The organism is Pseudoalteromonas sp. BSi20652, assembly GCF_000239855.1.
Lineage (GTDB): Bacteria > Pseudomonadota > Gammaproteobacteria > Enterobacterales > Alteromonadaceae > Pseudoalteromonas.
Window position 1 is genome coordinate 1 of record NZ_BADT01000131.1, and the last position, 45,454, is coordinate 45,454.

At 38.5% G+C, this 45,454-nt stretch carries 35 protein-coding genes and 1 pseudogene; 18 read left to right on the top strand and 18 right to left on the bottom strand.

Features of this window, described 5'->3' with window-relative positions; genetic code table 11:
* The first annotated feature begins 258 nt into the window (after window positions 1–258).
* The 3 genes from fdxA to P20652_RS07360 all read left to right on the top strand — a co-directional run bounded on the left by fdxA (window position 259) and on the right by P20652_RS07360 (window position 5,336).
* Window positions 259–582 carry a ferredoxin FdxA gene (gene fdxA, locus P20652_RS07370; RefSeq protein WP_008169628.1) on the top strand — a complete coding sequence of 108 codons (324 nt, stop codon included), beginning with the start codon at window positions 259–261 and terminating at the stop codon, window positions 580–582.
* A gap of 136 nt (window positions 583–718) precedes the next feature.
* Entirely contained in the window at window positions 719–2,962 is a 2,244-nt protein-coding gene (locus P20652_RS07365; protein WP_008169630.1) for a carbohydrate binding family 9 domain-containing protein, read from the top strand.
* Window positions 2,963–3,425: 463 nt separating this feature from the next.
* Window positions 3,426–5,336: a bifunctional diguanylate cyclase/phosphodiesterase gene (locus tag P20652_RS07360; protein ID WP_033017561.1), complete on the top strand. Its 1,911-nt coding sequence runs from the start codon at window positions 3,426–3,428 to the stop codon at window positions 5,334–5,336.
* Between the two features lie 75 nt (window positions 5,337–5,411).
* On the opposite strand, the gene P20652_RS07355 is transcribed toward P20652_RS07360, so the two are convergent.
* From P20652_RS07355 to P20652_RS07325, 7 genes are all read right to left on the bottom strand, one after another.
* Window positions 5,412–6,113, bottom strand: a complete 702-nt coding sequence (locus P20652_RS07355; protein ID WP_008169633.1) for a TorF family putative porin — start codon at window positions 6,111–6,113, stop codon at window positions 5,412–5,414.
* A 9-nt stretch (window positions 6,114–6,122) separates the two neighbouring features.
* Complete coding sequence (locus P20652_RS07350; protein ID WP_008169634.1) at window positions 6,123–7,340, bottom strand: BCCT family transporter; 1,218 nt, start codon at window positions 7,338–7,340, stop codon at window positions 6,123–6,125.
* 158 nt (window positions 7,341–7,498) lie between these two features.
* The gene (gene betA / locus P20652_RS07345) at window positions 7,499–9,166 is read right to left on the bottom strand and encodes a choline dehydrogenase (RefSeq protein WP_008169635.1); all 1,668 of its coding nucleotides are present in this window, start codon (window positions 9,164–9,166) and stop codon (window positions 7,499–7,501) included.
* Between the two features lie 11 nt (window positions 9,167–9,177).
* Window positions 9,178–10,641, bottom strand: coding sequence for a betaine-aldehyde dehydrogenase (betB, locus tag P20652_RS07340; RefSeq protein WP_008169636.1), 1,464 nt, complete (start codon window positions 10,639–10,641; stop codon window positions 9,178–9,180).
* Between the two features lies 1 nt (window position 10,642).
* A complete protein-coding gene (betI, locus tag P20652_RS07335; RefSeq protein WP_008169637.1) occupies window positions 10,643–11,218 on the bottom strand; it encodes a transcriptional regulator BetI in 576 nt (191 codons plus the stop codon).
* 409 nt (window positions 11,219–11,627) lie between these two features.
* Window positions 11,628–11,933, bottom strand: a complete 306-nt coding sequence (locus P20652_RS07330) for a hypothetical protein (RefSeq protein ID WP_008169638.1) — start codon at window positions 11,931–11,933, stop codon at window positions 11,628–11,630.
* Window positions 11,933–12,190, bottom strand: coding sequence for a DUF3081 domain-containing protein (locus P20652_RS07325; RefSeq protein WP_008169639.1), 258 nt, complete (start codon window positions 12,188–12,190; stop codon window positions 11,933–11,935). The genes P20652_RS07330 and P20652_RS07325 overlap by 1 nt, the downstream gene beginning before the upstream one ends.
* Window positions 12,191–12,335: 145 nt before the next feature.
* Here P20652_RS07325 and P20652_RS07320 point away from each other — a divergent pair, with 145 nt between their 5' ends.
* A complete protein-coding gene (locus P20652_RS07320; protein WP_008169642.1) occupies window positions 12,336–13,616 on the top strand; it encodes a flavohemoglobin expression-modulating QEGLA motif protein in 1,281 nt (426 codons plus the stop codon).
* Window positions 13,617–13,688: 72 nt separating this feature from the next.
* On the opposite strand, the gene P20652_RS07315 is transcribed toward P20652_RS07320, so the two are convergent.
* From P20652_RS07315 to P20652_RS07300, 4 genes are read right to left on the bottom strand one after another with little or no spacing between them, the layout of a single operon-like run.
* Window positions 13,689–14,492, bottom strand: coding sequence for a DUF1338 domain-containing protein (locus tag P20652_RS07315; protein ID WP_008169643.1), 804 nt, complete (start codon window positions 14,490–14,492; stop codon window positions 13,689–13,691).
* A 35-nt stretch (window positions 14,493–14,527) separates the two neighbouring features.
* Window positions 14,528–15,994, bottom strand: a complete 1,467-nt coding sequence (gene astD / locus P20652_RS07310) for a succinylglutamate-semialdehyde dehydrogenase (protein WP_008169644.1) — start codon at window positions 15,992–15,994, stop codon at window positions 14,528–14,530.
* A gap of 7 nt (window positions 15,995–16,001) precedes the next feature.
* Window positions 16,002–17,036, bottom strand: a complete 1,035-nt coding sequence (astA, locus tag P20652_RS07305) for an arginine N-succinyltransferase (protein WP_008169645.1) — start codon at window positions 17,034–17,036, stop codon at window positions 16,002–16,004.
* A 50-nt stretch (window positions 17,037–17,086) separates the two neighbouring features.
* Window positions 17,087–18,292 carry an aspartate aminotransferase family protein gene (locus P20652_RS07300; RefSeq protein WP_008169647.1) on the bottom strand — a complete coding sequence of 402 codons (1,206 nt, stop codon included), beginning with the start codon at window positions 18,290–18,292 and terminating at the stop codon, window positions 17,087–17,089.
* A 193-nt stretch (window positions 18,293–18,485) separates the two neighbouring features.
* Here P20652_RS07300 and P20652_RS18395 point away from each other — a divergent pair, with 193 nt between their 5' ends.
* A complete protein-coding gene (locus tag P20652_RS18395; protein WP_033017562.1) occupies window positions 18,486–18,914 on the top strand; it encodes an Lrp/AsnC family transcriptional regulator in 429 nt (142 codons plus the stop codon).
* Window positions 18,915–19,053: 139 nt separating this feature from the next.
* Here P20652_RS18395 and P20652_RS07295 read toward each other — a convergent pair whose 3' ends face one another.
* Complete coding sequence (locus P20652_RS07295; protein ID WP_050548210.1) at window positions 19,054–20,013, bottom strand: hypothetical protein; 960 nt, start codon at window positions 20,011–20,013, stop codon at window positions 19,054–19,056.
* Window positions 20,014–20,375: 362 nt separating this feature from the next.
* On the opposite strand from P20652_RS07295, the gene P20652_RS07290 reads away from it, so the two are divergent.
* From P20652_RS07290 to rluF, 10 genes and pseudogenes are all read left to right on the top strand, one after another.
* Complete coding sequence (locus P20652_RS07290) at window positions 20,376–20,678, top strand: isoamylase early set domain-containing protein (protein ID WP_007580752.1); 303 nt, start codon at window positions 20,376–20,378, stop codon at window positions 20,676–20,678.
* A gap of 9 nt (window positions 20,679–20,687) precedes the next feature.
* Window positions 20,688–22,682: a 4-alpha-glucanotransferase gene (gene malQ, locus P20652_RS07285; RefSeq protein WP_008169655.1), complete on the top strand. Its 1,995-nt coding sequence runs from the start codon at window positions 20,688–20,690 to the stop codon at window positions 22,680–22,682.
* Window positions 22,683–24,953, top strand: coding sequence for a 1,4-alpha-glucan branching protein GlgB (glgB, locus tag P20652_RS07280; protein ID WP_008169656.1), 2,271 nt, complete (start codon window positions 22,683–22,685; stop codon window positions 24,951–24,953).
* Window positions 24,946–27,008: pseudogene (gene glgX, locus P20652_RS18400) on the top strand (glycogen debranching protein GlgX). The gene glgB and the pseudogene glgX overlap by 8 nt, the downstream one beginning before the upstream one ends.
* Window positions 27,001–29,538 (top strand): glycogen/starch/alpha-glucan phosphorylase, encoded by a 2,538-nt coding sequence (locus P20652_RS07275; protein ID WP_008169662.1) that lies wholly within the window; start codon window positions 27,001–27,003, stop codon window positions 29,536–29,538. Before glgX ends, P20652_RS07275 begins: the two are co-directional and overlap by 8 nt.
* 14 nt (window positions 29,539–29,552) lie before the next feature.
* Window positions 29,553–30,854 (top strand): glucose-1-phosphate adenylyltransferase, encoded by a 1,302-nt coding sequence (gene glgC, locus P20652_RS07270; RefSeq protein ID WP_008169664.1) that lies wholly within the window; start codon window positions 29,553–29,555, stop codon window positions 30,852–30,854.
* 80 nt (window positions 30,855–30,934) lie between these two features.
* Complete coding sequence (locus P20652_RS07265) at window positions 30,935–32,470, top strand: glycogen synthase (protein WP_008169665.1); 1,536 nt, start codon at window positions 30,935–30,937, stop codon at window positions 32,468–32,470.
* An 89-nt stretch (window positions 32,471–32,559) separates the two neighbouring features.
* Window positions 32,560–33,774: an EAL and HDOD domain-containing protein gene (locus tag P20652_RS07260; RefSeq protein WP_008169667.1), complete on the top strand. Its 1,215-nt coding sequence runs from the start codon at window positions 32,560–32,562 to the stop codon at window positions 33,772–33,774.
* A 30-nt stretch (window positions 33,775–33,804) separates the two neighbouring features.
* Complete coding sequence (locus P20652_RS07255) at window positions 33,805–34,875, top strand: DUF418 domain-containing protein (protein ID WP_008169668.1); 1,071 nt, start codon at window positions 33,805–33,807, stop codon at window positions 34,873–34,875.
* An 86-nt stretch (window positions 34,876–34,961) separates the two neighbouring features.
* Entirely contained in the window at window positions 34,962–35,999 is a 1,038-nt protein-coding gene (gene rluF, locus P20652_RS07250; protein WP_033017568.1) for a 23S rRNA pseudouridine(2604) synthase RluF, read from the top strand.
* A 22-nt stretch (window positions 36,000–36,021) separates the two neighbouring features.
* Here the strand turns inward: rluF and P20652_RS07245 are convergent, their stop codons facing one another.
* Together P20652_RS07245 and P20652_RS07240 are read right to left on the bottom strand one after the other, a co-directional pair.
* Window positions 36,022–36,606, bottom strand: a complete 585-nt coding sequence (locus tag P20652_RS07245; RefSeq protein ID WP_008169670.1) for a hypothetical protein — start codon at window positions 36,604–36,606, stop codon at window positions 36,022–36,024.
* A 49-nt stretch (window positions 36,607–36,655) separates the two neighbouring features.
* Window positions 36,656–36,910 carry a hypothetical protein gene (locus tag P20652_RS07240; RefSeq protein ID WP_008169671.1) on the bottom strand — a complete coding sequence of 85 codons (255 nt, stop codon included), beginning with the start codon at window positions 36,908–36,910 and terminating at the stop codon, window positions 36,656–36,658.
* A 242-nt stretch (window positions 36,911–37,152) separates the two neighbouring features.
* Between P20652_RS07240 and P20652_RS07235 the strand changes: the two genes are divergently transcribed.
* Window positions 37,153–37,485 carry a PBPRA1643 family SWIM/SEC-C metal-binding motif protein gene (locus P20652_RS07235; protein WP_008169672.1) on the top strand — a complete coding sequence of 111 codons (333 nt, stop codon included), beginning with the start codon at window positions 37,153–37,155 and terminating at the stop codon, window positions 37,483–37,485.
* A gap of 108 nt (window positions 37,486–37,593) precedes the next feature.
* Here the strand turns inward: P20652_RS07235 and P20652_RS07230 are convergent, their stop codons facing one another.
* Complete coding sequence (locus P20652_RS07230) at window positions 37,594–40,662, bottom strand: efflux RND transporter permease subunit (protein WP_008169674.1); 3,069 nt, start codon at window positions 40,660–40,662, stop codon at window positions 37,594–37,596.
* A 2-nt stretch (window positions 40,663–40,664) separates the two neighbouring features.
* Complete coding sequence (locus tag P20652_RS07225; protein ID WP_008169675.1) at window positions 40,665–41,747, bottom strand: efflux RND transporter periplasmic adaptor subunit; 1,083 nt, start codon at window positions 41,745–41,747, stop codon at window positions 40,665–40,667.
* 122 nt (window positions 41,748–41,869) lie between these two features.
* Here P20652_RS07225 and P20652_RS07220 point away from each other — a divergent pair, with 122 nt between their 5' ends.
* Both P20652_RS07220 and P20652_RS07215 read left to right on the top strand, forming a co-directional pair.
* Window positions 41,870–42,772 carry a LysR family transcriptional regulator gene (locus P20652_RS07220; protein ID WP_008169676.1) on the top strand — a complete coding sequence of 301 codons (903 nt, stop codon included), beginning with the start codon at window positions 41,870–41,872 and terminating at the stop codon, window positions 42,770–42,772.
* Window positions 42,762–43,067: an MGMT family protein gene (locus P20652_RS07215; protein WP_008169677.1), complete on the top strand. Its 306-nt coding sequence runs from the start codon at window positions 42,762–42,764 to the stop codon at window positions 43,065–43,067. The genes P20652_RS07220 and P20652_RS07215 overlap by 11 nt, the downstream gene beginning before the upstream one ends.
* A gap of 56 nt (window positions 43,068–43,123) precedes the next feature.
* On the opposite strand, the gene P20652_RS07210 is transcribed toward P20652_RS07215, so the two are convergent.
* Window positions 43,124–43,702, bottom strand: a complete 579-nt coding sequence (locus tag P20652_RS07210) for a DJ-1/PfpI family protein (RefSeq protein ID WP_008169678.1) — start codon at window positions 43,700–43,702, stop codon at window positions 43,124–43,126.
* Between the two features lie 283 nt (window positions 43,703–43,985).
* On the bottom strand, window positions 43,986–44,807 hold the full coding sequence (locus P20652_RS07205) for an alpha/beta fold hydrolase (protein WP_033017564.1): 822 nt from the start codon (window positions 44,805–44,807) through the stop codon (window positions 43,986–43,988).
* Window positions 44,808–45,454 lie beyond the last annotated feature (647 nt).

Below are 45,454 nucleotides of genomic sequence, written 5' to 3' on the forward strand. Positions count from 1 at the left end.
TTGCTTGACCAATTGCATTTTCGTCATGATCAAGTGGCAGCTTTATTTCGGTTAAACGTATCATTTATATCTCTTTTAGGTGTCATAGCGGGGCATTATTACCGCTCACAATAAGGGAATGCAGGGCACAACGGGTGTGCAAACATAAGGCGCGCATTTTACGTTAAAATAGGGTGATATGGCACTTATTTATTGTATTTTTTGGGAGGATGGGTATGATCAGAAACTGTTGTTTAAAATCTTAGGTATTGAAGTATTATGGCGTTTGTAGTTACCGAAAATTGTATAAAATGCAAGTACACCGATTGCGTATCAGTGTGCCCAGCAGATGCATTTTTTGAAGGTCCTAATTTTTTAGCCATTAGTCCAATTGATTGTATCGATTGTGGTTTATGTGTCCCTGAGTGTTCAGCTGATGCTATATACCAAGAAGATGAATTACCAGAGTCTCAAAAAGAGTTTACTGAGTTAAATGCTGAACTTGCACTGGTTTGGCCGCGTATTACAGAGGCTAAACCTGCACCAGAGGATGCTGATGTATGGAATGGTATAAAGAATAAACTCAAACTACTCGAAACGTGAAATGTAAAAATTAGTTACTCCTTTATCATTAAATAGTTAATTTTTTATTTCAAAGTATTAACAAATGTACCTCGATAAATTACAATCATCCAATTAAGTTATTCCTTGTGAGTAATTACAATCTAAATGGATGTTTATGCAGTACTTTATAACTATAATAAAAAAGTTTACCTTCCTATTTTTAAGTTTTTCTTTGTTACTATCAAGCCTTGGCGTATCCGCTGAAAAACAGCAAATATCTTTATCCCGTATTGATTCTACTATCACCGTTGATGGTGTTATGGACGAAGCGCACTGGCAAAATGCGACACGTATTCCTTTACTCTACCAAGATGAGCCTAACGAAAAAGGGACACCTCCTGTAAAAACTGATGCCTTTATTTACGAGGATGGAACTAACTTATATGTTGGTTTTATTGCTGAGGATCCTAACCCTGAGCAAATTCGTGCATCACTTCGTGACCGCGATACGCTATGGGAAGACGACCTAGTTATTCTTGTTATTGATACATTTAATGATGAACGCAGTGGTTATGAATTCCATGTGAACCCGCTGGGCGCGCAAGGCGATATACGAATGACCGACACCGATGGGTGGAGCTCTGATACCTCATGGAATGCTATTTGGGATAGCGCAGGACAAATTAACGACAAAGGTTATGTTGTTGAAATGCGTATTCCTTTTAAAGCGCTGCGTTTTCCTGAGAATAAAAATGAGCTAACGTGGGGTTTTTCTGTAATGAGAAACTACCAACGAGATGTGCTATATCAGCTATCAAATATGGGGTTTGATAGAAATGTGAAATGCAGCCTTTGCCAGTTTGATAAGTTAGTCGGCTTTAGTGACATTGAATCAAGTAAAAATATCCAATTAACACCTACATTGACTACACTTCGTAACGATAATAAACCTGAGTTGCCAGGTGATTGGGATAATGGCGATATAGATACTGAAGTGGGCTTAGATTTACGCTGGGGTTTAACAAAAGATGCTGTTTTAAACGCGACAATTAATCCTGATTTTTCGCAAGTAGAAACGGACTCTTTAGAGCTTGATGTAAATACAACCTTTTCAATTTATTACGCTGAAAAACGTCCTTTCTTTTTAGATGGTGCTTCTTACTTTAAAAGCAGCTTATTTGAGCTTTTATACACGCGTACAATTGCAGAGCCTACATTAGGTGCAAAGCTGACGGGTAAAACGGGTGATCATAGTTATGCGTTAATGCTGGCTGATGACGACAATAGTAATATTTTACTGCCAACAAATCAGGGCTCTGGCTTTGCAAGTCTTGATAAAAAAACGAATGCAGCCGCAGGGCGTTATCAATATGACTTAGGTCAGCAGGGTACTATTGGTATTTCAAGCACCCACAGAGAAAGTGATGACTATCACAACACTGTATTATCAGTGGATGGTAGCTACTGGTTTAACCAATCGGATACTCTCTTGTATCAAGTATCATCTGCTGATACACGCAACTCTGAATTTTTAATTCAAAATTATAACTTATCTGAAACACAGTCAGATGAAGCATATGCCCTGGAGCTTACCCGCGATAAACGTGATTACAAATTATTTGCATCTTATGAAAATATTGGGCATGACTACCGAACTGATTTAGGTTATCAAGCTAAAGTAGATTATGAAAAAGTAGGCTTTGGTGGCGGACAAACATGGTACAGAGATGAATCTGATTTACTTACCTCATGGTCATACGAAGCTGATTGGGATAAAACGTGGGCGCAAAACGGCGACTTACTTGAAGAAGAATACGAAGGCTTTTTGAGTTTTAAAGGGCAAAAACAATCTATTTTTGAAATTGGTTTAGTGCACCGTTATGAAAACTATAACGACAATTTTTATAATCAAAACATTGGCTATATTTATACAGGCTTTAAACCCAATAAAGATTTAAAGTTATCACTATATATTGAATACGCTAGCCGCATTGATTATGCAAATGAGCAATTAGGCGACGTGTTTGACACTCAAACCCAAATGGTGTGGGACATTAACGACCATTGGCAGCTCGATGTAAAACATAACTACAGTCAATTAGATAACCCACAAGGGGAGCGTGTATTTACAGCTAACTTAGTTGATTTTAGGCTTCATTATAAATTTAGTATGCGTTCAATTCTTAAGCTTATTTTACAATTTGAAGATATTGATAGAGACGAAAATGCCTACTTTTATCAAGTTAGCCAAATTAACAAAGACTACGGTAGCCAGCTGATTTATTCATACAAAATTAACGCTCAAACATTATTTTATTTAGGATATTCAGATAGAGGTTACCAAGATGATTCGCTTAAAAGTATTGAGCGAGATCAGCGTACATTTTTTACGAAAGTAAGCTATGCGTGGCAGCTTTAAATATTAAAAATAACAGTTACAGTGATGGTTATAGTATTTACGGGTTACCCTGCAAGGTAGGTCATTGCAGAGTTTTAAGCATAATAGCTTAAAATAATATGTATTGCTGAGTTTAAAAAAGCGTAACACTTGCTAAGAGAAGCTTTGTAATGCATGAGGTTGAAACTTGAATAATTTCTGTTAATTATGCATTAAAGAAACTGAAATAATAAAAAACCACCTCGGTATTTTACTTTGCCGGCGTGTCATTAAGTTGTGAAGCGATTATAAGTTTTGTTTATTTTACTGAACTCCCTTCTATACTATATATAACAAATAGTTAGCTAATCCTTTATTGTTAATTTTTTTATTATTCTAATGGCTAAGGACTATATCAGTGCTTGATTAGTACTAAATACAGACGATATAATCGTTTTCTGGTAATTGGTTAATATAAGAGAGGAAGCAAAGATGGATTTTTTTTATGAACAAACTTAAATCGTTTGGCGTTATTTCCTTAATTTTAATTCTATTTTGTTTTTGCATAAACATAGAGCTGACGAGCAAGATTAATCGTATAAATTTGTTCCAAACCAACATTGATTTACAAAGTTTCGAGATAACTAATACTTCTCTTGAAATGGCTTCTTGGTATAATCCAATTTTAAACGGTCATTATATTATTAAGCAGCCAACCGCTGACTTTTTACTTATTAAAACGACTGATACTCACTTTATAGCTGCAGATTCAAGTAAATTGATTCTGATGACGATTGCATCACCAATCAATTTTTTGCTTTTATGTATATTAATATTTGGTTGTGGTTTGTATTTACGCAGGGAACGCAGAAAGCGCCATTATAAAAATCAAATAGCTGACCTTAACGTGCAGGCGAATAGCTTATTAACTGCATTTAATCTAGAAGTGAAGCCTGCAGAGAACCCTTTAGGTGTAAGCAGTTTAAGTCAATCAATAAATAGCTTAAATACGCATGTGGTTAATTATGTAAAACAAACTCAAACCAGTATATGCCAAGATAAATTGACATTATTGATTGACCGCCATGCTTACATCGAACATATCGACAGACAAATTCATCATGCTGACCAAGAAAATCTCAAGTGTGCACTGTTGTTTATCGACCTTGATGGTTTTAAACAAGTAAATGACTCATTTGGCCACAGCTTTGGTGATGAAATATTAGTTCAAGTTGCTAGCCGACTTGCGAATGTTTTACGCCACCATAAATTAAGTAATATAAATAGTGCTAACCAATTAGAGCAAAATTTATCACGGTTAGGAGGAGATGAATTCTCCATTTTTATAGAATTACTTGACGATAGCGACAGAGTTGTTGAAATTGCTAAACATGTACTTAGTGAGCTTGAAAAAGACTTCGTACTTGGTAATAAAATAGTAAAAATTAGTGCCAGTATTGGCATCGCGGCTTATCCAGACAGTGCTTCAACACCACAAGCACTTTTACAGTTAGCTGATGTGGCTATGTACAGAGCCAAAAGTGATGGTAAAGGAATATTTAAAGTTTACTCGCCAGAAATGGGTAACAAAATGCGCCGTTACCATTATTTACTCGAAGAACTTCGCATAGCTATATCTTGTAAAGATTTCTATCTATCTTTTCAGCCAATTGTGCATGTGGAAGATTGTATGATTGATTATTTTGAGGCACTTATCCGGTGGGACCATCCGGTTGAGGGTATGATCCCTCCTTCAGAGTTTATACCCATAGCTGAAGAATCTAATTTAATATTAGAACTTGGTGATTGGATTATGCTTGAGTCATGTCGGCAAATGGCTGCATGGCACAATGCAGGTATGCGTAAAGTGAAAATATCAGTCAATGTTTCGGGTATTCAGTTAAAGCATCGTGATATTTACGATTGGATAATGAAGAAGCTTAAAAAAACGGGTTTACCCGCGACATCGCTAATGCTTGAAATTACCGAATCAACATTTATTAAAGCCAGTCCTAAAATAATTAAAGAGCTGAGCAGGCTAAGAGAAGAGGGCATCACTATCGCTATCGATGACTTTGGTACTGGTTTTAGCTCGCTAAGTACATTAGCTGATTTACCAATAGATGTTATTAAAATTGATCGATCGTTTATCAGCCAAGCTAATAAGAGCCAAAAATATAACGATATATTAAATACAATTAGTGAACTTGGACAAAAGCTAGGCCTTAAAATTGTAGCCGAAGGCGTTGAAGAAATAGCGCAGTTTGAGCTCGTTAAAAAAATGGGTGTGAGTTCTGTTCAGGGTTATTTAGTAAGTCGACCTGAGTCATCAGCTAATGTAGGTAATAAAGTTTTACGAAATAACACCAGTAACCTTTCTACATCAGGTACAAGTGCTTGGGATATTGTTCGTTAGGTTAGTTAGTTGTTTTACAAATAAAAATGCCACTCTAAATAGAGTGGCATTTTTGTTTAATAAGTAATTATTGTATTAAAGATCAAATGTGCGTGAAACAGCAAGTACTATACGTTCATCAGCGTAATCGTAGTCAAGGCTCGTATTTTCAGCGGCCACTTCAATACCAAACCCTTCATAACTAGTTTGATATGCTAAGCGGTAGTGTTTGTATGATTTTTTCTGGTTTGTATCCCAAGCCCACTTTTCACCGTCTAATGAGTTTGAAATATCAAAGCTTGCACGTATTGCGTGATTTGGAGCTAGTTCGTACGTGTGTGCAACCATTGATATTACATGACCCGCACCTGTTCCAAAGTAATCCCAGCTATACCAAAAGTTAAGCTCAGTTTGGCCGTATTCACTTGCATAACCAAATTTTGTGTACGCCTCAGCGTAGTCTCCATCGCTGTTGTTGCCTTGATAAGTGTAATAAGCAATACCGTAGTCAACGCTCAATTGCTCATTAAGCTGCACATACTTACCTACATAAGCATCAAGTTCAAAATCAGTGTCATCACCAAAATCAACATTTGAAGCCCATACGCCTGCGTATACACCGCTATCAAAAGCATAGTCTAAACTGCCTTGAATAGCAGGGTCGCTATCAGTTTGGCTCACACCGTTAAATGTATAATCAGAGGCTGCTGTGATTGTTGTTGACCAATCAGCTGCCGCAGTTGTTGATAAAAGTGCAAATGGTAGTGCTACTACAAGTTGTTTTAGTTTGTTATTCATTGTTTATCCCTAGTGTACAGTGTCTATTTTTGTGTAATCAATTTTATTTTCTTTTGGTGAACTATCAATATTCGTTACTGTTTTAAATTTGTTATAGCCAATAAATGCGGCACAAACAAAGAACAAACCAATGACTAACGCGCCTACCCATTGAATTTGTAAAAATTCTAATTTAAACAATAACGTAAGTAGTGATAGAGCAACAACATTTCCGATCATGTATTTCATTTTGCCAAAACGCTTTACGGTAAAGTTTAGGTTATCTGTGTATAAACGCACTAACGAATCGAGTGAGTTAATTACAAACACAATACCTACAAATACCATTGCAAAGTTTTTAATCCCTTGAGTCGAAATGCCTGCTTCGTGGTATTCGTATAATACACTGAACCAGATTGCAATTGGGATTGAAGGAAATATTAACATTGCACCCAATACTTGGTATGTTTTAAGACCACCCACAAAACGTGATGTAAATTGACCAATCATTATGCTCCACGCAAACCACCAAAATAAATAAAACTCATGGTAATCGTTAAGCGGTAAAACAAATTCATTCATGTTCGAAAAATATGTTCCGATTGAACCTAAATTATCCGTGAATGCCGACATGCCACTGTCGCCCATTGCAAATGCACCCACCCACATAAAGCCAATTAATGCTAAAAATAACCACGTGGTAGAAATACTCAAAATGCGAACATATTTAATGTCAGTACTTGAATATACGGCAAAGCAAATAGCTGCAAATACGATTAAATAAAACTCAGTAACTACACTGGAGCCGTCTCCCAGCTTTGGCAAATACCAAGGTAGATTGGTCAACAATAAGTAAGCAGTGAAGGCACAAGTACCAATAATTACTACGTTATTGATAAATTTAACCCAAGGAATATCGAAAAATTTAACTTTAGGTTCTATTACACAGAAATAAAAGCACGTAAGAAAGTAAAATCCCCAGATCAAAAATCCCCAGTAGCCAAACTCAATAGCCAGTGGATTTGCAAACGCGTATTCTGGGCTTGCTTTTATGTCTGCATAACCTGCAAACTCAGTTAGAGGAAACATTATAAGACCCACATCAAGACCTGATGTGAATAGTATCGCTATAAAAGTAAATGTTTTTACCGGTGTTACACCTACTACACGAACATTACCCCATTTAAGTAAGATAATACCAATCGCTAGTAAAGTAAAAATGATCCCAGCATTAAGCCAAATAGTCATTGTTACCCTCCAGTAATGAATGTAAATAATTCATAAGCACTCCGTATTTTATTGTTTTATTCTCGCATTAACACAACGTAACCTATTTACATCGTGTGCCACTGCAAGGCACGCATTGGTTTAGCCCGACGAGACTAAACCTGAGCATGTGGCTAAAGTTAGATCTCCGAACTACGTTGCGTTTCTTGCCAATTTGTTGTTATGGCAACATTCACATCCGATTTCTGTAATGGTTCTTTACCTAAAATTATGTCAGCTGCTTTTTCGGCAACCATAATAGTTGGCGCATTCAAGTTTCCGTTAGGAACTGTTGGGAATATAGATGAGTCAACAACACGTAGTCCTTCAATACCATGTACTTGCGTATTTGAATTAACAACGGCCATACCATCTTCACCCATTTTGCATGAGCAAGAAGGGTGGTAGGCACTTTCTACGGCTTGTCGTACAAAGGCATCTATTTCTTCATCTGTTTGAATGTGTTTACCTGGTTGAATTTCTTCATCGCGGTATTCATCAAAGGCACTTTGCTCGATTATGTCGCGTGTTAAGCGAACGCACGCTCTAAAGCCTTCAATATCATCTTGGTGTTCAAGGTAATTAAATAAAATTGTTGGTGGTTGCTCCGGGTTTGCAGAAGCAATAGTGACACTACCACGGCTTTTTGGTTTGTTATGACCAACATGTACCTGAAAACCATGGCCTGCAAATGCACTTCTACCGTCGTAACGCATAGCCGCTGGTAAAAAGTGATACTGAATATCTGGCCATTCAACACCTGGTTTTGAGCGAATAAACGCACACGATTCAAAATGATTCGTTGCACCTAAACCCGAACGCGTTAATAACCAGCGCGCGCCAATCAAACCTTTTGAAACAATACCTAGCTTGCCGTTAAGCGTGATAGGTTGCTTACACTTGTATTGAAAGTAAAACTCAAGATGATCTTGTAAGTTTTGACCAACACCAGGTAAATGATGCTGTACTTCAACGCCTGCTTTTTCAAGCGCATGAGTATCACCAATACCAGAGAGTTGTAAAATATGTGGAGAGCCGATTGGACCTGCACTTAATATAACGTCTTTTGCAGCATGTGCAGTTTTAACGTCGCCGTTTACTTTGTATTCAATGCCGGTGGCTTTTTTGCCATCTAAAATCACGCGTTGTGCTAATGCACCTGTAATAATCGTTAAATTACTGCGCGATTTAACAGGGTCTAAATACTCACGAGAAGCAGAGCTGCGCACGCCGTCTTTCACGGTCATGTGCATTGGGCCAAAACCCTCTTGCTGAGATGCATTATAATCATCTGTAGAAGCGTAACCTGCTTGTACACCTGCTTTGATAAAGGTGCGGTAAAGCGGGTTTTTCATTTCGTTGCCGTTATTAACGCCAAGCGGGCCTTTGCCACCACGGTAAGTATTTTCACCAAGGTAAAAGCTTTCTGCTTTTTGAAAATACGGTAAACATGATTGGTAATCCCAACCGTTTGCTCCGTGTTGCTGCCATTCGTCAAAATCTTTTGCGTGGCCACGTACATACACCATGCCATTAATAGATGACGACCCGCCTAATACTTTACCTCGAGGACAATGCATTTCACGGTTATCTAAATGAGGCTCAGGCTGCGTATGAAACTGCCATGCGTATTTGTCACTGTTCATAGGAATAGATAACGCGGTTGGCATTTTTATAAAAATACTTTTATCGCTACCGCCCGTTTCAAGTAGTAACACACGGTTACTTGAATCTTCAGATAATCGGTTTGCTAAAACACAACCCGCCGAACCCGCGCCAACAATAATATAGTCGTAATGATTACTCATAGTCGAGCGCCTTAAAATGGGCTTTCTATGTCGGCCATACCAACATAAATAGACTTAGTTTGCGTGTATTGATCAAGAGTTTGAATGCCATTTTCACGGCCAATACCTGATTGCTTATACCCGCCAACTGGCATTTCAGCAGGTGAGTTACCGTATGCATTAATCCAACAAATACCGGCTTGTAACTTATGAATAACGCGGTGTGCACGTTTAATATCGCTAGTAAATACGCCTGCGGCTAAACCTAGATGAGTCCCGTTAGCACGTGCAATAACATCGTCTTCATCGTCAAAAACAAGCACGCTCATTACTGGGCCAAATATTTCTTCTTTAACGATAGTCATATCGTCATTACAATCAATAAACACAGTGGGTGCTACAAAGTAGCCATTAGGTGCAGATTTAGGTGAAAGCGTTGTGCCACCCGTTAATAGCGTTGCACCTTCTTCAATACCTTTATTGATGTAGCTCATTACAAGTTCTTGGTGCTTTTTAGAAATAAGTGCGCCAAAGTTTGTATTTAAATCTTGTGGGTCGCCAGCAATAATATTTTTCTCAGTGCGTGCTTTAAGCTCATCAATAAACTGCTGATATACATTTTTATGAACGTAAATACGTGTACAGTTAGTACAAATTTCGCCTTGCGTATAAAAGTTACCTAACATAGCAGCGCTAACCGCTTGCTCAATGTTGGCATCATCAAATACTAATAGTGGAGATTTACCACCAAGTTCCATCGTGACATCTTTTAAAGTACCGGCAGCACTTGCCACTACTTTTTTACCTGTGCCTACTTCACCCGTGAACGATACTTTATCAATTTCGCTGTGCTGCGTTAGCCACTGACCTACATCGCCCGCACCTTGAACAACATTAAACACACCCGCTGGTACGCCTGCTTCAACAAATATTTCTGCAAGTTTAAGTGCGCCTAGAGGTGTTTCTTCTGATGGTTTGAATATAAATGCATTACCAGCTGCAAGGGCAGGGCCCGACTTCCAACATGCAATTTGTAGTGGGTAGTTCCATGCACCAATACCTGCACAGATACCTAATGGCTCTTTACGTGTGTAGTAAAAGTCATCACCAACCATTTGTTGTTGGCCTACTTGTGCTGGCGCAAGACCTGCAAAGTATTCAATTACATCAGCGCCTGTTTCAATATCAACACAATTAGCTTCTTGCATTGGTTTACCGGTGTCGAGTACTTCTACAAGTGCTAGCTCATCGTTGCGCTCGCGTAAAATAGCCACTGCTTTTAATAAAATACGGCTACGTTCAACGGGTGTCATTGCTGACCATTGAGCAAAACCTTGCTTTGCACTGGCAATGGCTGCGTTTTGAATAAATTCGTCGGCAATTTCTACTGCGTAAATAACCTCGCCCGTTGCTGGGTTTGTTACATCAAATGTTTTGCCGCTCTGGTTTGCAAGAAAATGGCCGTTAATAAAATTTTGATAGACAGGTGTAGTCACGCTAGGCTCCATATTGCTTGATAAGTGAAAGTACATAGCTTTTTGCTAACTTTTCACTGTGTTTAAACTGATTATTGTCTGACTTACTCAATACTGCTCTTAACCATAAGCCATCGATCATTGCAGCGCTAAGTTCTGCAGCTTGCTTTGCTTGCTCAATAGGCATTAATTGCTTAAAAGAAAATGCTAAATTACTTTGCAAGCGTTTACTGTTTACGTTTTGTAGTCTGTGTAACTCTTCATCATGCATCGATTGCGCCCAAAAACTTAACCATGTTCGGGTTGTATCATTACGCTGTTGTACAAGCGCAAAGTTAGCTTCGATAATAAACATTAAACGTTCAGTGGCATTTGTATGATGATTTACTTTACTTATTAAGCCTTGTTTTAAACTTGTTAGTAAGTATCTAACCGTGGCTTCAATTAGCCCCTGCTTACCACCAAAATAATGACTAATAATGCCTGACGATAAACCTGCATTTTTACTAATGCTGTTTATAGTTGTGCCTTGTAGTCCATTAGTTGCAACTGACTCTATAGTTGCGTCAATTAGCTGCTGACGTCTGACAGGTTCCATTCCAACTTTAGGCATAATTTTTATTAATTGAACGTTCAATAAACATAAGTTTAAGGTAATAACTCTAACAATTCAAGGCTGAAGTAAATATCTAGATGCCAGAATGTAGATTAATCATTAATAAAAACGCAACGAATGCGATAAAGAAGATAAGGGTTTGCTTTGTTTTATTTTATTTAAAACAATGGGTTGTAGATTTAATTTTGAAAAATAACAATAGTAATGATTTGTTTACAGCAATAAATGAATAAAATGATTAAAAACCATTAGCCCAGCAATGATTAGAGTACTAATAGTATTATTTTGATGCAAAAGCGCACTAAACCAATAATTGCTTAGTGCTCTAATGAATTTATGTAGGGAGTAAGTGTTGCTGTTTTATTGTTTTAAAGCGCTTAGCTTTGAAAGGTCAGGCATTATTAATAACACCTTTAAAAAGTAGGGGGTAACGTCTTAGTCTATTGCCAATGTAGTCATCAGCTAAAATTTGCTGGCAAATGAAATCAATGTCTTTGCTTGCTTCAAAAACCCAATCAAAGCGCTCTATAGCGAGTAAAAAACCACGCTTTAAATGAGTTTGAGCACGGTACTGCTCTAGATTGTCTTTAATAATAGATACTTTGCTTGGATCAGCTTTAAGCTCTTCTACTACTTGGTTTATAAAAGAAGTATTGAGCTTACTGGTAGGGCGGTGTCTGCGTTTTCGTGGGTGCATTAGCTCTCGTTTGCAATGTTATATAATTTTTTCAAAAAATCGTCTTTATGCTTTTCATGTTCGTAGTCAAGGTGGTAAGTATTATGAAAACCAAAGCGCAGTTCTACGCCGCTACCTTGTAAGTATACTGTATAGCCATCTACGTCTGAATAAGCAGTAACGCCTTGATAATGCTTGCCTTCATCAGTCATTTCACCTTTTTGAATTATACGTTCATATACGGCTAAAATCTGTTTATTGTCGAGTTCGTTTTTCATAATTTGCCCTTTTATTTGATAACTCATACGATACAGATATGAGGGTCGATCATCTTAAAAACAATAGCTAAAAAAGTGTGATATTACTTTGTAATTTAGCTTTTTTAAATTATGCTCAAAACTCATTTATTGTTGAGCTTACACCATGATAGACAAGGCGTTACTACTAAAAACTCGTGAGTTATCGGATCAATTAATTGCATTGCAAACGCCTATTAGGATACTCGATGCTATTAATTGGGATAAACAAACTAAAGAGGAGTTTTTTAGACAAAAATGTCAAAAAAATCCACTTATCGATCGTGCTTACTATCAACAGCGCGACCTTGGTTTTGTACCTAGTGAGTTACGCCAAGCGTTTTCTACTCTACACCGTAACATTATTAACCAATTGGGGCAGTTAAATCCGATTGCTCAATATATGGGAAAAATGTGCACCGAGTATAAAACGGTATTAAGCATGCTTGAGTATCGTGGCACACCAGAGTTTCATGACTTATCGGTGGAGTTATTTGGTCATCCTAAAGATTTATTTCATGCCGGTGAGCCCTCACTTTCTGAGCTAGCTAACATGCTAGATAAACCGCTGCAAAATTTACTTATAGCCGACATACTGCCTGACGACCCTAAAAATATTGATGCTGTTGATGCAGTGCGTATTTTGTCCGAGCAAGTAAACGCTAGTATGGCAGGAATAAACGTAGAGGTTATGCTTAGCGATGGTATTGTCAGTGATGCCGCCGCCGGTGCTAATAATATAAAGCTTAATCAAGATGTTAAGTTTTCTCAACGTGAACTTGATATTTTAGAAGTGCACGAAGGGTGGATACATGTGGGTACCACTCAAAATGGTTTAGCACAGCCGTATTTAACATGTTTAAGTAAAGGTACGCCTAGCTCTACTATTACCCAAGAAGGTTTAGCGGTCCTTACCGAAATTATTACATTAAAATCGACCCCAAGGCGTTTATCTAAATTAGTGAATCGTATTCAAGCCGTTACAAAGGTAATTGATGGTGCTGAGTTTGTAGATATTTACCGTGATTACGTAGCGCAAGGTTTATCAAAAGATGACAGTTACACACTAGCGCAGCGTGTATTTAGAGGCAGTACGCCAACAGGCCTGCCTTTTACAAAAGATATTGCTTACATTAAAGGCTTTGTACTGGTTTATAACTTAATACGTGTAGCAATACAGCTTGGTCGAATCGATAGACTCCCTTTATTACTGGTAGGTAAAATATCGATAGATGATTTTAGATTAATATCGCAGCTTCATGATTTAGGTGTAATAGAGAGTCCACAATTTGTACCACCACACTTTAAAGATTTACGCGGTTTGGCCACTTGGTTGAGCTTTGGTCGTTTTATTGGTGACTTATCGTTTGAAAAATTAGAAAACGATTATAAACCGCTATTTTTATAATTCATCAATATAGCTTACCGCCATAAAAAAAGCCCATAACGGGCTTTTTAAAATAAAGTACTTTAGGTTTTGCTATCGAGCGTTCGTGCTTTCAAATATTTTGTCAGCTGAGGCTGCAACAAAACCAGTATAAAGTTCGCCATCTGCTTTAGGGTAACGAATAGCAAACTCATAAAAACAGCTAGGGATGCTCATATCACCGTCACTAAAGGTCACTGAATATTCATCAGCCAGTGTTGACGATTGCTCTAGTAACACCTCTGGTGAGCCTTTAACTTCGCCGCCTGACGTATTAAGCGAAAAGCCGGCGTCTTTTAGGGCTTGGTTAACATCATGAATGTCATCAAACTTAGCAAGCGTATTAATATTTACGGTAAAGTGATTGGCGCGGTAACCCCACGCCGACACCCACGCTGCATACTCGCTTTCAGCTAGCAGCTGCTTATAAGTATCGGTGCTTACTTGCCAATGCGTGCCTGAATACAAAAAGTTATCAGCAGTAACTGCACTTTCGTCAATTTGGCTTACCATATCGGTTACGATGGCTTGTAACTCTGGCGAGCATTTTTCAACTAATAGCTCAGAAATAAACACTTTTGGCTGATTAGGATCGCTATGCTCATAGTGTTTTGCGTAAAGTTTTTTAGCTTCAAAGTGGTATTCACCACATTCTTTGTAACCAATGGCTAAAAAATGAGCGGCGAGCTTTTCAAGACCTACTTTTTCGATATTAAATGTACGCAGTGCAATATGATCGTTAATAATGTCATTTTTTTGCGTTGACCCTAAAAGGTCATGAATTTTGTCTGCCGATGGTGTTACGTTTAAGTAGTTTTTCCAAAGGCTCTCAAATAATGTGTTTACATCAGTATGCATGTTAAGTCCTTAAATCTAAAATTTGGTTTTATTGCTTATTCAATTACTAAGCCCGGCGCTAAGGTTTGCGGTAAGCTCACTTTATCTGACTCAACAGATGCTACAGGGTATGCGCAATAATCGGTGGCATAATAGGCACTGGCTCTGTGATTACCACTGGCGCCAATACCGCCAAATGGAGCTGCACTTGAGGCACCGGTAATAGGGCGGTTCCAGTTAACAATACCTGCACGGATGCGCTTTAAAAAGTGAGTGTAATCATCTTCACTGTCGCTAAGTAAACCTGCAGATAAGCCAAAGCTTGTGTTATTGGCTTCAATAATTGCACTGTCAAAGTCGGTGTAACGATACACTTTAATTAGCGGTCCAAAATGCTCTTCATCTAGCATGTCGGTAATGCTTGTTACATCAATAATGCCAGGGCTAACAAAACCTGTGCCTGGTTTTAATTGCTTAAGTTCAACAAGTATTTGTGCGCCTTTTGACACTAATTCGCTTTGCGCAGCGACCATGCCTAATGCTGCTTTTTCGCTTATCATTGCACCCATAAAAGGCTGCTCTGTAGCAAAGCTGTCGTCTACAACTATGTTTTTAGTTGCGCTTATTAGCTTTTCTAAAATAGCATCGCCATTGAGCGACTTTTCAATAAATAAGCGGCGTGCACACGTACAGCGCTGACCTGAGGTAATAAAGCCTGATTGAATAATATCGTGCACAGCAGCGCTTATATCGCTCACATCTTTTACAATAAGAGGATTATTACCGCCCATTTCAAGTGCTAAAATTTTGCCAGGGTGTCCTGCAAATTGCTTATGTAGTAAGTGACCTGTGTTTGAGCTACCGGTAAAAAACAAGCCATCTATGTCTTTGTGAGAGGCAAGTGCTTTACCAGTTTCAATTTCACCTTGCACAAGGTTAATAACACCCGCTGGCAAACCTGCTTTTAACCAAAGTGAGAGCGTAAATTCTGCAACGTGCGGCGTCAGTTCTGATGGCTTAAATACCAAGGTGTTGCCTGCTAAAATTGCAGGAACAATATGCCCGTTTGGTAAATGCCCCGGAAAGTTATACGGGCCAAAAATAGCCACAACGCCATGCGGTTTGTGTCTAATAAACGCTTTAGCACCGGGCATTGGGTTTTCGGTTGTACCGGTACGCTCATGGTATGCTTTTACAGATATAGCTACTTTGCCTGTCATTGCGCCCACTTCAGTGCGGGTTTCCCATAATGGTTTACCTGTTTCGCGTGCAATTATGGTCGCAAATTCTTCGCTGTGTTCTTTTAATTGTGCTGCGAAGTTTTCTAAAATGGCTATACGCTCTTCAAGCGGCTTATCTGCCCATTGTAACTGCGCGGCTCTAGCTGCTTTTATAGCTGAATTTACTTGATCAGCGTTTGCACCATTACCTTGCCAAACTATTTCGCCAGTACTTGGATTTATTGACTCAAATGCTGGACCAAGGCCCACATGCCACTGGTTATTAATTAGGTGTGTATTCATAAATAATTTACAGGCGGAAAAATCGCGCTGCATCTCCTTGGCTTAAATTAAGTGCTTTGGCTACATCTTGGCTAATGACGAGAGTATGTTTTGCATGATTATAATGTGCGTCTTTGGTAAATGTTGCTCTAAAGCCACTTACGCCTTGATTACATACAGCCAGCGTATCAGAGCTATTTTGTGATATGTGATCAAGCTCACCAATAGTAATAGGGCAAACTTGAGAGTCGCGAATGCTGCGAATATTACCAAGCTTTGCTTCAACTGTTGGGCCTGCGTCAAATAAGTCAACGTAGCCTCTGTGCTCAAAACCTTCTTTTTCTAATAATTTTAGCGCAGGTTTTGTTTTTTCATGCACATGCCCAATAACTGCTTGGGCTTTTTTGCTAAGTAAGTTCACATAAATAGGGTATTTAGGCATTAACTCGCTAATAAATACCTTATCGCCTAAGCCAACTAAGTGATCCGCTTCTGGAAATTCGATACTAAAAAAATGCTCTTGCAGCCATTGCCAAAAAGGAGAATGGCCGTCTTCGTCGCTAACACCGCGCATTTCTGCGATAACCGTATCTGCAAAACGCTCGCTATGCTGAGCCATAAATAAAAAGCGTGAACGCGATAAAAACCGACCCGTTAAACCTTTACGGCTATTTTCGCGCAAAAATAATGTGCATATTTCAGAGCAGCCTGTGTAGTCGTTACACATGCTTAAAATATCAACGGTGTTATATACATTTAAAGTAGGCGAGTGATGTACTGTTTTACCTAAATGATAATGATATAAAGGCACCGATAAACCTACCGCAGCTTCTATTGCGGTTGTGCCAATAACGTCACCTGTTTCACTGTCTTCTAAAACAAATAAATAGCTTTCATTAAGTGGCTGGTTAATGTTTTTGGCAAAGCTTTTTTCAGCACGTTCAATTTTTTCTTTAAGCTGTGCATCGTCCACAGGTAAAGAGGTAAACCCATGACCGGATTCAATCGCTATTTGTTTAAGCGCGTCAAAATCATTGGCAGTAATAGGACGTAATACTTGCATTTATTGCTTGCTCCAATAGCACGCCTGTAAGCGTGCTAATTTAAACTATATTAACCGTTTACTACATCGCTAACGGCTTTTTCAAAGCGCGCTAAGCCTTCTTTAATATCTTCAAACGGGATAACTAAAGACGGTGTAAAACGAATTACATTCATGCCCGCTACAAGGTTCATTAAACCATTATTAGCACTAGCTACTAAAAAGTCGCGTGCACGTCCTTCAAATTTGTCATTAAGTACTGCGCCAATTAATAAGCCTTTACCACGTACTTCGCTAAATACGTTGTATTTTTCGTTAATTGCGTTTAATCCGTCACGGAATAATTGCTCGCGCTCTTTAACACCGTTTAGCACGTTTGGTGTATTAACTGTATCAAATGCCGCTTCGGCTACAGCACAAGCAAGTGCGTTTCCGCCATAAGTAGAACCGTGAGTACCAATTTTTAAATGCTCAGCAATAGATGTACGAGTGATCATTGCGCCAATTGGAAAACCACCACCCAATGCTTTTGCCGTTGTTAAAATGTCAGGAACAACACCTAAACCTTCATAAGCGTATAAATCGCCTGTGCGACCAACACCCGTTTGTACTTCATCAAAAATAAGTAACGCGTTATGTTTAGTACAAAGTTCACGTACTTTTTTAGCAAATTCATCTGTTGGTGAAATAATACCGCCTTCACCTTGTAATGGTTCCATCATTACAGCACATGTTTTATCGCTGATCAGTGCTTCAAATGCTGCTATATCGTTAAAATCACAATGTACTATGTCAGCAGGTTTAGGACCAAAGCCGTCAGAATATGCAGCTTGCCCGCCCACAGTTACTGTAAAGAATGTGCGACCATGAAAACCTTTATTAAATGCAATAATTTGCGTTTTTTCAGCGCCATATACGTCCAGTGCATAACGACGCGCTAGCTTAAGCGCTGCTTCATTTGCTTCTGCGCCTGAGTTTGCAAAGTAAACTTTATCAGCGAATGTTGCTTCAACCATTTTTTGAGCTAAACGAAGTGCTGGCTCATTGGTCATAACATTTGATAAATGCCAAATTTTTTCGCCTTGCTCTTTTAATGCTTTTACTAATGCAGGATGACAATGACCCAAACAGTTAACGGCAATACCACCAGCAAAATCGATAAACTCATTATTATTTTGATCCCATACGCGGGAACCTTCACCACGAACTGGAATAATTGCTGATGGATTATAGTTTGGTACCATTACGTCGTTAAATAAGTCTCTTGTTACTTGCATTTTACACCTAAATTTAATGGGCTTAGATAAAAGATTTTTTGCTAAAAAAAGAAGAATATAGCCTGTATTCTTCAGCAAACACGATGTTTTTAAATATAGAGTGTTATTATCGAACGTTATTGATGAAATTTGCAGTGCTATTTTGTGAAAAATGATTAGAATAAAAGTCAAAATAACGAAGTAAATAACCATTATGATAACTCCACAAGATGAAAAGCTATTATCTATACTAAAAACGAATGCCCGAGCGAGTATATCGGACCTTGCTAGGCTTCTAAATTTATCGCGTTCGACCGTGCAGAGCCGAATGCTAAAGCTTGAAGAAAGCGGTGTTATTAAAGGCTATAGCGTAGATTACGGTGATGAGTATTTAAATAAAATGGTATCAGCGCATGTGTCCATCAAGGTAATACAAAAATTAACGACTAAAACGAACATAGAGCTTAAGCAAATTGATGCAATTTCGCAGCTCTATGCCATAAGTGGTGAGTTTGATTTAATTGCTGTGGTACAGGCTCAAAATTTAGAGCAATTAAGTCATTTACTTGACGATATAGGAAATCTTGATGGAGTAGAGCGCACAACATCTTCTGTTATTTTAGAGACTAAGTTCAAGCGATAAAACGCCAGGTGATCTTTAACTTATAAGCGTTATGATTTGGTTTTGAATAATTGAACGTTACATTATTTAGGGTGATATAAATACCACATCAAATAATACTCTGTTTAATGGGTTAAATAATTTAAGCTGTTTTATAATATTATTTAGCCTGCGTTAGTTTATTTTCTAACGAGCCTAGGTGGGACGTTCTTTTAATGACTACTTTTTTAGCTTTATTAAGCTTGATAAAATAGGCATTACCGCCGATGCCATTAAATTCTTCATCAGTAAATACAATCGTATTATCATCATAAAAAGTAATGGCCTCTTTTTGTGTAACAATACCTAAGTCAATTTTTGATACATCCCCTGAAAAAAACTTATCACCTTCAAAGTTTTCAAACAGCCAAATACTGGTGGAATCAAGTAATACTAATTTTGTACGGTCAGGACTTAATGCAGCCGATGTTATCCAGCATAACTTTTCCATGGTGGTACAGGTTTTAAATGAGTCGATAAGCTCGGCATTAAAATTAGCCGCATGATCGCCCACTTTATAAACTTTCGTAATACCATCAAAAGGTCTTGTGCGGTTTTTGGTAAATAAATATAAATGACGACCCAATGCTACGAAGGCTTCTAAATCAAAATTTCTATTATTAGGCATTATTGGTGTGCCATCCATTTCAGGATAGGTAAATTTTATTATTTCAGCTTCGGTGGTGTCGCCTTTAATATCAATAGGGTTTTCGATTTTATAAATAGTGAGCCATTTACGCTCGTTTTTGTTATTACCAAAATCGCCTAAAAAGAAATGACCAAATTTATTTTGGGTCATGTCTTCCCAATCAATGTTTTTAGCATTAGTAACCAAAATTTCTTTAGCAATTGAGCCATCTTTATTTAGTCTATAAAGCTTCGGCTCGTCGCCACTGTCGTTTATAGCCCACAAGCGTTTATGCTTATCAAATTCAATACCTGATATCTCTTTCAATTTAGGGTCTACCGATATTTCTTTTTTGCTATAAAGGGTATAGATTGAAGAGCCAATAAAGCTAGCAACAATTATAAAAATGAGCCCCGTAGTAATAAAAATGCTTTTTTCAACATGAAATTTTATATATATCAGAGTATTAATATATATGTATTATCCTTGATTAGTGAGTATAACAAAAGCGTTTAATAAAATTAGTATTATAGTTAAGGTGAGTTTTGCTTTAGATAAATTAGTACCTGTTTTATGTTTAGTTGGTTTAAAAATTGCTCTGTATAAATGTGCTTTTAAAAAACCACTATTGACTATTTAATTGCACTTTATAAGTGCAATTAAAAAATATATTGCACTGTAATAATGCGTAAATAAAGATTTGTTTAACTTGTACATGTTTAATGATTTTGAATGAAATCCACATCGCCTTTTTGTTTAGTTGTATGGCCTGTGGCAAAGATTAATTACCCTTAATGGTTTAGTTGGAGCCTGCTATGTTGAATAAACGTTTTTTTAAAACAAAAGATGAAGCCGAAGTAACTTTTGAATTTTCTCACCCAGAGGCAGAAGAAGTTTGCTTATTAGGTGAATTTAATGATTGGCAACCTGTGCCAATGAAGCTTAATAAAAAACAAGGTGTGTTTAAATTTAAGCAACGCTTACCTATCGATCAACAATTTCACTTTCGTTATTTAATAAATGGAGACATTTGGGATAACGACCACCAAGCTGACGGTTATATCGGCAATACATTTGGCACAGAAAATAGCATAGTAAATACTCAACGCATTAATTAAGGCGATTCAATGGACGCTCTTTCGCAGTTGTTTTACCTGCATGGTATCGGCTTTGAGTTCACGAAATATACAGGTGAACAGGTGTTTTTTAGCGAAAACACGCGTAAACGTGCTTTGCAATGCTGTGGTGTTGATACAAATAACGAAGCCGAAATAACTCAACTAACTTATGATTTAGATGCATCGCTTTGGCTGGATTTAGTACCCAGTGTGAGTTTGGTTGACCAAAAAATATGTGTGTTAAAGCTTCGTATAGATGAACGTCAACAATATTTAGCCGCTAACATTACTGTTCCTTCTCTTGGGGTGAATATAGCGCTTGAGAACCTTTTAAATTTGGTGGTTACAGGTGAGTATTACTTACATGGCGTTCGCTATATTGAACTGGCACTGCCTATAGAAGCTATGCCAATTGGTTATCATGACGCTAATGTTCAAGTCGGTGAACAGCATGCAATTACGCAACTTTGGTGCGTGCCTGAGCAAGTTTATCAAGTTAAAGATACAAAACGCACTGGGTTATCTATTCAGCTTTACACATTAAAGAATAAAGCGCATTTAGGTATAGGCGACTTTGACGATTTACTAACGCTTACAAAATTATGTAGCTCGCAAAATATGGATTACATATTACTTAATCCATTGCACTTGTTATTTGCTGATATGCCAGAGCGTGCCAGCCCTTATAGCCCTAATAGTCGGGCTTTATTAAATCCTCTTTATATTTCTATAGTATTAAGCGAAGACGCACTAAATAATGCAGTACTGAATGAACTCATGCAGCGAGACGACGTAATTGCGCTTATAAAAAGTAATGATCAATTTATAGATTATGAAAATGTAAGCCGTATAAAGTATGCTTTATTTAAAGCGCTTTATAATCAGTTTGAATTAACGGCAAATGATGAACGTCGCCAAGCGTTTACTGATTTTTGTAATACTCATTCAACTACGTTAAACACGCTCGAATCAGATAACTTAACATTTGATTATTACCTGCAGTGGCAAGCGCATATGCAATTGGCACTGTGCCAAAAAAGTTGTATGGAGCGGGGGATGGCTATTGGCTTAATCAATGATTTAGCTGTTGGTTGTGCTGGCGATGGAGCGGAATTTAAAAATCAAAAACCACTCTTTAGCCAAGGCGCAAGTGTAGGTGCTCCTCCTGATCCATGGGCTGAAGCTGGTCAAAATTGGGGGCTTCCAGCACTAAATCCTCAAAGCATTAGTAATAATCACTACCAATTTTATCGCTCACTCATTCGCGCAAACATGCAAAACGTAGGTGGACTCAGAATTGATCACGTAATGGCTATTAGGCGTTTATGGTGGTGCTTTGAAAATAATGGCGAACAAGACGGCTGTTATGTTTACTACCCGTTTGAACATTTACTCTCCATTTTAAAAATTGAATCGCATATTAATCAGAGTATTGTTATTGGAGAAGATTTAGGCGTTGTGCCGCCAGAGGTAAGGCGAGCTTTAGCATCCAGCGGTATTTTTTCTAACAGCTTATTTTATTTTGAAAAACAACACAGTGGTGAGTTTTTATCGACAGATGAGCTAGCAACACAGTGTTTGTTAATGATAGCCAATCATGATGTACCGCCATTTACAGGTTGGTGGCAGCATGCTGATTTAAATATTAAGCAAGAATATAAGCTTATTACTGATGATGAATACGAGCAATTAAAGCAACAACGAATAGAAGAGCAACATAGGATACTACGATTTATTAATCGCCATACCAATACAACCGAGCTTTTATTACATAGCAATTCAGTCGAAGTATATAACGCACTAGCATTGAGTTTGGCGGGTTCTCAATCGCGTTTACTTGCAATACAAATAGATGATTTAGATGAGCAGAAGTATCCGGTTAATATCCCCGGGACAGATAAAGAATATCCTAATTGGCGACGTGTATTAACGCATACCAGTGAAGAAATATTTACTAAAAATGGCTCTCTCTTAGCTGCTATCGATTCAATAAGGAAAGGTTAAATGAGCAGTACAATTAATAAAAAATCATCAGCACAGGACAGCTCAGAGCTGGCTAATTCAGTACAGGATAACTCAGTACAGGCAAATAGTTACGATGCACAGGTACATGCACTAAATACAGGACGATTTAAAGACCCATTTAGCTTTTTAGGGGCACATAATACGGATGCCGAAGTTGAAATTCGTCTTTACTTACCTAGTGCAATCAGCGTGAGTGTTACATTAAATAATAAAAGCATTGAGGCGCAGCGCTACCAACAAAGTGATTTATTTATAGTCAAAGTTGATGCGCAGCCTACTGGGCCTTATCAATGCATTGCTCAGTACACAAATAGCAGCGTTACTTTTTATGATGAATACAGCTTTAAAAGCACACTTGATGCAGAGGCAATGTATTTATTTAACGAAGGCAGCCTTGAGCATGCTTACTCACATTTTGGTGCACATTTTAACACTCAACAAAATGTAGAAGGGGTACGCTTTTGTGTGTGGGCGCCTAACGCTGCAAGTGTATCTATTATTGGTGAGTTTAATTTTTGGCAAGCTAATCGCCACTTTATGCGTTTTCATCCTGCAAGTGGTGTATGGGAGTTATTTGTACCGGGTCTTAAAGCAGACATGTGCTACAAATTTGCAATTACCGCCCAAAGTGGTGAAGTGCTCGAAAAAGCCGATCCATTTGCATTTAAAATGCAACAAGCACCGGGTACTGCAAGTGTATTGCAATATAAACCAGAACCTATCACGCTCGGTGTTCAGGCACTTCAAAACCGACAAAAACGTAATCATATTGATGCGCCAATTAGTATTTATGAAGTTCATTTAGGATCATGGCAGCGCGCTGAGAACAATCGTTATTTAAGCTATACAGAGCTTGCAGATAAGCTTGTTAGTTATGCACTGGAAATGAATTTTACGCATTTACAACTTATGCCGATAAGTGAGTACCCTTTTGATGGGTCATGGGGATATCAACCTGTTGGGCTGTTTGCCCCAACCAGCCGTTTTGGTGACTACAACAGCTTTAAATACTTTGTAGAGCAGTGCCACAAAGCTAATTTAGGTCTTTTACTTGATTGGGTGCCTGGCCATTTCCCCAGTGATCCGCATGGCTTACATCGATTTGATGGCACTCATTTATATGAGCATGCAGATAAGCGTCAAGGTTTTCATCCTGATTGGAATACCTATATCTATAACTATGATCGTCCTGAGGTTAAAAGCTTTTTAATCTCTAATGCTATGTATTGGCTACACCAATTTGGACTTGATGGTTTACGAGTAGATGCTGTTGCGTCGATGTTGTATCTAGATTACAGCCGTAAAGAAGGTGAGTGGGTGGCTAATTGTTACGGCGGGCGCGAAAACCTGGGGGCTATTGAATGTTTAAAGCAGGTTAATTTACGTAGTTATAAAAATAATCCCGGAATAATGATGGTCGCTGAAGAGTCAACGGCATGGCCAGGCGTTACACAAAGTGTTGAGCACAACGGTTTAGGATTTGGTTATAAGTGGAATATGGGGTGGATGAACGACAGTCTGCGTTACATGCAGCACGACCCGCTTTATCGTCAGCATCATCATCACGAAATGACATTTTCTATGGTGTACGCGTTTAGTGAAAACTATATTTTACCGCTTAGTCATGATGAGGTTGTGCACGGTAAAGGGTCATTAATTGAAAAAATGCCAGGGGATGATTGGCAAAAGTTTGCAAACTTGCGGGCTTATTATGCCTTTATGTGGGCTCACCCAGGTAAAAAATTATTATTTATGGGCTGCGAAATCGCGCAACGAAAAGAATGGGGGCACGATCATTCCATTGATTGGCATTTGTTAGAACATCAAAGCCACAATGGCATTCAACAAACGATTAAACAACTTAATCAAGTTTATAAAAATCAGCCTGCACTTTACGAGTTAGATACTAGCGCTGCAGGATTTAATTGGATTGACAACAACAATAACGAACAAAGCATTTTAAGTTTTATTCGCTTTGCTAAAAATGCCCATGACTTTATTGTTGTTATAGCTAACTTTACGCCTATGTCGTATCAAAATTACGTAATAGGTGTGCCAGCAAAAGGTCGCTATAAAGTGATTTTAAATACCGACCAAACCATCTTATTTGGCTCGGGGATAGAGGTTACCAAAAACGCCTCTCAACTTATTGAAACGTCCAGTATTTCAAGCCATGGTTTTGAGCAAAGCATTAATATTGACATGGGTGGATTAACGACTATTTATTTACATAAGGTTGATGATGAGTAATCAATTTGAAGCAACTCATGGTCACATGGATCCATTAGGTGCAAGCATTAAAAGTAACGGTGTTAATTTTGCGCTTTATGCACCAAAGGCGACGCAAGCTTATCTGTGTTTATTTGATAAAAGTGGCCATTCAGAAATTTTAAAAATGGCGATGAACATTAATGAAGGCGGTATTTGGAGTATTCATATAGCGCCTTTAAATCCTGGTGCGCTATATGGATTTAGAGTTGAAGGTGAGTACAACCCTCAAAAAGGTTTGTTATTTAACGAAAACAAACTACTCATAGACCCATATGCTAAAGACTTGTTTGGTGAATTTACGTGGAGTGAACGCCATTATGGGCAAATGCCAATAGGAACTAAAAGTACCGTAAATAACGCCATTGATATACCTAAATCAAAAGTCGCCGCGACTGCATTATACACTCATAAAAAACCAAACCACAGATGGTCGAATACGGTTATTTATGAGTGCCACGTTAAAGGTACAACATGTCGACATCCTAAAATCCCTAAGTCTTTGCAAGGAAAATTTTTAGGATTAAGTCATCCTAGTTTTATTGAACACTTGCATAGCTTTGGTATTACGGCTGTTGAGCTATTACCAGTGCATGCATTTATTAGTGAGCAATTTTTAACAGGTAAGGGGCTGCAAAATTATTGGGGATACAACACGCTTAACTTTTTTACTCCGCACAAAGGTTACTTAGTAAACGACGATATAAACGAATTTAAACAAATGGTGAAAGAGCTTCATGATGCGGATATAGAAGTCATTTTAGATGTGGTTTATAACCATACAGCAGAAGCAGGCACTGATGGCCCTATTTTATCGCTCAGGGGCTTTGATAATTTAGCGTATTACCGCACAGTAACAGATCAGCCAGAAATATATATAAACGATACCGGTTGTGGCAATACAATTAATATTGACCACCCTAAAACATTGCAGCTTGTGCTTGATAGTTTACGCTATTGGGTCGAGGTTATGGGCGTTGATGGTTTTAGGTTTGACTTGGCTACTATTTTAGCTCGTTCACAGTCTGGATTTAGTGCCTCGCACACTTTTTTGCAAGCGGTTGCACAAGATCCAATTTTAAATAAAGTTAAACTGATTAGTGAACCATGGGATATAGGTCCTGGTGGTTATCAATTAGGCGCTTTTCCTTCACCTTGGCGAGAATGGAACGATCAATACCGTGATGTAATAAAACGCTTTTGGAAAAGTGAAAAAGGGATTGTTGCTAATTTAGCTAAGCGCTTACATGGCTCGTTTGATATTTTTGAACACAGTGAACGCGGTCCTCTCAATAGTATTAATTTTATAACCAGTCACGATGGCTTCACGCTTGCCGATTTAGTCAGTTACGAAAAAAAACATAATGAAGCAAATGGCGAGCAAAACAGAGATGGCCACAGTGGTAATCATTCTTTTAATTGCGGTGTAGAAGGCTTTACGGACGATCCTAAAATAATAGCACTTCGCTTACAGCAACAAAAAAACTTTTACTTACGCTTATTTTATCCAAGGGAGTGCCAATGATCTCTGCTGGCAGTGAAATGGGGCATTCTCAAGGTGGTAATAATAATGCGTATTGTCAAAATAATCGTACCAGTTGGCTTGCATGGAAAGATTCACAATTAAACCATGCATTAACCCGCTTCATAGATGATGCATTAAAGATCAGACGAGCCCATAGCGCCTTTAAGCACAGTGTGTTTTTAGACGATATAGACGAGCGTTTTACCGTTAAGTGGTTTACCGAAGAGGGTACCACTATGACCGATGCGAATTGGCATGAAGATACTAGACAGTTTTTAATGTATAGCTTACTCGATAAGCAAAATAAACATGCGTTATTAATTATATTTAACGCAAATAACCAAACAGTTTCATGTCAATTGCCACCGTCACCTATTAGTGCCCCGTGGCAAATGGTTTTATCAAGTGTAAATAATGCATCTGTAAGTAGTAACAACGATGCGATGGTTGAAATTTCTGCACAAAGTAGCTGGGTATTCAGTGCAAACTTAGAGGAAGTAGGTCATGGCTAAGCAAGATGAACAAGTGTGTATAGTAAAGGGTTGGCAAGAAGGTCCTGTTATTGATGAGAACACGCTAAAGGATGATTTAACACGGCATTTTTACTATACCCTTGGTCGGGATAAAGTTGGAGAGTCAAGATTATATTTATATCATGCTTTAGCACTGACTATTCGTGACAGACTCGTTGCCCGCTGCAGAGAAACGAATCAACAAATTAAACAAGAGAAACGCCGCAAAACGGCTTACCTTTCTCTTGAATTTTTGATGGGACGCGCGCTGGGTAATGCAATATTAAATCTTGATTTAGATGACCAAGTTACTGCTGCATTGCAAGAATATTGCACTACATTAGAAACGCTTGAAGATGCCGAGCACGACGCTGGTTTAGGCAACGGCGGCCTAGGGCGTCTAGCTGCTTGTTTTTTAGATAGCTGTGCAAGTCTAGCTTTACCTGTTATTGGTTACGGCCTTCGTTACGAATACGGCATGTTTAACCAATCCATTAAAGATGGCAACCAAATTGAGCAACCAGATAACTGGCTGCGTGAAGGTCATCCATGGGAGCTCAGCGCACCAGAGCATGCTAAGCGTGTAAAATTTGGTGGCTATGTGCAAAGTTACACAGATAAATTTGACCGTGAGCACCGTCAATGGATAAGTTCACATGATGTGCTAGCTGTACCATACGATGTACCTGTCCCTGGTTATAAAAACAATATTGTAAATACGCTACGCTTATGGAAATCAGAAGCGACAGATGAATTTAATTTAACAGAGTTCAATGCAGGGAGTTACTCAGAAGCCGTAGCACAAAAAAACCTAGCTGAACAAATTACCATGGTGCTGTATCCAAACGACAGTAGCGAAAATGGCAAAGAGCTTAGATTGCGCCAACAATACTTTTTATCATCTGCGAGTATTCAAGACGTAGTAGATCAATGGGCTTCCCAACATGGCGAGAGCTTTAGCGACTTTGCTGATTTTCATGTTTTTCAGTTAAACGACACGCACCCAAGTATTGCTGTTGCAGAGCTTATGCGTATCTTAATTGATGATTACGAACTTGATTGGGATGATGCATGGCAAATAACGACTAAAACCATGGCCTATACAAATCATACGTTACTTCCAGAAGCGCTTGAAAAATGGGCTGTATCGTTATTTTCAAAACTTTTACCGCGTATTTTAGAAATCGTTTTTGAGATAAACGCACGCTTTTTAGCACAAGTTGCACAACAATGGCCGGGTGACGTTAATAAACAGCGTGCATTGTCGTTAATTGAAGAGGGTGATGAGCCGCAAATTCGTATGGCTTACTTAGCAATTGTAGGCAGTTACTCTGTAAATGGCGTAGCAGCACTGCATACCGAGCTGTTAAAAGCGGGCTTATTTAAAGAATTTTACGCGCTTTGGCCTGATAAGTTCAACAACAAAACAAATGGTGTTACACCAAGACGTTGGCTTGCACATTGTAATCCTGTTTTAAGTAAATTAATCAGCGAAAAAATTGGTTATGACTGGGTTAAAAACTTTTCAACAATTAGCGACCTACGTCGTTTTTATGACGACAAAGCATTCCATGGGCAATGGCAAAATGCTAAACGCGAAAACAAACAGCGTTTAGTCGATTTAGTCAAGGCGCGCTGCGATGTTGATTTTGATGTGTCGATGATGTTTGACGTACAAGTAAAACGTATTCACGAATACAAACGTCAGCTATTAAACATACTTCATGTGATTCATTTATATGATCGTATTCGCCGTGGTGATACCCAAGGGCTAGTTCCTCGCTGTGTTTTACTAGGAGGTAAAGCAGCACCGGGTTATTACATGGCTAAAAAAATTATTAAGCTTATTAATAACGTGGCAGAGGTTATAAATAAAGACCCGTTAGCAGCTCCGTATTTACGTGTTGCATTTTTACCTAATTACAACGTAACCGCTATGGAAGTTATTTGTCCTGCAACCGATTTGTCAGAGCAAGTATCTACCGCAGGCAAAGAAGCGTCGGGTACTGGCAACATGAAGTTTATGATGAATGGTGCATTGACGATAGGCACGCTGGATGGTGCAAACATTGAAATTAGAGACGCTGTTGGCGCAGATAACTTCTTTTTGTTTGGGGCACAAGCTCATCAAATTGATGATATTAAATCGCGTTACAATCCTGAGCACTTAATCGCAAAAAATAGCGATTTAAATAATGTAATGCAATTACTCGAAAGCGGCCATTTTAACTTATTTGAACCATGCTTATTTGACGATATAACAAATGCAATTAAGAGCCCGCACGATCCATGGCTTGTTGCGCACGATTTTGAAAGTTATGTAGCAGCTCAAAAAGAAGTTGATAAAGCTTACGCAGATCAGACCTACTGGACACAAATGAGTATTTTAAATACAGCAGCCAGTGGAATGTTTTCAAGTGATAGAACCATAGGCCAATACAGTGAAGATATTTGGCATTTAGAACCCCTCAATATTAGTGAAACAGACTTAACGACAACTAAAAGTCATGCCACTAAAAGCCTAGATTAAATGGAGAGAGTATTATGCCTAATTATGAAAATCGCTACATAAGTAGCTTAACTAGACAAACGTATGCGTTAATACTGGCTGGTGGTCGTGGCTCACGATTACATGAATTAACAGATTGGCGTGCAAAACCAGCGGTCTATTTTGGTGGTAAACATCGAATTATAGATTTCCCGTTATCTAACTGTATTAACTCTGGTGTAAGGCGCGTGGGGATTGCTACACAATATAAATCTCACTCACTTATACGCCATGTAAATAGAGCGTGGGGGCATTTTAAAAAAGAGTTAGGTGAGTCTGTAGAAATATTACCAGCGTCACAACGCCAAGGTGATGATTGGTACTGTGGAACAGCCGATGCGGTTTTTCAAAACATAGATATTATCCGTCATGAATTACCTAAGTATGTAATGATTTTATCGGGGGATCACGTTTATAGGATGGATTATGGTGCTTTGTTAGCAAAGCATGTTGAAAATGGCGCTGATATGACTGTTTGTTGTCTTGAAGTACCCGTAGAAGAAGCTGCTGATACCTTTGGTGTTATGACTGTAGATGAAGAAAGTCGCGTTCGCCGGTTTGACGAAAAACCTGCAATGCCAAGCTCAGTTCCAGGAAAACCAGGCACCTGCTTAGCCTCTATGGGCAATTATGTATTTAATACTGAATTTTTATTTGAACAACTTAAAAAAGATTCAGAAACGGAAGGCTCTGGTCGTGATTTTGGGCACGATATTATTCCAGCAATTATTGAAGAACATAATGTGTTTGCGTTTCCATTTAGAGATCCAGAGCAAACAGGTCAACCCTATTGGCGCGATGTTGGTACGTTAGATTCGTTTTGGGAAGCGAATATGGAATTAGTAATGCCAGAGCCACAACTAGACTTGTATGACCCAAGGTGGCCAATATGGACTTACCAAGAGCAATTACCACCGGCAAAGTTTATTTTTGATGATGACGATAGACGTGGCATGGCCGTTGATTCTACAGTGTCTGGTGGTTGTATTGTATCGGGTTCATTGGTTAGGAAGTCATTGTTGTTTTCTAACGTTCATGTGCGTTCGTATTGTACTATTGAGCAGTCTGTTATTTTACCCGGTGCAGTTATAAATAGAGGGTGTAAAATTAAACGCGCGATAATAGACCGAAGCTGTGAAATACCGGCAGGGCTTGAAATAGGATACGACCGCGAAACAGATAAAGAAAATGGCTTTAGGGTGTCTAAAAAAGGCATTGTACTTGTTACTCGTGATATGCTCACTGAACTTGCTAAAAAGCTAGAGCGTCAAGCGCGTGAAAATAAAAAGTTAGCATAAAAATAGACTAAATAAGCACGGCAATAAGGTTTGCTCTTAGCTGAGCAAGCCGACACAGAAATAAAGGAAGTGGTAAATTAATGCACGTATTAATGGTTGCAGCAGAAAATGATGCGTTACCCAACGCAAAAGTAGGCGGAGTTGCTGATGTAGTTCGCGATGCTCCCAAAGCACTTGCAGAACAAGGAATAACAGTCGATGTTGTTATTCCTGATTACGGTTTTGAACACCTTAATCGCGTTTATATTGGTGAAGTCACCGTGGCATTTCACGCGCAACCACATACCTTAAAACTTTACAAAATAGTACAAACTCAACGTAATGTAACTCAAATTGTGATTAGTCATTCGCTATTTAGTGATTCTGGCCTCGTGTATTGCAATGATGCGCCGGGTAGGCCTTTTGCAACTGATGCGACTAAGTTTGCATTATTTAATATCGCTGTTTGTGAAGCTTTACTGCAGGGAGTACTTAGACGCCCTGATGCAATACATTTGCATGATTGGCACAGTGCCTGTGTCTCTGTTTTACTAAAGTTTGAGCAGCGCTATAGCTCACTTTTTAATTTGCATATTGCTTACACTGTTCACAATATTGCATTGCAAGGCATTAGACCTTTTAAGCATGATGATTCTAGCTTAGAAGCTTGGTTTCCTTCGCTTAGCTATAATGGTCAGCATTTATGTGATCCCCGTTATCCTAATTGTTTTAATCCTATGCGCAGTGCCATTAACCTGTGCGATAAAGTACATGTTGTATCCCCTACTTACAGCGAAGAAGTACTTAAAACAAGCAATTACGAGCATGGTTTTTTTGGTGGCGAAGGGCTTGAGCTCGACCTGCAAAATGCTGCAATAAAAGGTAAGCTTGTCGGTATTTTAAATGGCTGCGAATATCCAAGTAATGCACTTGAAGGAGCAACCATCGCCGATTTTTATAGCCAAGCCGAGAGCACTTTGTTTACTTGGATGGCAAATAGCGAGCAGTTACAAAGCGGTTACTATATTGCCCACCAACGACTACAGCAATTTAAAGCAACGGTTAATAATGGGCCATTAGTCACAAGTGTTGGCCGACTTACAGATCAAAAAGTTTTGTTATTGTGCCAGCAGATTAATGGAGCTTTAGCTATTGATAAAGTGTGCCAAGTTATTAATGAATATAACGGCAGACTCATTGTTTTAGGTTCGGGCGACAAAGAACTCGAAAGCATATTTACAAAAGCAATGGCGCGTAATTCTAATCTTTTATTTTTGAAAGGCTATGGTCAAGGTGTTGGCGATTTAATGTATCAAATAGGTGACTTATTTTTAATGCCAAGCTCGTTTGAACCTTGTGGTATTAGCCAAATGTTGGCAATGCGTGCCGGGCAACCATGTTTAGTACACAGTGTTGGCGGATTAAAAGACACGGTAAAACATCATGAAAATGGTTTTAGTTTTAATGGCGACACGTTAGCAACGCAAACGAGTAATTTAATTAGCTGTTTAGACGAAACTCTCTTAATTAAAAAGCAGAATCCTAAAAAGTGGCATAAAATAAAGCACAGCGCAGAGCAAATGCGTTTTTCGTGGCCGCAAGTGGCAGCCGATTATATAACAACCTTATACCGGTAAATCGTTACTGTACTTTAAAGTTTAGTGACAATTGTACCTGCTTAGGGTTTAATTACTTAGTATTATATAAAAACTAAGAAGTAGGTAATGTGTCTGTATTTGTTGCAAGGCAAGCAATATTCAATCGCAGTAAAAAAGTAGTAGCCTATGAGCTACTTTTTCGTGATAGTCCAAAAAATTATTTTCCAGATATTGCCGAAGGCCAAGCAACAGCAAGGCTTATTATGGAAAATCAATTAAATTTAGGTACACGTCATATTACATCAGGTAAAAAGGCACTTATTAATATAGGGCCTGAATCATTAAAGCTCGATTTATGTGCTTTTTTACCATGTCAAGATGTTGTTATTGAGTTACTCGAAAGCATTGAACCTACCGACGACAACTATGAACTGTGCCGAGGTTTATTTCATAGTAACTACAAACTCGCACTCGATGACTTTGTATATAAACCACAATGGGATCGTTTTTTAAAGCTTGTTAAGCTCATTAAATTTGACATTGCAATTACACCTCTTTGCGAAATACAGCCCATAATTAAAAAGTTACAGTCGCATAAACAAATAAAAATACTAGCCGAAAAAATAGAAACCCAAGAAGATTATAAGCTCGCCTTTGATATGGGGTTTGATTATTTTCAAGGTTATTTTTTTGCAAAACCCACCATGATCAAACAAAACGACATCGACTATAACTATGGTTTAGTTGTCGCTATTTACGCCGAAATAATGAAAAACAGTCCAGATATAAAAGCTATATCTGGACTGTTTGAGCTTGATGCTGCGCTTGCATATAAATTACTGCGTTTAATTAATAGTGGTGTTTTTCCTATACAAAGCCAAATATCGTCATTAAAGCAAGCGCTTGTGTATTTAGGTCATGAACGCCTTAAAAAGTTTGTGAGCCTTATTGTTACTGCTCATACCGCAGGTAAAAAACCTGCGGAGCTAATGCAAGTGTGTGTTGTACGTGCTCGTTTTTGTGAGTTGTTAGCAAAAAAGGTTAATAAGAGCCAGTCAGGCGAAGCATTTTTAACTGGGTTATTTTCACTGCTAGATGCAATCCTTGATCAACCAATGAGCTTACTTGTTGAAAAACTACCTTTCCCTGATGAAATAAAAACGGCATTATTAGGGGATAAAAACACACTTTATTATATTTTAAACGTTGTTAAAGCATACGAAACAGGAAGCTGGTGGTCACTTGAACAAGCTGTACTTTTGCTAAATATAGACAGTGCTATACTTCCTCCACTTTACCAGCAGTCAGTCGATTGGGCTGACAGTTATAAGAATAATATTTAACGGATAATAGCTTTAATGCGCAATTATAATATGGACTTTATTCGCGGCGTTGCCGTGCTTGGCCTAGTTTACATGAATGCTTATGCCTTCGGCCTTTTTGAATACGGGTATACCTCTTTAACTAATCCTCCTGTAAGCGACTCAATTATTCACACCTTTAGCAGCGTGTTTGTAGACGGGCGTTTTAGAACACTGTTTAGTTTGCTTTTTGGCGCCGGGCTTTATATTCAGTGGCAACGTTATAAGTCTGAGGTGCAGTTAAAAAGCAGGCTCTATTGGTTAATCCTCTTTGGTTTAGCGCATGGTTTTTTACTTTGGGCAGGTGATATTTTATTTGTTTACGGTGTATCTGGCTGGCTTGTTATTAAATATTTAGAGCGTGATAGCACTGTTCTTTTAAAAAGAGGACTTGAGTTTATTTTGTTATCGGGTGTAGCTACTGTGCTTATTGTATCTAGCGTACCCGATGAAGTGATTTACCGTGATTCAGCACAGTTTATAGATTTATATAACCCACACTATATTGATTACTTTATTAGTAACCTCGCCATGAACACATTGATGCTTGTTATGGTGCCAATAATGACAATGTGGATGTGCGTGGGTCTTATGCTCATTGGCATTTATTTATATAAACAAGGCGTTTTTAGTAAAGGCTTAACGACTCAGCAATTAATAGTTTGCGGTGCAATGACCCTTGTTTTTTGTGGACTCAGGCTTTATGCATCACAGCTTAATGGCAGTTTAGGATATGGGGTGCAAGAATTTGTAAATATGTTTGCGGCCCTAGGTATGGCTACGCTGTATATTCACTTAATTGTTAAATTTTGCAATAACAGCGCACACGTTGGCACGCTTATTCAACAAGCAGGGCGCTTAGCATTTACTTTATATATTAGCCAAACACTCATACAACTATTGTTATATAAAGTGCTATTTACGCACTGGGTGCTCAGTTTTGATCGTATTGACTATTGGTTAGTTGCAACAGCATTAGTTGCACTGCAGCTTATATTTACCTTTTTATACAGCCGCTATTTTAATCAAGGTCCGCTTGAATGTGTATGGCGTAAATTAACTAAAGTAAAAATTAGTGCTTAAACGCCTATAAATAGTAAATTAGGGGCGAAAAAATAGTGTGGGTGGTTTACACTACTCGCCTTAAAAATTACTACGCTATAAGTGCCATGACCGAATTAAAACGTTTAAATAAATTTATTAGTGAAACAGGATTTTGTTCACGCCGCGAAGCCGATAAATATATTGAGCAAGGTCGTGTCAGCGTTAACGGCTACTCCCCAGAAATGGGCGTAAAAGTAGCCGTTACCGATGTTGTATTAATTGATGGTAAGCCACTTAAAGCCACACCAAAGCGCGTTTACATTGCCTACAATAAACCCGTTGGCATAACGTGTACTACCGAAAGTAAAATTCAAAGTAATATTATTCGCGCAGTAAATTATCCTACGCGTATATTCCCAATAGGGCGCTTAGATAGACCGTCTGAAGGGCTTATATTTTTAACTAACGAAGGCGATATCGTTAATAAAATTTTACGTGCGGGCAATAATCACGAAAAAGAATACGTTGTTACGGTAGATAAACCGCTTAATCGTCAGTTTGTTACAAAAATGGCGAATGGTGTGCCTATTTTAGATACCGTTACTAAAGAATGTAAAGTAACGCAAAGTGGCCCCAAAGAATTTAAAATAGTACTTACTCAAGGTTTAAACCGTCAAATACGCCGCATGTGTGAATACTTAGGCTACGAAGTGGTAACCTTAAAACGTACGCGCATAATGAACGTAACACTTAAAGGTTTAAAAGTAGGACAGTGGCGTCACTTGTCAGATATTGAAATGGCGCAAATAAACGATTCAATTTCTGACTCAGGTAAAACCCAAGAACACTCGGTTGATACTAATAAGCAATCAGAAAATAAGGCTCCTTTAGCACCTAAAAAACGTGATTTTCAGGGCGAAAACCCACGACGCTTTAATAATGGTGATCGAAATAATGAGCGAAGTACTGAGCGAAATACAAATCGTAACTCTGAGCGCCGCAACGCTAATGGCGAGCACAAAAATGAGCGCAGTAATGCACCTTATCAAAAGCGTTCTACTACTTATGTGGGTAAGCCAAAAAGCATTAAAGAGAACAAGTCGTCTAATGCTAAATCAGACTCAAAACCAAGCTCGGACCGTATTCTCAGTCTAAAAAAATAATGTGCAGCTAAGTGGTATTCTACTACCACTGTATTTCTTGTACTATATTACCCAGTGGGCTTTTAACGCCCACTAAGTTTACGTTGTTATTTTGCAAACTCACCAATCTACCTTTATCTAAATACCATCTAAAAGTGTGCTTTTTATAGCTTTTTAAATCCAGTACAGTCAGTTTTGCGCAACTGTATTCATAATCAGTTGGGCAAGTACCTACTTCGAGTAACTGATATTCTTGCTGCCATATATTATCGCCGTATTTATTAGCCAGTAACTTTACTGAAATACATACTGACGTCCACAACCATAAGTAAATTAAAATAGGTAAACCGATTGGTATAAATACTGAACGGAACTTCCCGTGTTCAACAATATAATCCTTAACCGTATGTTTAAATTCAACGTTATTATTGTATTTTTTATATAGGTGCTTAAATAAAGCAACCGATAACACGATCGTCATTATTGGAAATAACGTAAATGTTAAAGTGTCATATATACCGTTGGGGATAAACGCGGGATCGGCTTGTTCATCCCATGCAAGTATAACCAGTGGAGGGGCTGTTGCTAAAAGTAGTAACGCGCTGTTGAATAGTTGTTTAAAGGTCACAGGTTATCCGCTTATAAAGTGTTGCTTTGTATAAAGCCTCAATTAGCTCTTAAGTGCTAAAACCAATGTAAAATAAGAGTATACCTAAATAAATTGCAATCGCCGATAATGCGTTCTTAGAGCGCAGGCGTTTAACTATATCGCGTGTACCATCAAGCATGCCTGAAATTACCAGCAGTAAACCACCTGTAAATCGGTAGTTGTTTAAGTTCACGTTACCATTATCGTCAGTTATAAAGCGTAAATAACCAAAAAGTATAAAAAGACTGCCCGCTATTAGTACTGCTATTTTAAAGTTTTCCAATGCTTTTCCATAATATTGAGTTAGATACTAAAACGCCACTAAGTTGAGTCATTATAATTTTACTATATTTCGAATTTAAATTTTGCCTAAATCCATTAAATGGCCTCATTATGTCGCTATATTAGGCGTATATACGCTAAAGCCTGATTTATATTGTGCATTAGCAAGTACACCTTAGTTATATTTTGGGTAAGCTGTTAAGATGCGCCGTCTTAATAATGTAGAAAGGTTATAGAAGTAACATGTCAAAATTTTTCTTTATGGGTAAGCCCGATATAATGGGTAAAAATAACAGTAATGGATTTGCGCCAAATCGTACCGTAAAGGTCGGCACAGAGTTACACCCGTTAACGCTAATTGTAAACTCAGCTGAACGACAATCAGAAATAGAAGCAATACTAGAAGAGCATTCGCTGTTTGCTTCAATTGAAGTTAAAGCGGAAGCACCAGAAGATATTCGCGAACTAGACTTTGCGCTTAGCAAGTCAACACCACAAGTATTTGATAAAGTACCAGAGCGTAACGCACCTTGTGTATGTGGTAGCGGCAAAAAATATAAGAAGTGTTGCGGTTAGTTTCTTAACAACTAAATATGTAGCCTTTCTTTTTTCATCGGTATTAAATAAAAATGCCACTGACCTTGAGCCAGTGGCATTTTTAATGTTAACCGATTATATGTTTAACTACTTACGTGGCTCGTAATCAATTCTAAATATAACCGTGTACAGTACTGGCACTACAATTAGAGTCAAAATTGTAGCAAAGCCTAGACCAAACATAATCGTTACCGCCATTGACTGAAAAAATACGTCAAATAACAGCGGGATCATACCCAAAATAGTAGTTATAGCTGCCATTGCAACCGGTCGTACACGGCTTACACCAGAGTCAAACACGGCTTCATAGGGCGATTTACCTTCCCTTAATTCAAGATTTATTTGATCAACTAATACAATACCGTTTTTGATTAGCATACCGCTTAAGCTTAATAAACCAAGCAGTCCCATAAAACTAAATGGAGCATTCATCGCTAACAACCCTGCGCTCACGCCAATAATCGCTAATGGTACAGTTGCCCAAATAACAAGAGGTTGTTTTACTGAGTTAAATAGTAAGACCGTGACTGCAAACATAGCTAAATAACCTAGCGGTAATGAGCCAAAAATTGCTTTTTGCGCCTTGCTTGATGATTCAAATTCACCGCCCCATTCAAGCTCATATCCATGTGGTAGTTTTATGCCTTCTACCGACGCGCGAATACGGGCAAATAGTTTTGCCGGTGTTTCATCACCTAATACATTGTTGTCAGCCATAACGGTAATAGTACGTTTTCGATCGCGGCGCATTATTAAGCTGTCTTCCCACTGCACATCAAATTCGTCTACAACCTGAGTCACTGGCACAAATACACCCAATACAGGGCTGTATATTTGAAGGTCGTGTACGCTTTCTACGTTTAAGCGCTCGTTAGCCGGAGAGCGAGCAATAATAGGTAGCAACTGCGTGCCATCGCGATATACGCCCACTTGTTTTCCCGATAAGCTCGTTAGTAATACATTGTCTAAGTCTGATTTACTAATACCTAATCGACGTGCTTTTTGCTCATTAAATTGCGGGCGAATCATTTTGGTTCGTGCGCGCCAGTCATCTCGAATATTAAATGCACCGTCGTCCTTGCCTAATATCTCTTTGGCTTTAGCGGATAACTGCCTTAATACCACGGGGTCAGGACCCGAAAAACGTGCTTCTATTTTTGCATCAGTAGAAGGGCCAATTTCCATAGGTTTAATTTTAAGCTGTGCAGAGAGTGCATAATTGTGTGAGTAATCACGCACTGTTTGCATTACAGTTGCTACGGCTTCTCTATCGGCAACACGAATAATTAATTGCCCATACGCTGGGTATGATTTTTCTGGCGCGTAGGTAAGCATAAATCGCGGTGCACCTTGACCTGTTGTGCTGGTTACTTCTTCAACAAGCTGTTCTTTTAATAAAAACTGTTCAAGTTTTTTAATGCCCTCAAGGGTCGAGCGAATATCAGAGCCTTGCTCTTGCCAGTAATCTACATAAAACATAGGCGTATTAGAGGCAGGAAAAAACGACTGTTTTACAGAGCCAAAACCAACAACCGCTGTACACAGTAAAACAACCATTAATACAAGCGTGGTTTTTCTAAAGTGCAGGGCTAAATCTAAAACCGTTTTGTAGCCGTTAAAAATGAACCCTTTATACGGATCTTCATGTTCTTGCCCTTCTTTGTTTTTAAATTCGTTTTCTTTAAACATTAAATTGGCAAAAAATGGCGTTAGCGTAATGGCTGTTATCCAGCTTAATAAAAGCGAAATAAACAACACCCAAAACAAGCTACCGGCAAATTCACCACTGGCATCAGAGCTTAAACCAATGGGTGCAAAGGCAGTGACTGCAATGACTGTTGCACCTAATAAGGGCCATTTTGTTTGTTCAACAATATTCACAGCTGCTTTTAGTTTTGTTTGACCCCGTTTAAGGTTTATAAGTATACCTTCAGTGACGACTATTGCGTTATCAACCAGCATACCAAGCGCAATAATAAGCGCGCCCAACGATATACGTTGTAAGTCGATAGCAAACAACTTCATAAATATAAACGTACCCAATACAGTTAGTAGTAAAATCCCACCAATTAAAATACCGCTTTTTAAACCCATAAATAACAGCAGAACTACAATAACTATCGCAATGGCTTCTAGCAGGCTAATAATAAAACCATCAACTGATTTTTCTACTTCTTTAGGTTGGTTATACACAGAGCTTATATCAATACCATGTGGACGTTGGTATTCAAGTGAGGCTAAATGCTCATCTATGTGCTTACCAATATCAACCACGTTAACGCCCGATGTAAACGACACACCAATTAAAAGTGCTTGTTTGTTGTTAAAGCGAATAATGTTATTAGGTACTTCAGCGTATTCTCTATAAACCTTTGCAACATCGCCTAAATAAATAAGTTCACTTTCACCTGATTTTGAAATGAGCAACGTTTCGAGCTCTTTTACGTCTTTAAATTCACCGGTAGGGTGTAAGCGGATTGATTCATCACCCACGCGAATTTTACCGGCGTTAGAGACTGTATTTTGTGATTGTAATAATTGAAATATATGACTTGGTGCAATACCCAACTGAGCCAATTTACGTGTAGAAATTTCTACCATAACTTGAGCTGTTTGTTCACCCGCTATTGTTACTTTACTTACGCCTTTAACCAATACCAGTTCACGTTTTAAAAAGTCGACGTAATCTTTAAGTTCATCATACGAATAACCATCACCGGTTACCGAATACATAACACCGTAAACGTCGGCAAAGTCGTCCAAAATAGTGCTTGGGTAAACACCACTGGGTAATGACGGAGACAGGTCGTTAATTTTACGGCGCATTTCATCCCAAATTTGGCGAAGCTGCTCTTTACGGTAAGTGCTTTTCATTTCAACAGTAATTTGTGATTTCCCGTTAGATGAAATAGACGTAACGTAATCAACATAAGGTAATTGCTGAATCGCGTTTTCAATCGGAAAAGTAACTTCTTCTTCAACTTGCTGCGGCGAAGCGCCAGGGTACATGGTAATAACCATGGCTTTTTTAAGCGTAAACTCAGGGTCTTCTAGTTGCCCTAAATCAAAGTACGACACACTACCGCCAATTAATAGCAGCAGCGTAAACATCCAACTGATTACTTTTTTCTCTATGGAGAGTTGTGCAAAGCTCATAATTATAAGCCTCGCTCTTTATTCCATGCTCTTACTTTCATGCCTTCTTTTAGTGAATGTACACCGGCTGAAACCACAATTTGGCCTTCTTTAATACCACTTAACACTTCAATACCATCGCGGTGCAACTGGCCAATTTTTACAGCTTGTTTATGCACTTGGCTAGTTTTTGAATCAAAAAGCCATACGTAGGCGTTATCTTCAATTGATTCTCGTGACTCAGAAAACACCGACTCGATAGGTAAGATAGTGTAGGCAACTTGCGAGCGCGTTACTTTACTTAAATCTATAAGCACGCTGCCCGTCATACCCGCTAGTAAATTAAAGTCCTCAGGTACCGGTAGCGAAAACACAACTTTATAGGTAAGCGTTGCAGGGTCGGCTTGGGTGTCCCACTCTTTGATATCAAGAGTGTATTCTTTATCGTCAAAGCCATCAAACTTTACAGTAGGGTGGTAATCGGTGCCTCTTTTAAGGCGAGCGATTATTTTTTCAGGAACCTGGATTTCTACGTCCATTAAATCGCGTGTTTCTAAGCGTAATATATTTTGCTTTGCTTGAATATTTTCAAAGTTTTTAACAAACACCTTAGCGACCGTACCTGAAAATGGTGCGCGTAGTTCGCTGTACTCAAGGTTTGTTTGTGCAATTTTAAACGCAGATTCAGCAATTTGCATATTAGCAGTGGCTTGATCTAATTCTGATTGGCTGGTGATTTTTTTCTCAAACAATTGCTCAATACGGCCAAGTTGTGATTTTGCCAGCTCAAAGCGTGCTTTACGCTCGTCAAACTGTAATTGAAAATCTTCTGGATCCAGTTTTGCTAATAAATCACCTTTTTCAACGTTTTCACCAGCAAGAACCGGAAACTTAATAAGTTCACCGTTTACCCTAAAAGCAAGGTACGAGCCTTGGTTTGCAACAACTTCAGCAGGGAAACTACGAATGTTAATTTGCGTATCATGACCTATGTTGAATAATTTAACAGGGCGAATAGGCTCTTCTTTAACTTGTTGTTCTGGCTCAGAACAGGCTATTAAGCTAAGTAAGGTCGTTGTTAATAAACATAGACGAAAGAGTTTCATGTCTTCTCCGTTGCAATGATGGCAAAATAATTAAGTGCAGCATACGCTGCAAACATATAAAATAAAAATCATTAAATTTTAGAAACTCAATAAGTTTTACTTATGATGTTGCAGAGCGGTATATGAAGCTGAATCAATTAATAATTTTAGATGCCATAGTGCAAAGCGCAAGCTTGAGCGGGGCAGCACTAAAGCTACATAAAACGCAGCCAGCACTTACACTCGCTATTAAAAATCTAGAAGAAAAAATAGGGTTTGAGTTACTAGACAGAAGTAAGTACCGATTACAGCTTACTGAAAAAGGACGTGTTTTTCACCGCGAAGCGCAGCAACTACTGCATGCCAACGACGAGCTAGCACAGCTCGCTAAAGAATTGGCATTAGGTAATGAACCCCAATTTAGAGTTTGTTACGAACAACTTTGTCATATGCAGAGTTACAACGAGATCATAAGTAATACTTTTAGGTTATTTACCAGCACAGAGTTTAGCTTAACCAGCGGGAAGCGCTTTATTTCATTAGAGCAAGTAAACAGTGGGCAAGCCGAATTAGGTATTGGCCCGTGGTTTGATTTATTTCACGCGACAGGCGATTTAGAAAGCGTACCCATAGGCAGACTCGATATTGGCATTGTGAGTGCTAAAGGCGTACTCCCTCAAAAACTCACCTATAGCGAACTGCAAACGTATCCGTGTTTAGCCATGTTTGAAAGTGACTTGAGTATCGACAGCGACAGGCTATCGTACTCAAAAGGCTCCGCCATGATGAAAATTGATGATGTATCTACCTTAAAATCGTTTTTACTCTCAGGTGCGGGTTGGGCAATGATGAGCCTAGAGCACTGCGACCCTGAAATAAAAGCAGGCTTACTTCAAGAAATACACATAACTGACCGAGAGCATAAATTTAGCGCGCAAATTAGAGCCTTTAGACAACATGCAATGCACCACGGCCCTGTAGCGCGCACTATCTGGGAGCAATTTAAACAATTAAGTAAGGAATATTCTAACAACAATGGATATTGATAAAGAAACACTTATTTATACTGTTATCGCAGGCATACCAGTAGGAAAAGTAGCAAGTTACGGGCAAGTTGCAGCCCTTGCGGGCTACCCGCAAAACTCACGATTGGTGGGGCGCTTATTAAAAATGATGCCAAACGACTCAGTTATACCTTGGCACAGGGTAGTGAATGGCCAAGGTAAAATATCATTCCCTGAAGGTAGCGAAAAATACCAAGAACAACGCGAAAAGTTATTATCAGAAGGAGTGTTGTTTAAAAACGACAAAGTGAATATGCGCGAGTGCCGGTGGGAGTGATATGACTATTATTGGCAGGTAATTGTCATCGCCGACTACGACGACTTAGCCTGTTGTTATGTGCATTTGTGCCAGTGATACTCCATTTGCTTAGCTGTTTGCTCAGCTAAATTTAAGGTCGATAGTTCTGACACTAAGTGTAAACTCATATCAATTCCAGCTGATATCCCACCAGAAGTTATATATTTACCTTGAGAGACCCAACGATGATCACTCACAACATTTAATTTCGGATAGGTAGCACTGAGATCGGCTATATCTTCCCAATGCGTTGTAACTGTTAAACCATTTAGTAAATTAGCTTCAGCTAAAATGAACGCGCCTGTACAGACAGATGCGACTCTTTTTGATGTACTAGCAACATTCGAAATCCAAGATATTACAGCAGGCTTTTTAACTTCCTCTGTATGTATACCTCCAACAACTATAAGCACATCAATATTCGGATGAGTCTCAAATGAGAAATGTGCGTGCACTGGAAAACCACCACGAGCTTTTACGACATCAGGTTTTTCAGAAACCAAAAATACATTCCAATTTTTATTGCCTAAACGATTTGCAGTGCTTAACACTTCAAATGGTCCAGAGAAATCAAGAACTTCTGCATCATCGTATATGTATATTCCGATATTCATACTCTGTATACTCCATTACACATAACAATCTTAAAATGCGCTAATCACGAATACTTCTGCTGTTGCCACGCTCATTTTTCTGCTTTATGTAGTTTTAACAAATTACCTAAAATATTACTATTACTAAGTTTTATATTATCTTTGGTAAAGCTAAATGTAATAACATGCGAGTGTCGCAAAAGTGCCAATTGCAGACAGTGGTAACGCCCAAATTTAGCGCGGAAAGCAGCGCAGCAGCTTGACGTCGCAGCCCAGACTTTTTGCTGGCGATAAAATTTGTTTGTTATACGCCATCAATAAAGCCTAATAATGCACTAATAGAGCTAAAAAACAGAGGCTTGTTATCATGTGGTACGTTATGACCCGTTTGATTAGTAACCATATGGATAGAATTTGCATTATTGATGATCATTGACTGGTGCAAATCCCGCCAGATCTTTTTACCCTGCACACTATGCCCAATCCACCAGTCACTTTCATTTAATTTTGATGAAGTGACTATAACTACAGGAATTTTATTGGCAATATCGTCATCAGCAATCATTTTCTGATGATAAATTTCCTGTAGGAGATCCCATTCAGGCTGGTTATTCATCATTCCGTTTAATTTAGTAGTATCTCGTTTCGCCCACGTTGCGTCGTATTTATTTAATTCACTATCAAACAACTCATGACTTGGATCGATCAACAGTAACCCTTTTACCCGCTCGGTATAAGCGGCAGCAAATGCTCTGACATGCAAGCCACCAAAGGAGTGACCAATTAAAATTAGATTTTCTTTTGCGTTAATAGTCGAAAGCAGTTTTTCGAGTCGTTGATTTGAACTAGCTAAACTAACGTCTTTGGCAACCTGAGATTTTCCATTCCCAGCACGAGAATATATAACTGCTCTGATATTTAATTTTGAAAGGTCTGTTAATAACGGGTGCCAGTAAGCTAAGCCCATTCCGATACCTGATTCAATCACCAAAGTTTTGCTTCCAGCACCGATATCGATGTATTCCATTTGAATGCCATCAATAACTAAGACTCTTGGTTCCTGAGTTCCCGCAATGACTGGACTGGCATATAAGACAAATAAAAAAAATGTTAATCGAAAAATCAAGCGCAACTCCTGTGCGTATAACGAGGCTGGAGAATAAGTTTAACAGCCAAAATGGGTAAAAACGAGCTCCTGTAATCGTTCCTCAGCACTTTTTCGGCATTAGGAAATACATTTGAAACCCATAAACGGGCTTATTTTCTTTAAAAGGAGTAATTCTAAAGCCTCACGCCCAAATTATGCGCTGCCGAAGGTGATCTGCATTTATTTGTAAGGAATTTATAGCGACTCTACACTTTCTCTCCATTTTTTGAAGGAAAATCTATCATTATATTCAATTCGTTTAGCTACTGCTCTAGGGCTTCGGCCTAAATACTGAGAAATCTCACTTGCTGTCATCTCAAATTCAACAACCATCACTCTTAGTTTTTCCAAGTCGATAGTACTCCAAGGTTTACCGTTATTTCTATATTTTAGAGCAGCTTTCTCTCTGACTTCTACTCTTTGCTTCCTAGAAATTTCCCTGACAGTAAGAACATCTTGGAGTTGAATCTTAGCTAAAGAAAAAGCGGTTGGCGGAGTTGTAGACTTATTAATATTTTTGTATTACAATGTTAGAAGCATCATCAAGATCAGGCAAACAATCAAAATCAATATTTATTTTTCTGACTTTGGTATTTTCAATCTTACCCAAAATACTAATATCTTTT

What these genes read in the sequence shown, in the direction of transcription:
- fdxA (WP_008169628.1), top strand. Translation starts at nt 259, where the DNA reads ATGGCGTTTGTAGTTACCGAAAATTGTATAAAATGCAAGTACACCGAT.
- P20652_RS07365 (WP_008169630.1), top strand. Translation starts at nt 719, where the DNA reads ATGCAGTACTTTATAACTATAATAAAAAAGTTTACCTTCCTATTTTTA.
- P20652_RS07360 (WP_033017561.1), top strand. Translation starts at nt 3,426, where the DNA reads ATGAACAAACTTAAATCGTTTGGCGTTATTTCCTTAATTTTAATTCTA.
- P20652_RS07355 (WP_008169633.1), bottom strand. Translation starts at nt 6,113, where the DNA reads ATGAATAACAAACTAAAACAACTTGTAGTAGCACTACCATTTGCACTT.
- P20652_RS07350 (WP_008169634.1), bottom strand. Translation starts at nt 7,340, where the DNA reads ATGACTATTTGGCTTAATGCTGGGATCATTTTTACTTTACTAGCGATT.
- betA (WP_008169635.1), bottom strand. Translation starts at nt 9,166, where the DNA reads ATGAGTAATCATTACGACTATATTATTGTTGGCGCGGGTTCGGCGGGT.
- betI (WP_008169637.1), bottom strand. Translation starts at nt 11,218, where the DNA reads ATGGAACCTGTCAGACGTCAGCAGCTAATTGACGCAACTATAGAGTCA.
- P20652_RS07330 (WP_008169638.1), bottom strand. Translation starts at nt 11,933, where the DNA reads ATGCACCCACGAAAACGCAGACACCGCCCTACCAGTAAGCTCAATACT.
- P20652_RS07325 (WP_008169639.1), bottom strand. Translation starts at nt 12,190, where the DNA reads ATGAAAAACGAACTCGACAATAAACAGATTTTAGCCGTATATGAACGT.
- P20652_RS07320 (WP_008169642.1), top strand. Translation starts at nt 12,336, where the DNA reads ATGATAGACAAGGCGTTACTACTAAAAACTCGTGAGTTATCGGATCAA.
- P20652_RS07315 (WP_008169643.1), bottom strand. Translation starts at nt 14,492, where the DNA reads ATGCATACTGATGTAAACACATTATTTGAGAGCCTTTGGAAAAACTAC.
- astD (WP_008169644.1), bottom strand. Translation starts at nt 15,994, where the DNA reads ATGAATACACACCTAATTAATAACCAGTGGCATGTGGGCCTTGGTCCA.
- astA (WP_008169645.1), bottom strand. Translation starts at nt 17,036, where the DNA reads ATGCAAGTATTACGTCCTATTACTGCCAATGATTTTGACGCGCTTAAA.
- P20652_RS07300 (WP_008169647.1), bottom strand. Translation starts at nt 18,292, where the DNA reads ATGCAAGTAACAAGAGACTTATTTAACGACGTAATGGTACCAAACTAT.
- P20652_RS18395 (WP_033017562.1), top strand. Translation starts at nt 18,486, where the DNA reads ATGATAACTCCACAAGATGAAAAGCTATTATCTATACTAAAAACGAAT.
- P20652_RS07290 (WP_007580752.1), top strand. Translation starts at nt 20,376, where the DNA reads ATGTTGAATAAACGTTTTTTTAAAACAAAAGATGAAGCCGAAGTAACT.
- malQ (WP_008169655.1), top strand. Translation starts at nt 20,688, where the DNA reads ATGGACGCTCTTTCGCAGTTGTTTTACCTGCATGGTATCGGCTTTGAG.
- glgB (WP_008169656.1), top strand. Translation starts at nt 22,683, where the DNA reads ATGAGCAGTACAATTAATAAAAAATCATCAGCACAGGACAGCTCAGAG.
- P20652_RS07275 (WP_008169662.1), top strand. Translation starts at nt 27,001, where the DNA reads ATGGCTAAGCAAGATGAACAAGTGTGTATAGTAAAGGGTTGGCAAGAA.
- glgC (WP_008169664.1), top strand. Translation starts at nt 29,553, where the DNA reads ATGCCTAATTATGAAAATCGCTACATAAGTAGCTTAACTAGACAAACG.
- P20652_RS07265 (WP_008169665.1), top strand. Translation starts at nt 30,935, where the DNA reads ATGCACGTATTAATGGTTGCAGCAGAAAATGATGCGTTACCCAACGCA.
- P20652_RS07255 (WP_008169668.1), top strand. Translation starts at nt 33,805, where the DNA reads ATGGACTTTATTCGCGGCGTTGCCGTGCTTGGCCTAGTTTACATGAAT.
- rluF (WP_033017568.1), top strand. Translation starts at nt 34,962, where the DNA reads ATGACCGAATTAAAACGTTTAAATAAATTTATTAGTGAAACAGGATTT.
- P20652_RS07235 (WP_008169672.1), top strand. Translation starts at nt 37,153, where the DNA reads ATGTCAAAATTTTTCTTTATGGGTAAGCCCGATATAATGGGTAAAAAT.
- P20652_RS07230 (WP_008169674.1), bottom strand. Translation starts at nt 40,662, where the DNA reads ATGAGCTTTGCACAACTCTCCATAGAGAAAAAAGTAATCAGTTGGATG.
- P20652_RS07225 (WP_008169675.1), bottom strand. Translation starts at nt 41,747, where the DNA reads ATGAAACTCTTTCGTCTATGTTTATTAACAACGACCTTACTTAGCTTA.
- P20652_RS07220 (WP_008169676.1), top strand. Translation starts at nt 41,870, where the DNA reads ATGAAGCTGAATCAATTAATAATTTTAGATGCCATAGTGCAAAGCGCA.
- P20652_RS07215 (WP_008169677.1), top strand. Translation starts at nt 42,762, where the DNA reads ATGGATATTGATAAAGAAACACTTATTTATACTGTTATCGCAGGCATA.
- P20652_RS07210 (WP_008169678.1), bottom strand. Translation starts at nt 43,702, where the DNA reads ATGAATATCGGAATATACATATACGATGATGCAGAAGTTCTTGATTTC.